We start from the raw sequence: 50,224 nt of genomic DNA, 5'->3' as shown, positions 1-50,224 counted from the left end.
GGCACGCGAGCTGGGTTCAGAACGTCGTGAGACAGTTCGGTCTCTATCTACAGTGGGCGTTAGAAATTTGAGTGGACCTGATCCTAGTACGAGAGGACCGGATTGGACGAACCTCTGGTGTATCTGTTGTTCCGCCAGGAGCACTGCAGAGTAGCTACGTTCGGAAGGGATAAGCGCTGAAAGCATATAAGCGCGAAACCCACCACAAGATGAGATTTCTTTAAAGGACCGTGGGAGACTACCACGTTGATAGGCTACAGGTGTAAAGGCAGTAATGTCATAGCCGAGTAGTACTAATAATCCGTAAAGCTTGATGCGCGATGGCTCTGAGGCCGCAAAACCTCAGAGCCGCCAAATGCTTATGTTATAATTGCATTACAGCGTTCTTCTTATTTTTTGTTTCTTAAGTATGTCAAAGATATTAGTCCCGATCAAGTCGGGACAGTTTTAAGCTCGAAGCTTATAACTTACCTTTTAAGGTGGCTATAGCAACGGGGCTCACCTCTTCCCATCCCGAACAGAGTAGTTAAGCCCGTTAGCGCAGATGGTACTGCTGTATTGTGGGAGAGTATGTCGCCGCCTTCTTTTTGAAAAGACCTTTACTTCAATAGTAAAGGTCTTTTTTTTTACCCTAAACTCAAACCCCCGTGATCACCAGATGGCGGGGGTTTTTGTATTTCCGAACATCAGATCCAGAGATCGATCTTTTTAACAGGCATCATCTAATCCCGAAGAACAATGAAAGCCAGTTAGCGTCCCGTCCCGAAGCATCGGGATTGGGAGTACTGCTGTAGCGTGGAAAACGGCGGTAGATTACTTTAGAATATCTTAGCTAATTGTCCGGATTGATTTTAGCGAATATATCGACGCTAATATAAGTGTCATTCTTTATCTCCGCATCTATCATCCTACCTTCGTGTGAAAAACCTAATTTAACCAGAGCCTTCGAAGAATTTGAATTTTCGGCTTCTACATAAGCTTCTAACCTATGTAAACCTTTCTGAAATAAGTAATTTATAATCGCCTGAGAAGATTCCCTTACATAACCCTTTTTCCAGTATTCGGGGAGTAGCCAGAAACCCAATTCGGCCTTTTTATGTTCCTTTTGATAATCATTGATGCCAATTGCCCCCATAAAGTTAAGACCAGTTTTTTCCCTGATCGCCCACCACATTCCGGAACCGGATTTTTCCAGGTTATCATACCAATCCATTTGTTCTTGCACCGCTTCCAGGCTAGTATAACTTACGCCGTAATATTTTATAACTTCAGGGTGAGATAAACCATGGTAGATATTGGTATGGTCTGTTTTTTCAATTCTATTTAGGATTAATCGTTCGGTCTTTAATTCCGGGATTACGGTACTTTTCAATTTATAAGCTTTATTCGAGCTAAATATAAATAGTTTTAGATAAAGAAGAAACTGAAATTCGTTGCGTTAGTTCTGGCGCTTTTTATATATCTATTGTTGAAACGCTTAAATGAACAGGTTGGAACTTTTATCGTTGATATTTTTCAGGAACACGAGAAAATCTTAAAATCAGTCCTTGATATAGTCCTTAAAATCCTCGAAAAACTCTTCAAGTTTGAACATATTTTCAGCAAGAAATTTTTTCACCTCAGGCCAGTCTTTTTTATTATGTATGCTTACACGATCTTTTTCTACATATAGCCTGGAAATCATTTTACCTTCAGGAAGCTGATAATCTTTTTCCAGCTGAGCAACAGGAAGATATTCTTCCTTTAAAACAGTCAGCAGGGATTGCAACTTTTCAAAATAATAGGCTCTTATCATTTCATCCTGGTCTATAATATCCAGGGAAACCTGGGCAACTTTTCGGTCGAAGGTGAACTTCAGCTGTATCTCCTTTATTTTGGTATTATAAAGAAGCCATTTATGAGGATATTCTTTTCCGAAACTGGTCCAGAATTCCTGTCGTATCTTTTTAGATTCTTCCTGACTAAACATCTTATATGAAATATGCGAGTAAGATCCCTAAAATAATTACGGCCAGTTTCGAGGCATTAAAAGAATGATTCTTTGAAGACTCAAATAAAATAGTTGTGGAGACATGTAGAAATATCCCTATCACCACTGCGTTGATATAAGGTGCGTAAGCCGAAAGCACATCCACATTATTTTTTAGCCAGCTGCCTAGCGGAGTCATCAGGGCAAAAAATCCCAGGAACATAATGACCTTTGATTTACTTAATTTACTTTGCACCAGGAACACCGACAGTATGGCTGCGACCGGAATCTTATGCACCACAACTCCATGTAACAGGTGATTATCCTTCTCTAAAGGAAAACCCTCAAGCAAAGAATGCACACTCAAACTAATTAGAAGTAGAACAGGAAAGGTGGTAGAATTACCATGAAAATGAAGATGACCATGTTCAACACCTTTGGAAAGGAATTCCAGAATGATCTGAAATAAAAGTCCTAACATGATGAAAACACCAATCCCTGAATCTGGTTCCCGGTATACATCGGGTAAAAGTTCTAATACCGTTACCGCTAATAGATAGGCGCCACTAAAGGCGAGCAACAATTTGAAACCTGAAGAACTTCCCGGTTTTAGAAAAAGTGAGATGATATAACCTATTATTACGGCAATAATAGGCAGGATATAAATATATAGATCTGTTAGCAAATTACTTGTGGTTGGTGGTTCTGAGAATGCCCATACAATTTGCCGAACATTCCTGTAATAATTATAGTTTCGGACAAAATTAACTTATTTTTGTCGTTCTATAAAGAAGGATTATGGCTAATAACTTTAGAATGATCGCAAAGACCTTATATGGTTTTGAAACGATCCTCGCAAAAGAATTACTCGACTTAGGGGCAATGGATATTAAGGAAGGTAACCGTATGGTTAGTTTCGTTGGTGACCTGGGATTTATGTACAAGGCAAACCTATGTCTTAGAACTGCAATCAAGATCCTTAAACCTTACGAGAGTTTTAAAGCCAATAATGAGCAGGAGTTATATGATAATATAAAAAGATTACCCTGGGAGAAGTTTCTTGCCGAAGATGGAAGTCTGGCTATAGATTCAGCCGTACATTCAGAAATTTTCACCCATTCCCAATATGTAGCCCTTAAGACCAAGGATGCGATCGTAGACAGGTTCAGGGAGAAATATGGAAAGAGACCAGATGTAGATCTTGATTTTCCAGATCTCAGGATAAATATTCATATAGAGAATAATTTCTGTAATGTATCTTTCGACAGTTCGGGAGACTCCCTGCATAAAAGAGGTTATCGTAGCGCAACCAATATTGCACCGATCAATGAAGTGCTGGCGGCAGGAATGCTGCTTATGTCTGGTTGGGATGGGCAATGTGATTTCCTGGATCCTATGTGTGGTAGTGGTACTATTCCAATAGAAGCGGCCATGATTGCCTGTAATATCCCACCTAATCTAAACCGAAAGGAATTTGCTTTTGAAAAATGGAGCGACTGGGATGAAGATCTTTATGAGAAGATAGAAGAATCGGCCCTGAAAAAAGTAAGGGATTTTCATTATAAGATCAAAGGTTACGATAAAGCGCCTTCAGCTGTGATGAAGGCTAAAGAGAACGTGAAGAATGCGAACCTTTCAGATTTTATCGAGATCCAGCAAAAGAGCTTTTTCGAAAGTGTAAAAGAAAACGAGGGATATTTACATATGCTGTTTAATCCGCCATATGGGGAACGTCTTGAAATTGATATTGAAGAATTTTACGGTAAAATAGGAGATACTTTAAAGCAAAGTTATCCTGGTACTCACGCCTGGTTCATTGCCACAAATTTTGATGCCATCAAAAGCGTTGGTTTACGTGCTTCGCGAAAGATCAAATTATTCAATGGTCCTTTAGAAGGAAGATTGCTGAAATATGTCCTTTATGAAGGATCTAAGAAAAGAAGTAAGCAGGAAAACGCTTAATTTCTGGCTTTTTTGTAGAAAGGAATTAAATAGGAAACAGAATATCCAAAGCCCGCTCCAAATTCCCCACTATCATAAGTTCTGCCAAAACCTGGTATGGTAAGGTTATCAAAATTAGCCGGTGCATTCTGACCTATTCGTCTTTTAAGCTGAACATTTGCCGAAAGAAAAAGGTTGTTCAAAACCTCGACTTTTATTCCAACCATAACTTCTGCCCAGCTCGCAGTTAATCCTGTAGTTTCTGTATTATTTTCCCGTAAATCTGCACCAAAATAATCTGAAGAGGTATATATTCGGTAGGTGTCTAAGGTCTGGGAAAAGGTAGCGAAACCATATCTCACCCCAACGAAAATAGCATTTTGCATTTCCAGCCAGTTTTCATAAGCATTATAATCTCCTCCAATTTTTATATAGCTACCATTACTAAAGGTTTCGATGTTGTCGCCTTCGAAAGTAATCTCCTCTGTACCAAGTTCTGCAGATATATAGTAGTTTTTATAAATCCTGTAATCACCTGCCAGTTCCAATCCGCTGTAAGTGTCATCTATTAGAGTTCGTAATGGTTTACTGAGATCTACACCTACTCTTATACCATATTTTTCCTTATAATTTGTCGTATCTGCAGTTGTGGCAGCCTGTTGAGACCATCCCGAAATTCCAAAGCAAAATATAAGTAGAAGACTAGAAAAATATCGATACATGGGCTTGATTTTGATCAACAATATTCGCTTGTTCAACCTGAATGTCCTGTATCCACCTGCTATTATCCTCAGCTTCCTGTGCATCTACCTTTAGACCTACATAATTCACTTTAAAAGCGCATGCGCGGTTGATATACTCTTCATTTATTCCGTAGGTAAAAGTAAGTATATCTGTATCCTGAGTTCCATCCTCCAGGGCGGCTTCAGTATTATTCAAAATAAATTTAAAGGAAGTAATATCGCTGTCTGTTTTTAAAGGGATGGCAAGACTATCCCCGGTAAATCTTTCATAAGTGATTACCTGATCACGGTTACGGTCATTTCTTATAAAAACAAATTCCTCTGAATTTTCTTCCCTGATACCTAAATTCTGTGGAGCCAGAGGTACAGCCGGATCATTGATATCATAAAATCGAATGATAAGAAGGGGAGTGGTATCTGTTGTTTCCGGACAAATATCATCCCGCTGGCAGCCCATACTTATTAGAAAAGATACAAAAAGGATTAGCGAATAAACTTTAAATTTCATCTTATGAGACTATCGTTTTTCAAGACAAACCACGTTTTCCACATGATGAGTTTGTGGGAACATATCTACTGCCTGTACTTTGGTGACCTTGTAATACTCATCCAGTAAGGCAAGGTCTCTGGCTTGTGTTGCCGAATTACAACTTACATACACAATGCGTTTTGGCAATATACCAATAATTTGAGCGACTACATCCTTGTGCATGCCATCCCTGGGAGGATCGGTAATAATTACATCAGGGTGACCATGTTCAATAATGAAACTCTCGGTAAAGACTTTACGCATATCACCTACATAGAATTCTACGTTATCAATACCATTTCTTTCGGCATTTTCTTTAGCATCTTTTATTGCCTCTGGTACCGCTTCTACTCCTACTACTTTCTTAGCATTCTTAGCTACGAACTGGGCGATAGTTCCTGTACCGGTATAAAGGTCATAGACAAGTTCGTCTCCCTTTAAATCGGCATAATCCCGGGTGATCTTATATAGATTGTAAGCCTGCTCTGAATTGGTTTGATAAAATGATTTGGCGTTTATTTTGAATTTAAGGCCTTCCATTTCTTCAAAAATATGATCTCTGCCTTTGAAGCAGATCACATCCTGATCATAGATCGTGTCATTTGCCTTATTATTCACCACATATTGCAGTGAGGTGATCTGAGGAAACTGATTTTCTATAGCATTTAGCAAAAGCTCCCGCTTTTCTTTATGATCTTCAAAAAACTGAACCAGGACCATGATTTCACCAATAGAAGTGGTTCGTATCATCAGGGTTCGCAATAATCCCTCCTGTTTTCTGGTATTGTAAAAGGGAAGACCATTTTCTGTGGCGAACCGCTTAACGAAATTCCTGATATCATTGCTGGGATCTGCCTGTAAATGACATTTTTTAATATCCAGGATCTTATCCCACATCCCCGGAATATGAAAACCTAAAGCATTTCTATTCTCAATATTTTCCCCACTCTGGATTTCCTTTTGTGTAAGCCACCTGCTGTCGCTAAAGGAGAACTCCATCTTATTCCTGTAATAATAAATCTCTTCGCTACCAAGAATAGGAGTAACATCTGGCAATTCTATTTTACCCAGTCTTTGTAGATTGTTTACCACCTCATTCTGCTTATATTCCAGCTGATATTTGTATTCCATATTTTGCCATTTGCAACCGCCACAGGTTCCAAAATGTTGACAAACAGGCTCTGTACGTTTAGCTGAGAGTTTATGAAATTCAACCGCCGTACCTTTATAATAAGATTTTCTTTTTTGTGTGGTCTGGACATCGGCTACATCGCCGGGAACTGCATTATCTATAAAGATCACCCTTCCATCTGGTGACTTAGCAATCGCCTTTCCCTTAGCACCCGCATCTGTAACTTCAACTTCTGTAAAAAGTTTGTTTTTATTTCTTCTCGCCATAGCGCAAAAATAGGATAATTAACAAGATTTAAAGAGGGGGAGCTTGAAATTTTCAGCAAACATTTAGTAATTTGCAGGGATTCAAAATCAAGGGATGATTTCTCTCCCGGTCATCTATTTTTAAATAGAAAAGAAGGAATAAAAGAACAATAATTCAAAAACGATAATCAACATGCCATTACCTAAAATCACTTCTTCTGAAGAAGCAATTAAACTTGAAGACCAACATGGAGCTCATAATTACCATCCGTTACCAGCGGTTTTGAGCAGAGGAGAAGGTGTTCATGTTTGGGATGTGGAAGGTAATAAATATTACGACTTTTTATCGGCCTATTCTGCCGTAAACCAGGGGCACTGCCATCCTAAAATTGTGGGAGCCTTACATGAGCAGGCTTCTAAATTAGCACTTACTTCCAGGGCTTTTCATAATGATATCCTGGGTGCTTATGAAAAATATGCTACAGAGTATTTTGGCTTTGATAAATTGTTACCTATGAATACCGGTGCAGAGGCTGTGGAAACAGCTATCAAGATCGCACGTAAATGGGCATATGAAAAAAAGGGAGTAAAAGAGGCCGAAGCTCAGATCATTGTATGTGCTAATAATTTCCACGGAAGAACTACCACGATCATTTCTTTCTCGAATGATGAGGAAGCACGCAGAAACTTTGGACCATATACTCCTGGATTTATAAAGATTAACTATGATGATCCTGAAGCTCTGGAAGCCGCTATAAAAGAGAATCCTAATGTCGCCGGATTCCTGGTTGAACCAATTCAGGGTGAAGCTGGTGTGTATACTCCAGCTGATGATTTTATGATGAAGGCCAAGGAAATCTGTAATAAGCATAATGTCTTGTTCATGGCAGATGAGATCCAGACCGGTATTGCCAGGACGGGAGGACTCCTTGCTGTGTGTGGTCATTGTTCCTGTGAGGGACATTGTGAAAGACAGTCAGACACCTATAGTAAACCTGATATCCTTATTTTAGGAAAAGCCCTTTCTGGAGGTAACTATCCTGTTTCTGCAGTATTAGCAGATAATGAGGTGATGGATGTGATCCAGCCGGGACAACATGGTTCAACTTTTGGAGGTAACCCTGTAGCAGCAGCCGTTGCTGTAGCTGCATTAGATGTAGTAAAAGATGAAAACCTAATCCAGAATGCAAGAAGATTAGGAAAGCTTTTTAGAAGACTTCTTGATGATTATATCAGAGAGTCCAATATAGTGAATCTGGTAAGGGGACGTGGTTTGTTGAATGCGATCGTTATTAATGATTCTGAAGACAGCTCAACTGCCTGGGACATCTGTATGGCACTTAAGGAAAATGGACTTTTAGCAAAGCCAACACACGGTAATATCATACGTTTTGCCCCACCTTTAGTAATGACCGAAGAACAATTGAGAGATTGTGTAGATATCATTATAAAGACTCTAAAGCAGTTCGAAAAGTAATTTTCAAATGATAATGAATAAAAAATCCCGCAATTAGCGGGATTTTTTTATTTACCTGAATGCATTACCTATCCTCCATATTCTCTAAGTATTTCCTGTTGCATTTCCTGAATTCCTTCCAGGCCACCAAACATGATAATACTAATAATTGAAGTGATTAAACTTAAGCCACTTAGAACTAATCCTATAATAGCTAGAATACGGCCGGTCTTCACATTTTGGTAACCTGTATAAAGTTCAGGGTCTGCATTATAGATCTCAATTGCTCTTTTAGACATAACCAGGGCGATAATTCCGAAGATTACACCGGCAATTCCATAACAGCAACAGCCGATTATAGACAAAATTCCGAATACTAAAATGAGGGTTGAATTGGGTAATTCTCTTTTTTCCATAGATTTAAAGGTTGGTTAGTTGAAAATTTGAATCATTTTGAAAATATAAGCACCGGCGATAAGCACACCATTAAAAATGATCAAGCCCATCTTGATATTATAGTCAGATTTAAATTTATAAAAAAGATTGAAAACAAGGAATATAAGCAAGATTACGATACTGTAGATCGCAGGATACATATAAAATGCCTGGGAAAACTCTCCTTTAAAAAGTAATATAACAGCTCTCTGGGCACCACAACCTGTGCAATCTACCCCGAAAAGAGCCTTATTCATGCAAGGCAGCATGTATTCCTCAATAGTATTCAATTCTTAATACCTATTTTTTTAGTCAGTTCTATATTGTCGGTGGTGTTTACCTTTACAATATATATAGCATTGCTTAAATTTCCTGTAGAAAAGTAGAATTCTTTTTCCGTAGACTTGAATTTCTGATGGAGAAATAATTTACCGGTAAGGTCATACAGGCGAATGGAACTAATACCTGAGTCATATAAAAGCTTTATTTCCAGTTGAGCCTGACTATTATTTTGAAAAATATCTATAGAATTGAGAAGTATATTCGGAAGTTTTTCGTCGGAAATTCTATTTGATTCAGGATCTGCTTTTTCATCCTCAGTTATTTTTTCAATAAAACTAAGATAGAACCTGTCTTTTATTTCGCCCTGAGGTAGGTCAATAGAAAGATATCCTGTTTTAATGCTAAAATAGAGATCTTCACGGGCGTCATAAAGGAACACACGGTCTGGATTAAAATTCTCTAATTCGCTGACCGAAAATTTCAATTGTGTGGCCGTACTCAATTTTATCTTCAAAGGAATCAATTCCTGATCGAGCTTTGGTCGTACGTTGACAACAAAATTTTCATTTGAAATTTCCCAGCTGATATCCTGGGGATCATTATTCATCTTTCGTGCATCCAATGCATGATCTTCTTCTGGGCTGGAATCGGGATCAAACACCAGGGCTAATTTCTGAATAAAGGATGAATCTATTTCAACAATAAGATTTAAAGATGACCTGCCTGATAATGATGTTTTGAACATCGAGTAATTTTCCTGTTCCTTCTGGAATATGCGCTGGGAATTTTTAAAACTAATTCTACCATCTTTTTTACCAATAATCATGAAGCCCTGGCCAATAGGTGAAATTTGGCGTTCATAGTGTTTTCCAATCATCCCCGTTTCACTTCCGTCAGAATATTTTTTAAATACCGGCGGTATATAAATACCTGTCCCCGGGGAATAAGTTCCATAACCACCCTCATAATCTGATAGGTAATGAGAATTTCCATTATCCCGTGAATCCCAGAAATAGGCAATTCCTGTGCTGAAAGTATTTTCCTTCAAAAATTTATTGAGGTCAATAGCAGAAGGGTAAGGATTACCAACCAGTAGAATCTGGTCTTTTTTAATTGGTAGTTCAATAGTTCCATCATTGGGGAGGCCTCTGAAATCATAAGTTTGCGAATTCCCTGCATTAACAGCAATACCTTCGATCTCCTGCAGATTTATGCCATTTACACCCTTCATGGTAAATCCTTCACCGGGAATTAGATCAAAATGATCTCCAACGTATGCCCAGTTGGAATAATTGGTGCCAGAGAAAGTATAAAGCCAGGTAGATGAAATATTTAAGGGATTACTTTTACCATCTGTAGAATTGGTCAATGATGCATTTGAACTAAATAACGGGCCTTTAGGATCATAAAGGTAATCACTGAGCTTTAAATGATCACCGGTAAGTTTAACCGGTAATGACCAGTAGTTATAATCAAAAGCATTCGAGGTTCCTTTTTGAAAGACTGAAAGTTTACCAGTCCCTTTATTTAGATTTTCATCTTTAATTCCCTGTAATAATTGGGATCCCTTTCTCAGGTAAAGGTTAGCTTCAGATTCCTTATTTCGATTTTCCTTGAGGAAAATTTCTTTTTCAACATAGAGTAGCCTGTCTTTTACATAGATATAACCGTCAGATTCTGTTGAAGGAGTTATATACAATTGCGCAGAAAGACTGGTCACGCTAAAAATTAATAAAAAAAGGAGTGGAAGCTTCATGAAAGCCATAAATTTGCATGAATATAATTATTAATTTGATGAGGATCACCAAATTAAACGTTTAACCTACTGAAAATGAACAACTCACAGGTAATCAACACGGCACTTATAGTTATTGGAGGAGCTCTATTATTATATAGTATATCGGCTGAAGATGTGAGCCCATATTTCAAGATTATAGGCTTGATTATCATTATGCTCGGTCTTTACAGGGCTACCAATTACTGGGTGGCTACGAAAGATGACCATAATAATGAAAATGAAAAAAAATAGGAGATATGGATTTGAGACCAGGTGACAGAGTTGAGTTGCTCGATGATGATCTTAGCGGGATTGTACAGAAGATTCACGGCAATGACGTGCAGATCATCACGGAGGATGGTTTTGAAATGAGCTTTCCGGCAGATCATTTAGTTAAGATCAAGAATGATATCAACGATATAGATGTTGAGGAATTTGATCTCGAACAGGTTATCAAAGAAAAAACACCTGCCAGGAAGAAACAATCTACACGCAGTAAGCCAAAAGATAAAGGAGCGCCACCTATGGAGGTAGATCTTCATATAAATCAATTAGTTAAATCTTCTAAAGGGATGGCTAATCATGAAATGCTAAACCTGCAACTGGATACGGCCCGCCATAAACTGGAATTCGCTATGAAGAAACGTATTCAGAAGGTTGTATTTATTCATGGTGTAGGAGAAGGGGTTCTGAAAATGGAATTAGAATACCTGCTTGGGCGATATTCCAATATCAAATTCTATGATGCAGATTATCAGAAATATGGATTAGGGGCGACTGAAGTCTATATTCTTCAGAATGCCTGATCCTGCTTATATTTCCTCTTCAGTAGGTTCACAATCGGGATCCTGGCTAGGGCACTGAGAAAAAGGAACTGAAGATGACCTTAAGGTTCCGAAATTATAATTTTCAAACTGGATCGATTCTCCGGAACCATCCTGTTTAACAAACTTTAGATTATCAATATCTATCCTGTAACCATAATTTCGATTTATATCGTGTCTTATATATTCATCGTGGATTATTTCCTGGGTTTGCTGGTCATTTAGATAGTTGGAAATACCTTCAGCTGTGGTAAAGGCAACAGGGTTATCCAAATCATCTTCAGAGACTTCATACCGGGTCAAAACCCCGTCATTATCATCGTCATCATCAAGATAATTGGGGATTCCATCTTCATCGGTGTCTCGTAATCCCGCCTCGTTTACTGGATCGTTAGCACTATTTAGTAGTTCCAGGTCTGTTGGTACGTTATCACCATCGTCGTCACGGTCCAGGTAGTCTGGTATTCCATCTTCGTCACTATCCTGATAGGGACCTCCAAGGATCCATCCTTCTTCTATATTAGTAAGGTCATCACTATCTGGATCTGCATTTGCAGTTTCGTCTGTAAAGCCTGTGATTATAAAAACAGTAGCTCCGGTTCCGCTTAACCATTCTTCTATAACCCGGGGTTCACTTGGAGGAACCACACTACAAAAGTAAGTATTGTTACCACTGGAAACTTCACTGTTATAAATCCTGTAAATGATCCTGTTACTACCGGTAAGTGGAAAACTGATTATTTCCTGGCTGGGAGGAATAATATTTCCATTCGCATCTGTTTGAAACTGGCTGTTACTATATTCCAGCGAAATGGATTCAAAAACATCATCATTATTAATGGCGTAAATAACATTTCTATCGGGGCCGTCACAGAATTGAAGAGTGCTGTCTTCAAAATCAAAACTTGTGACAATGATCTCACCGTCATCGCAGGCGGTTAAAAGGCCTAAAATAAAAATACCCGTAAGGAAACGTCTCATTAAGATGCTTTTTTCACAAAAATAAAGGAATCAAACTTATATAGGAGAGAAGTAGGAAATTATTTTATTTCCTTTAATTTTGGGCACTATGAAAAATGTGTATTTTGATTCAGCAGCTACTACCCAGATCAGGGAGGAAGTGGTCGAAAAAATGACCAGCGTTTTAAAAGAAAATTACGGTAACCCATCATCTACTCATAGTTTTGGAAGGTCTTCTAAATCTCTGATCGAACAGGCCCGCAAAACTGTGGCCGGTATTTTAAATGTAAAAGCATCTGAAATCGTTTTTACTTCTGGAGGTACAGAGGCAGATAACCTGGCATTGAATTCTGCAGTTCGTGACCTCGGGGTAAAGAGGATCATCACCTCTAAAATTGAACATCATGCTGTTTTGTATACTGTGAACCAACTTCAGGAATGTTTTAAAGTAGAGGTAGAGTATGTAGATGTAGATTCTATGGGGAATATTGATCTGGATGACCTGGAAAATAGGTTAAAGAATTCAGATAAAAAAACATTGGTTAGTCTCATGCATGTGAATAATGAGATTGGCAACATGCTGGATCTTAAAAAGACTGCAGAATTAATAAAGTCTCATGGAGCTTTGTTTCATTCAGACACCGTGCAGTCTATTGGACATTTCAATCTGGATCTTAATGAGATTCCGGTAGATTTTACCGCGGTTAGTGCCCATAAATTTCATGGGCCTAAAGGAGTTGGATTTGCATTTGTTAGGCGTAATTCAGGATTGAAACCCTTAATATTTGGTGGAGAGCAGGAGCGAGGACATCGTGCAGGAACCGAGGGGGTTCATAATATTGTAGGTTTGGAGGAATCATTAAAACTGGCCTATGAGAACCTGGAGGAGGAGAAAGAATATATTAGCTCGCTTAAAAAGCATTTTATTTCCAAACTAAAAGAGGAAATTCCCGGGGTAAAATTCAACGGTACCTGTGAAGATTTTGAGAACAGTACTTATACCCTCATCAATGTTTGTTTGCCTGTGAGCCAGGAAAAGGCTTTGATGCTGCTGTTTCAACTGGACCTCAAGGGAATTGCATGCTCAAAAGGTAGTGCGTGCCAGAGTGGTAGCGATCAGGGCTCTCATGTTCTGAATGCGTTTCTATCTGAAGAAGATAGGAAGAAACCATCCCTTAGATTTTCATTTTCCCGTTATAATACTAAAGAAGAGATAGATTATGTAGTAGAATGCCTCAAAGGATTTATTGAGGCTTAACCAGATATCTATTCTGAATATAAAAAAAGCTGAACCAATTGGTTCAGCTTTTTTTATATCTTATTGTTTAAAGCGTCACCCTGAACTTGTTTCAGGGTCTCAACGATTTTTTTTTAGGTTCTGAAATAAATTCAGAATGACGTTGAGGGTAATCTCATAGCCATTTACTTCCTGAAGAACTTCGCCGTATAAGTCGTGGAATTCCCAACGTTATCTGTAACAATCACCTTAAGATCATTTTCTGTATCTGTAATTATTTCATCAGAGAAATAATGCGTAAGAGTATTATTCTTGTACTCGTATTCCATTAAAATAAATTTGCCGTTGACGGTCGCGCGATATGCTTCGATCCCTGATAGATCATCAGAAATTTTCAATTTAAGAGTTTCGTTTCCAGAGATCCATTGCCCGTCGTAGAAATTCACTGGTGAAACTTTTGGAGCGATAGAATCTTTCGCTAAGAAATATTTACCAAAGGTTCGTGTGCCGGTCGTAAAGCGGTTACCTTTTTTATAGGTAGTGGAGTAAATGGGCTTTCCATAATCTGATAATCTTGCAATAAATAATTGCTCCCGCTCTTCTTCTGGGTAGTCGCTAACATCAAAGCCTACAGTAAAATTCTTATGTAGCGGGATCTCATCTTTGTGAACTACCACCATATTATCGGTAAAATCAATATCCAGGTAGCTGTCCTGATAGAGACTACCTTCTGGTATATAGACGTCCATATTATGTCCGGAAGCAGATAATCCATTATTTGCACTGGCCAGGAAATCGGTTTCTTTTAATTCTTTTTTTCTAATCTTATCGCTCCATTGACCTTTAATTGGAATCCTGACCAAACTTTCATTTCCTTTAAAATCGGTAACCCTGATGGTATATTGATAATCCAGGCTGTCCTTAATATTTAATTTCCCTTCAGCATTAAGTTTTCCATAAAGACTTAGGGGATTAGATGGTTCTCTATATAATTTCTGAATACGATCTCTTTTATTGGCGTAGTATTCATAATCTATCAATTGGTTAAGATGCCTGGTTTCGGCAAAAGAGAACTTTTGAAAGTCGATCTCAAATATCTGTTCAGCGTTCAGGCTGGCTTCAATCCTGTAGACTCCATTGTGATTATAGGCCATATCCTGCTGATCTACAGTAGAGATGCCTATGCCTATTTCACCACAAGCTTCAACTTCAGGAGTAGTGTAAGTTCCATCGCCTAGAGGGATGAGTCTTAGTTTTTGACGTTCCTGGGAATTGTTGATATGAGCATCCTCACCAAGTGGATATGCAAAAATCCCTTCGATAATTGGCTTGCGCGAATCTGGAACGTCCAGCCCAAACATTTGAGCATTCATTGGTCGCTGGCTGCCATCACGGATTTCAAAATGTAAATGCGGGCCGCCACTGCCACCGGTATTACCACTGTAAGCGATCAATTCTCCTTTTTCTACTTTAAGGGTTCCCGGTTCCGGGTATAGTTCGATTTCATAAGACTCTTTGGCATATTGCTTTTTGCGTAAATATTCTTTGAATTTAGGAGCTAATTTTTGCAAGTGCCCATATACAGTGGTATAGCCATTTGGATGCTGGATGTATAACGCTTTTCCATAGCCATAATGCTGAATATTTATCCTGCTAATGTAGCCTTCGGCTGAAGCCTTTACTTCCATGCCTTCTCTCTGCTGGGTCTTTATGTCCAGGCCGCTATGAAAGTGGTTGGATCTTAATTCACCAAAGGTACCGGCAAGGACTATGGGAATATCCAGGGGATTCTGAAAATAATCCTGAGGTATGGTGTTCTGTGCTTGTATCGTGGTAAATAGTACTAGGAATAGCAGGCTTGTAGCTCTCTTCATAAATCTGGGGTAAATTCAATTAAAACCTGGGTAAAGTTAATCAAAGTAAATACAATAATAAAGAGCTTGTCTCCAGAGAATTATCGGGATTGTTGATTATTATTTCAAAACTGCTGAAAAAGTATTGGGATATTTCAAAGGGTATGTTAACTTTGTAAGGGTTCACATCGGTTTAAGCGCTTATGAGTGAAATTACAGAAATAGTTGATAACCTTGAGAATAGAATCAGCAAGCTACTTCATAAATACGATGTTATGAAGAAAGCTAACGAATCTCTTCAGCAGGAATTAGCTACTGTAAGATCTGAATTTGGAAAACTGGAAGGCGATTTGAATGCTTCCAAAGAACAGATTCAGTCCTTAAAAGCTGCAAACGCGATGCTTGGCAGTACCGACCATAAAAGAGAAACAAAGCTCAAGATAAACAGCCTGATTAGAGAGATCGATCAGTGTATAGTTCAGTTATCTGAATAAATTGAAAAAATGGAAGATAAACTGAAGATCAAAATATCGATCGCAGACCGCGTATACCCGTTGACCATTCAACCCAGCCAGGAAGAAGGTTTACGAAAAGCGGCTAAAAAGATCGAAGCGATGATCAAGCAGTTTGAGCAAAGCTATGCTGTAAGGGATAAGCAGGATGTTCTGGCAATGTGTGCATTGCAGTTCGCCGCCCAGACCGAGCAGAAAAATATTGATAATTCGAGTGAAATGCTGGAGGCAGAGGAGAAATTAAAATCCCTTAATGAATTGCTTCAACAACATTTAACCTCTTAAGTTCTTTAAATAAAATAAGGTTACTGCCTGTATTAGTGCTTTTTTGATAAACTCAACACGATTCTTTTAAAAAGGGTGAGTCTAAGTTGTAAAAGCGTGCCGTGTCCCTTATGGGAGAGCGGATCCTTGATCAACTTGTTAACCCTAAACTTGATTTAAAGGAGTTTATAACAAAACCCAACTAATACAGGCTTTTTTTTTATATATATCTAAACAGAAACTAATGGAAATACTAATTATAATCATTGCCGCAGTTATAGGTCTTGCACTGGGCTTTGGAATTGCAAAAATGCTGGAGAAAAAGCAGGCCTCCAATACTATTGCCAGCGCCAGGAAAGAAGCTGCGAGCATTTTAAAAGAGGCTAAGGCAGAAGGCGAAAGTATTAAAAAGGATAAGATCCTTCAGGCAAAGGAAAAGTTTATTGAGCTTAAGTCTGAGCATGAAAAAGTTATCCTTTCCAGAGATAAGAAGATAAGCGATGCTGAAAAACGCATAAAAGATAAAGAATCTCATGTTTCCAATGAATTAGGGAAAAATAAGAAACTTAATAAAGATCTTGAAGAAAAGGTTACAGATTATAATCACAGGCTGGAGTTCCTTGATAAGAAACAGGAAGAAATAGACAGGCTGCATAATAGTAAGGTGCAGCAATTAGAAGTGATTTCAGGACTTTCTGCAGAAGATGCTAAGGCTCAATTGGTGGAATCTTTAAAAGATGCTGCTAAGACAGATGCGATGTCCCTGATTCAGGATACTGTAGAGGAAGCTAAACTAACCGCACAGCAGGAAGCCAGAAAGATCATTATAAATACTATTCAAAGAATTGGGACTGAAGAAGCAATAGAGAATTGTGTCTCTGTATTCAATCTTGAAAGTGATGATGTAAAGGGTAGAATTATTGGTCGTGAAGGAAGAAACATTCGTGCGCTGGAAGCAGCTACGGGGGTGGAAATCATTGTAGATGATACCCCGGAAGCGATCATTTTAAGCTGTTTTGATTCGGTAAGAAGAGAGGTGGCTAGGTTATCTCTGCATAAACTGGTAACCGATGGTCGTATTCACCCTGCCAGGATTGAGGAGGTAGTGAAAAAGACCAGGAAACAGATCGAAGAAGAGATCATTGATATAGGTAAAAGAACCGTAATAGATCTTGGTATTCATGGCTTGCAGCCCGAATTGATCAAGATGGTGGGTAGAATGAAGTATCGTTCTTCTTACGGCCAGAATTTGCTGCAACACTCGAGAGAAGTGGCAAAACTTTGTGGTGTGATGGCTGCAGAATTAGGACTGAACCCTAAATTGGCCAAGCGTGCGGGATTACTGCATGATATTGGTAAAGTGCCGGAAACGGAAACCGAAGTACCGCACGCAATCCTCGGGATGCAATGGGCTGAAAAGCACGGTGAAAAGCCGGAAGTGTGTAACGCGATTGGTGCTCACCATGATGAGATCGAAATGAACTCATTGTTATCTCCTATCGTTCAGGTTTGTGATGCCATAAGTGGTGCGAGACCCGGCGCCAGAAGACAGGTACTGGATTCTTACATCCAGAGATTGAAAGATCTTGAAGATATCGCCTTTGGATTTGGCGGGGTTAAAAAAGCTTACGCTATCCAGGCAGGTAGAGAATTGAGGGTAATCGTTGAAAGCGAAAAGGTGTCTGATGAAAAAGCAGCGAACCTTTCTTTTGAGATCTCCCAGAAGATACAAACAGATATGACCTATCCGGGTCAGGTGAAGATCACGGTTATACGTGAAACCAGAGCGGTGAATGTCGCAAAATAGAAACTATATTAATTTATAAAAAAGGCCGTTCAATTTGAACGGCCTTTTTTTATTATAATCGTCAAAATTTCCAGGTGAATAGGGAGTTTCAGCTTTTCATTTTTAGAGATCCTGAAACTAGTTCAGAATGACGTAAAAAATTAGATAGTTTAATATTTCCTCGATGCATTTCGACCAAAAGGAGAAACAATAATCTTATGAGATGATCAATTAATCATTATAAATATTGGAATAGGAATTTCCTTCCATCTCGAAGAATTTCCCGTTCACATACCTGAAATGATAATCCAGGTCTGCGATCTCGTTCATATCGTCTTCGTCTAGCTGATAACCGGCACTCCTTAAATTTTCCTTGATCCGTTTCTCGTTGGTAGATTTAGGGATCACCGCTGTGCCTCTCTGCTCGCTCCATTTAATAAGGATCTGCCCCGGCGAAGCACCGTGTTTTTTTGCGATTTTATTAATTACCGGGTTTTCCAGCAATGAAGGCTCATCTGCTGCTTTCATCGCCTCTGGCCTGTCACCGCTTCCCAATGGAGAATAGGCGGTCACATTAATACCATGTTTGCTACAGAATTCCAATAACTTATTCTGTTGTAAATAGGGGTGAAGTTCTACCTGGTTCATTTCTGGAGTATGTTCTGTATCTTCCATAAGTTCTTTCAGCTTTTCAATACTGAAATTGGAAACACCTATATGCTTTACCAGTCCCTGCTCTCTGGCTTTTACCATTTCATTCCAGGTTTCGATCAGTGGAACTTCATCCAGGGATAGAAAATCTTCAGCTTTTTCCGGAAAGCTAACATCAGGTTTAAAAGCAACCGGCCAGTGTATGAGATAGAGATCTAGATAATCTAACTGCAGATCTTTCAGAGTTTGTTTCAAAGCAGGGATCACATCCTCTTCCTTGTGTGCATTGTTCCAAAGTTTGGAGGTAATCCATACATCCTCTCTTTTTACTTCTCCGCGGCTGAAAACTTCGTTAAAAGCTTCTCCAACTTCGGCTTCATTTCCATAGGTTGCCGCGCAATCTATATGCTTGTATCCGTTATCAAGCGCTATTTTTACTGCTTTGGTTACTTCTCCTTTTTCAGATTTCCAGGTTCCGAGACCAATTGCGTCCATCTGGTCACCATTTCTAAATTTTAATTGCTTCATAATTCAATTTTTTATGAAGTTAAGAAGAATGTAACGCTGCAAAAAGAAACGAAACTGGTTTAGCAGAATTTTAATATCTATTTCCTTGGATGAAAAGATTCTATCACTTCCCGCAAATGGGAACGGTCTACATGCACATAAACTTCGGTGGTCGTGATACTTTCATGCCCAAGCATTTGCTGAATGGCCCGCAGATCTGCCCCATTCTCAAGCAGGTGAGTGGCAAAGGAGTGCCTGAAGGTATGGGGACTTATTTTTTTATGTATACCTGCGGCTTCAGTTAATCGTCTTACAATAGTAAAGATCATAGCACGGGTTAGCTTGTTTCCTCTGCGATTGAGAAAAAGAGTATCGGTAGCTTCGGGTTTTATATTCTGATTTATTCTAACCTGATCCTTATAAATTTTGATATACTTTATAGTGTACTCTGAAATTGGTACAAACCTTTGTTTGTCCCCTTTCCCCGTTACTTTGATAAAACCTTCCTCGAAAAAAAGATCAGATAGTTTCAGGTTAATTAATTCAGAAACCCGTAATCCACACCCATACAATGTTTCTATTATTGCCCGGTTGCGTTCTCCTTCATTTTTCCCTAAGTCTACGGCTGCTATGATCCTGTCTACCTCTTCAAGTGAAATCGTATCTGGCAATTTTCTTCCAATTTTAGGGGATTCCATGAGGTCAAGGGGATTATCACTACGGTAGTCCTCGAAAATCAGAAAACTAAAAAAACTGCGCAGTCCTGAGATCAAACGGGATTGCGATCTGGCATTTAAATTCTTAGAAGATTGATAGATAAAATCCTGAATTGTTTTTTCAGAAATTTTCACCGGGCTTACCTGGATCTCATTAATTTCCAGGTATTTTATCAATTTAAGAAGATCAAGAGAATAATTTTCAATGGAGTTTGCTGAAAGTCCCCGTTCCAGCTTTAGGTAGAAGCGATAGTCCTGCAATGCACTTTGCCATTTCATGTGTTAAATATACCAATTCTAAACCTTTAGATTTGGTAATACTTTAAGCTTAGGTAACTTTTTTTTAACAGGATGAAACCTACTTTTGAATCAAATTAAAATAACGAAAAAATGAAAAAGACTTTATTAGTATTTTTGTTTGCAGTATTAGGAATTAGCACTTCTGCAATCGCACAGGAGTATTGGAATTTTGGAGTCAAAGGTGGAGTGAATTTCACGAATATGACTTCAGATGGTTTTGAAGAGAATAATAGCCGTACCGGGTTTCATTTAGGGGTGCTTGCTGAGATTCCTGTAAGTGACCGATTTTCTTTTCAGCCTGAAGTATTATACTCTACCCAGGGAACAGAAGCGACCAGAATTTTTGCCGGAGACAGAATAGAAGGTGAATACCAGTTGGATTATATTCAGGTTCCGCTCATCGCTAAATTCTATGTTATAGATGGTTTGGCTTTGGAAGCAGGCCCTTCGTTCAACTTTCTGGTACAGGAAGAATACGACTTTGAAAGCAATACTTTAAATTTTGAAGAAGATTCAGATTTCGCAAGTACTTTCGAATTTGGGGGTGCCTTAGGTGCATCTTATAAATTCAACAACGGATTTTTCCTTAATGGCAGATACGTTTTAGGTTTTACTGATGCTTTTGATAGCGATAGTTTCGATGAGGATGCCATCAAAAATAATGGCTTTCAATTAGGAGTTGGATTTATATTCTAGGAACAGTTTAAAAATATATTATCAGAAGGCAGGTCTCGTACCTGCCTTTTTTTATGTCCTAATTTTAATACATTTACAATATGAAGCTACTTATACTTAACGGGCCAAACCTGAATCTTTTGGGAACCCGAGAACCGGAAAAATATGGAAACAAAAGTTTTGAAGATTATTTCTCTGAGTTACAATTCAAATTCAGAAATGTAGAATTGTCTTATGACCAGACGAACATTGAAGGAGAATTGATAGATAAAATACAGAATGCACGTAAAGACTTTGACGGAATTATACTAAATGCAGCAGCTTATACTCATACCTCAGTTGGAATTGGTGATGCCGTCGCGGCTATAGATACTCCTGTAGTTGAGGTTCATATATCCAATACTTTTTCCCGGGAAGAGTTTCGTCACAAATCTTATATCTCGCCCATCGCCAAAGGAGTTATCGTGGGCTTTGGAATGCGAAGCTACGATCTCGCCATACAAAGTTTTTTAAATGAAATTAATGAATAAGGCTTATCTCAACTGGAGCAGCGGTAAAGATTCGGCTTTGTCGCTTTATTACTCCAGGGAAAGTTCAGAATATAAAGTTGAAAAATTGCTTACCACGATCAATAAGGACGTAGGCAGGGTTACCATGCACGGAGTAAGAAAGGAATTGCTTCTAAGGCAGGCTGAATCTATAGGGCTGCCAATTCAAATAGTAGAACTCGGTGGAGATACCAGTATGGAGGCTTATAACCTTAAAATGAAAGAGGCAACCAATATTTTAATAAGGGAGAATTTTAGCCATAGTATATTTGGCGATATTTTTCTTGAAGATCTGAAGTTGTACCGCGAAGAACAACTTGAAAAAATTGGATTGATCCCCGTTTTTCCTCTGTGGAATAAAAATACCGGGAACCTGATTTCTGAATTTATAGACCTGGGCTTTAAAGCGATTGTTGTTTGCACCAATTCCAGATTTTTGGATGATTCTTTTTGTGGCAAGATCATAGATAACCAATTTGTTAAAGACCTGCCCGAATCTGTGGATCCCTGTGGCGAGAATGGAGAGTTTCACACTTTTGTTTTCGATGGGCCTGTTTTTAAATTTCCGGTAAACTTTGAAGTTGGAGAGAAGATCACTAGATCTTATAAACCTGCAAAGAATGATGATGATAATTGTTTTAAGGATGATCAGAAAACCTGGGATACAGAATTTTGTTTTTGCGATCTCATTCCAAAATAAATGATCTTAGCCCTAAGGCTAGCCTTAATTTGTTTCAGCCTTCAATAGTAGAAGTCATTCCCTTGAGATCCTGAATTAAATTCAGGATGACCAATCTTGAGTCAAATTAATTTTTCCTATCAGCAACAAGACATAATTGTAATATCAGATATATCCTGGTCGCCATAATCCTTCGAAGTGACGAATAAAAAAATCCTGCAATCGGGAGATTGCAGGATTTTTAATTTTTATATCGTTTTATTTCTTACAGGTGAATTACCTCGTCATAAGCAGCCGCTACAGCTTCCATTACTGCCTCACTCATGGTAGGATGAGGGTGAACTGCTTTTAAAACCTCGTGTCCTGTTGTTTCCAGTTTTCTGCCTAAAACCGCTTCCGCGATCATATCGGTTACGCCGGCACCAATCATATGGCAGCCTAGCCATTCACCGTATTTCGCATCAAAGATCACTTTCACGAATCCATCTTTTTTACCAGAAGCACTGGCTTTACCAGAGGCAGAAAATGGGAATTTACCAATCTTTAGCTCGTAACCCGCTTCTTTTGCCTGTTTTTCGGTCATTCCAACAGAAGCAATTTCAGGGCTGGCATAAGTACAACCCGGGATATTGCCATAATCCAATGGTTGAACATCCATACCTTTGATCTTTTCAACACACAGAATACCTTCTGCAGAAGCTACGTGAGCCAGGGCAGGACCATGAACCACGTCCCCAATAGCATAAACGCCGGAAACGTTGGTCTGGTAAAAATCGTTAACCACGATCTTATCCTTGTCTGTTTTAATGCCGAGATCTTCCACACCAATATTCTCAATATTTGTTTTTATACCTACTGCTGAAAGAACGATTTCAGCCTCAAGTTTTTCTTCACCTTTTTTAGTCTTTACGGTAGCTATAACTTTACCATCCTTCTTTTCAACACTTTCTACAGAAGAATTAGTCATCACCTTAATACCGGCTTTGTTGATGCTTCTTTCAAACTGCTTAGAGACTTCCTCATCTTCTAATGGCACTACATTGGGCAGGAATTCTACCACGGTAACCTCAGTTCCCATGGCATTGTAAAAATGAGCAAATTCAACTCCTATCGCTCCTGAACCAACTACGATCATAGATTTTGGCTGCTTTTCCAGGGTCATAGCCTCTCGGTAACCTATCACAGTTTTTCCATCCTGTTTTAGATTAGGCAATTCTCGGGATCTCGCACCTGTGGCAATGATGACATTATCTGCCTGATATTCAGTCTTTTTATCTTTGCTGTCAGTAACTTCTACCTTCTTTCCAGACTTTAATTTTCCGAAACCTTCCAGCACATCGATTTTATTCTTTTTCATCAGGAATTGAACACCTTTGCTCATTCCATTTGCCACATCCCGGCTTCTTTTCACTACAGCTCCAAAATCCTTATCGGCATTTTCCAGCTTTAAACCATAATCTTCAGCATGCTTCAGGTAATCAAAAACCTCGGCGCTTTTTAGAAGAGCTTTGGTAGGGATACATCCCCAGTTAAGACAAACACCTCCAAGACTTTCTTTTTCAACAATTGCGGTTTTGAAACCTAACTGAGAAGCACGGATCGCTGTGACATAACCACCCGGGCCGCTACCTAAAACAATAATATCATATTTACTCATATTCGGAATATTTTGAATCTGGTTATAGAGTTTGCGAATTTAAGGAATTAAACCCTAAACTAAAAGCTGTAATCCTGTGATAGTAATGCAAAAAAATGCCTGTAAATAAGGATACAGGCATTTATAAAATAAGAAATGTATTTTTAAAAGTCTTAGTCGAAAGTGAGATTAAATCTATTTTGAACCTGTTCTAGATTTGAAAAATCTACATCTGCGTTTGCTTCAAATGTCGCAGATGGGATTACAACTACCCTGAAGGTTTGGTTATCTGTAAACCGACTGCTGAGATTACTAAGATCATAATTACCATCAATAATAATTTCGATATCGCTTACAGTATAATTATAAACATATTGAATTGTTCCCTCGTCCAGAAAGAAGTTCTGGGGTATAAGGCTCCAAGAATCTATAGTTCCTCCACCATCTGCCTCAAGAATTTCAAGGCGGTAGACAAGAACAGCATCAGATTCTGGTTCTATGGTAGCTACCTCGTCTGGAATATCGATGAGCTGGGAATAATAATTCAAATCTGAAAAATAATCAAAGTCGATAGTTCTTTCATAGGTGTATCCTAATCCATCCAGACCATCTGCACCCGGAGGTCCAGGAGGTCCCGGAGGTCCCTGGTCTCCATCTGAACATGCTGTGAAAAATACGCTGGTCAATATTAAAAGTGATAAAAGTTTTTTCATGATAAATTGGTTTTAGTTATTTATTAAACTCAATGCTGGCAGAATTTACACAATAACGCTGGCCGGTTTCTGTTGGCCCATCGTCAAAAACGTGTCCCAGGTGACTACCACAACTGGAGCAAAGTATTTCAGTTCTAATCATCCCAAAGCTGCGATCCTGAACGTATTCTACCTTTCCTTCAATGGCATCATCAAAACTTGGCCATCCACAGCCACTTTCGAATTTGGCATCACTTTCAAATAGTTTTTCTCCGCAGGCTGCACATTTATATTCTCCTTTGTCAAAATGAAGGTTATACTTTCCGGTGTTGGGAGCTTCGGTACCTTTTTGTCTAAGTACTCTGTATTGCTCGGGAGAAAGTTCCTTTTTCCATTCTTCTTCGGTCTTTTCTACTTTATATTTCTTCATTTTATTCTTTCTCGGGTTTAAAATCCATGGCCACTCCATTGATGCAATGACGTTTTCCAGTGGTTTCTCTAGGGCCATCATTGAAAACATGCCCCAGGTGACCTCCGCATCTCGCGCAATGCACCTCATCCCTTTGGTAACTTAGCTTGGTATCACTACCATAGGCTACCCCGCCATCTATAGCACGATCAAAGCTTGGCCAGCCGGTTCCACTATCAAATTTATTTTTGGTTTTATATAATTCATTTCCGCAGGCTGCACATACAAAAGTTCCGGGTTCCTTGACCTTTAATAGCTCACTGGTATAAGGAGTTTCAGTAGCAGCCTTCCGTAAAACTGCAAATTCCTGGGAGGTTAGTTCTTCTTTCCACTCTGCCTCAGATTTGGTTACTTCATAATTTTTTGAAGATCCTTCATCAGATTTTTTCTGTGCGTTACCATTGCAACTTATAAGAAATGTCGCCAGAAGGGTACATAAAAGTATCTTTTTCATAGTTTTCTTTTTTCTAAAATTACAAAGATTGTGCCGCGATAAAAGTTGATATTTTGTTAATTACTTCTTTATTCCCTAAAATACGGCGATGACCTAAACCTGAAGTGATTAATAATTCACTGTTTTCCAGTTCATTATTTATTTGATATGCCGAGGAGACCGGTACATCCACATCTTCCTCATCATGAATAACCAGGGTAGGAGTTTTTACAAATTTTGCAGATTCTCCACCAGATAGTACATCCATATCCTCATTAAACCTATCGTCGAGATAAGCCTTCATTTTCCTGGCGACCTTATGATTCATCCTCATGTTTTCTGCGAAATTTCTTGTAATTTCTGAAATATTATTTGCGGTACCAACAATGACCAGTTTGTTGGTTTTAAGTCCGTTGCGAATTGCTCTAAGGGAGGACATTCCTCCTAGAGAATGGCCTATCACGGCATCAAAAGGTCCGTGAATCTTATCGAGGTGATGTATCGCTTCAATGAAAAATGGCATCATGCTTATTTTTCCAGGTGCTTTACCGTGTCCGGGTGCATCGAAACTTATACACTTATGACCATCTGCCACAAGTGCCTCTGCAATTTTTGCCAGTTGAGTTCCTCGCCCGCTCCATCCATGCACAAGCAGAACCTTACGATCTCCTTCTCCATATTCGTATGTGATGATCTCCCTCTTTATTGCAGGAACCCAGACGTTCTTTTGTACAGATTCTTCATCCATCTCCTTTTCTCTTTCCGGAAGCTTATATCTGAAGGGTGTTAGAAAAAGTTTAGCCGCAAACCTGCTGGTGAGAAAAGGGGAGATAGCGGTTAAAATTTGAGAGACAGTTAAAATATAGTTAGGAACCAAAAGTTGTTGAACCGGTGTTTTATCCTTGGTATTTTTTGTCATTTTTAAGAAAAGAAATTTTTATTATCAAAACTATAACAATAGTAATTATTAGTCTTTAAGACCTTGGTTTTGCTGCAAATATCCATAATGGTATTGTTTTTGAATCCTATTAATTGTTAAATCATACTTAAACCAACTACAGCGATATCGCTGCTTTTGTACTTTTAAATACCTAAAACCAAAAATCATGAAATTCAAAAATACTTTTTTGTGGTTAAGTGTGCTACTTTTAGTGGTCGCATGTAAAACCAATCCTTTCACCGGCGAGAAGAATCTTAATTTTGTAAGCAACGATCAATTATTCCCGGCATCTTTTGAGCAGTACAATCAGTTCCTTAATGAAGCCGAGGTTGTTAGAAATACCGAGGAAGCCAGGAAGGTCAAAAGTCTTGGTGAAGATATTGTGACCGCTGCCGAGCGTTATCTTAACGCGAACGGATACCAGGGATTTATGAATGACTTTAAATGGGAATTCAACCTGGTAAAGGATGATCAGGCGAATGCATTTGCAATGCCCGGCGGTAAAGTAGTTGTATATACAGGTATTTTAGATGAAGCAAAGAATACGAATGGCCTAGCTACTATTATGGCCCATGAGATCGCGCATGCTTTGGCAGATCACGGAGCTCAAAGGATGAGTGCAGCCCAGTTGCAACAATTAGGAGCTGTTGCCGGATCTGTTGCGGTGAGTGGAAGAAGTGAACGTACTCAGCAAATTTTTGCGCAGGCATATGGTCTTGGATCAACAGTAGGAGTGATGTTGCCTTTTAGCAGGGGTCACGAGGCTGAAGCTGACAGGATAGGACTAACTCTTATGGCAATAGCAGGGTACGATCCCAGAGAAGCGCCAGAGTTATGGAAAAGAATGCAGGCTAATGGAGGACAGGCACCACCGGAATTTTTGAGTACTCACCCGTCCACGCAAACCAGGATTAATAATTTAACCAGATGGGCGCCAGAAGCTATTGCAGAAGCTAAAAAATATGGAGTAAACAGTTTTAAATAACCTGGAGTAAATAATATTTTGAAAAGCCACCTTATTCGGTGGCTTTTTTTATTTTTAGGCCATGAAGCAACTACCAAAAGGAAGTAAAAAGCTTATTCATGCCTGGGCTTTTTACGATTGGGCAAATTCTGTTTACAGCCTGGTCATCTCTTCTGCTATATTCCCGATATTTTATGGTGCACTTACTATAGTTAAAAATAGTGAAGGTGAAATAATAGGTGATACAGTGACCTTTTTAGGGGTTGAATATAATAATGATACGCTTATTAGTTATGTAACTGCGGCAGCCTTTCTGGTGGTAAGTTTTCTTAGTCCGTTCCTCTCTGGAATTGCAGATTATATCGGTAATAAAAAGAACTTTCTAAAGTTCTTTTGTTACCTGGGTGCCATATCCTGTATAGGTTTGTTCTGGTTCGACTTAGACTATCTATGGTTTGGGTTTTTATGCTATTTCTTGGCCCTCATTGGGTTTTGGTCCAGTCTTGTTTTTTATAATTCTTACCTGCCCGATATTGCTTTTCCTGAACAGCAGGATAAAGCAAGCGCTAAAGGTTTTTCACTGGGATATATAGGAAGTGTGATCTTATTGATCTTATGCTTAGTAATGATCTTAAAATATGACTGGTTTGGTTTTGAAAACGAGGGATTACCAACCCGGCTTTCCTTTGTACTTACCGGCTTGTGGTGGATAGGATTTAGCCAATATTCATACTATTATCTGCCTAAGGGAAATAAGAAATCTAAGTTTACCCGTGATATCCTTTTTAATGGATTCAGAGAACTCAACTCTATCTGGAAATCTATAAAAAAGAATAAAACCCTGAAACGATATCTAATTGCATTTTTCGTTTATAGTATGGCTGTTCAAACCATCATGCTCATCGCAACTTATTTCGGAATAGAGGAACTGGAATGGGGAGATCAGGATGCTACCACGGGACTTATTGTAAGTATTCTGTTAATCCAGCTGGTTGCCGTTGCTGGTGCCACTCTTACCTCAAGGCTGGCTATAAAATTTGGGGATATCAAGATTCTCATTTTTATAAACCTGATCTGGATCGCCATCTGTGGATATGCCTATTTTATAACTACACCTATACAATTTTATTTTGCAGCGGCTTCAGTAGGCCTGGTGATGGGAGGGATACAATCTCTTTCCCGCTCTACCTACTCAAAAATGCTTCCGGAAAATGCCATAGATACCGCCAGCTATTTCAGTTTTTATGACGTTTCTGAAAAGATCGGTATCGTAATTGGAATGTCTTTATATGGATTTGTGGCCCAGAACACTGGAAGTGTTAGAAATGCTATCTTATTTCTGGTGATCTTTTTTATAGCCGGAGTGTTACTTTTGATGCGCGTGCCAAAAAGGGTTATCACTAAATAAAAAAACCTGCAGGAAGCAGGTTTTTTTTATTCGTTTGTCTGAAGCGTTTAATAGGAAGAAACTCCTCCAGATCCACTGCTGTTAAAATCCTGTTTTTCCGGATCTCCTTTATACACTATATCTCCTGACCCAAACACAGAGGCCTTTAAAGAGTTTTTAGCATATATCATGATGTCGCCAGATCCTGATACTTTAGCATCTACATCTTCTGCTTGAAGATCATAGGCATCAAAATCTCCACTTCCGGTTACCGTACATTCAAATTTATTGGAGTTTCCTTTAAGCTGTATGTCTCCAGAGCCGGTTATTTTCCCGTCAAGTTGATTAACATCCAGCTCAAGTTTCATATTCCCGCTGCCCGTAACCTGTACCTGCAGATCTGAACCTGTAATTTTATCTCTGGTCCAAATGTCTCCGGAACCGGTTACTGAAATTGCATTGAGGTCTTTGAAAGGGACGGTTATTAGGATTTCTTCTCTTGGTGAAAGATTATAACCTTCTGCTGTATAGATCTTCAGAGAACCACCCTTTACTTCAGTTATGATAAACTCCTGGAGATTACTTTCGGCTTCCACTTTAATTTTGCCCTCATTGCCTGCAACTAATTGCACATTCATTGATCCAACAAGTTTAATTTCGTCATAGGAATCTGTGGTTCTAATGTCTGTAGACATTTCGCCATTACCTTTAACCCGCTCTCCGTTACCCCATTGAGCATTGATACATGAAACGGATAAAAGACAAATACTGATTAAAAAAAAGAAATTTTTCATGATATTAATGATTGATTAATTGATTATTATTTTTTTTGAAATTTGACGTTACCATAGCTGGTGCTTATTCTAAACCTCGATTCTTCACCAGATCCATATGAACCGGTAACCTCATTACCTGTGCTTCGTTCATTTCTGGTTTTGATGTTCAGACCATCCAGTCCGCTTACATTTCCATAAGATGTTTTAATCAGGAAATTAAAGCTCATCTCGTTATCATAGCCAAGTTTCACCCCGGCATAATCGGTATCGATTTCTATATTTTTCGCCCCTTTGATCACTTTTTCAATAGATAAAGATCCATAATCCAGGTTAATATCTGCAGATTCAAAGATCCGGTTGATCCTGGTAGAAAGATAATCACCGTTACCAATAAGAACTTTGACCTTGTCAATGTCCATGCTTCCGTAATCGCAATTGAATTCCATGTTGCTAACTTTACCAACTTTAGATTGGGTATAATCTGCCTTTATCATTAGGTTGCCAGCTTCCCCGATCTCAAAATCTGAATAGTCGGCATTGATTTCGGCATTGGTAACATATCCAATACTACTACCTCGCGTGTAGTCAAAATTCAGGTAATTGGACGAACCTTTTAATTCCCCGATATCCATTTTACCATAGTCGCAATTTATTTTTGTATTACCGGTAGATTTGTCAATATAGATTCCGCCATAATCATTATTAATATCGAGGTGATTACTCACAGGAGCTCTTACGATATAGTTAACTTCTACATTCACATTGTCAGACCCTCCAAAGACCTCCTTCCACCATGATTTATCTTCTTTAGAAAACCGGGTTTTTGCGCTAACTCCAGATGCAGCCTGCTCGAATGCTATATTGATCTCATCCAGCTTTTTAGCAACCTTCTCCTCATCGTTACCATTGGTCTTAATAATAACCTCGATTACTACTCGATTTTGATCCCAGGTGGTAATATCGACGTTCCCGTAGCTATTATTGATTTTCAGTTCATCGCTGGGATTCACCTTGAATTCTTTTTTTACCTTTTTTTCTTTAGTGTGTTTTCCCGAATTCACTGAATTGTCTAACCCTGTTTTACCTTCGAAAGAATCGAAATACATGGTACCGGGAATTAATACAAATAAAATGAGTATACTAGATAATATTGTTTTCATGACTTTGATTCTTTAATGATTTGATTTCTTCAATTTGGGTTAATACGTTATTCAATAGGTCTATTCGTTGCTGGAAGTTCTGTATCATTGCATGAATCACCCGGTCATCCCTGCCACTATCAATAAGATCCTTTTCGAGGTGGGCATAATTCATTTCCAGTTTTTTCATTTGTTCCAAAGCGTCGTTAATAATAGTTTCTGTTTCAGGACCTATCTCTTCATTCAGAGCATTCAATTCACGGGTAATTAATCCTGTATAGAACTGCTGGGTTTGCTTCATTTCCGGAGAAATACTGGCAAGATCATTATTTGCAGCATTTAGCGGGCTCATATACTCACCCAATAGGAAAAATACGAGAGCCAGACTGGCAGCAATACTAATAACAGGAGCCCATAACCGGCGGATCTTTTGTTCTTTTTCCGGAGTTGCAGAAGCCTGCTCTAGTTTTCTGAAAAAACGTTCTTTATGACCTTGGTCTGGTTCTTCAATATCAAAGTTCAGATCTTCAAAAAGCTCGTTAAATTTATTATCCTTCATCATCCTGTAATTTTTTCCTTAAACTTGTTTTTGCTCTGGATATCATGGTCCTGCAATTAGCGTAAGAAATATTCATTATTTCGCAAATTTCCTCATAGTCGTAACCTTCTATAAGATGCAGGGTTAATCCCAGCCTGTAATTTTCCTTAAGAGATTTTATTTTCTCCAGTATCCTGCGAACTTTCGCGTTTTTCCTGTCATCTTCGTTTAATGCTGCCCCGGAGTCTTCTGCTTCATTTTTTAGCTCATCATTATAACTTACTTCCCCAAGCCTGATGATCTTGTTGTAAGCAGTAATGCTTTCGTTTACTACGATCCTTTTTAACCAGGCCCCAAAAGTAGAGTTACCCTTAAAACTGTCAATCTTAGTAAAAGCTCTTAAAAAAGCCTCCTGCATTATATCTTCTGCCTCTGCAGCACGACCGGTTATACGCAAGGCGGTGTTGTACATCGCTTTATAATACCGCTCGTAAATCTCCATTTGAGCACGCTGGTCACCTTTGCGACAACGTTCTACCAGGTCTTTAATATGTGTGATGGTTGGTGTCAATTAAAACTTGGTTTCTATAATAAAGATGAGGAAGTTTTCGGGATGTTACACTTTTGAAAAAAAAATATTGAAAGCGTGGCACAGGAATTGAATAATTGAAATAGAAAATCTGAAATAATTCTGAAAGTCTTATCTATCAGGACTTTTAAATAACTTCCCAAAATTAATGCATATTGGTTTTGGTGACAGTTTGACTTAAATATAATTATGGCTAAAACAAAGTTTGGTAATATTGACAGTTTGTCACTGCAGGGAATCAATGAGGATGCCGAGTTGATCCCTTTAATGACACCTGAAGATGAAGAGGAAATAAATAAAGAGAATCTGCCCAAAACTCTGCCTATACTACCGCTGAGAAATACTGTTTTGTTTCCGGGAGTGGTAATACCTATAACTGCAGGTCGTGACGCATCGATCAAGTTGATTAACGAAGCAAATAACGGAAGTAAGATCATTGGAGTGGTTTCTCAAAAGGATGAGGAAGTAGAGAACCCGACTTCCAAGGATATTAATAAGGTAGGAGTTGTCGCGAGAATTCTTAGAGTCCTAAAGATGCCCGATGGTAATACCACGGTAATAATTCAGGGAAAAAAGCGCTTCCAGATCACCCAGTTGGTTACAGAGGAGCCCTATATGAATGCAACGGTTGCTGAGATTCCTGATAATCGTCCCGAAAAGGGAAATGCGGAATTTTCTGCGATTATAGATTCAATCAAAGATCTTGCTTTACAAATTATCAAGGGTAGTCCTAATATCCCTTCTGAGGCTTCGTTTGCAATCAAAAATATTGAGAGCGATTCATTTCTTATAAATTTCGTTTCCTCAAATATGAATTTGAGCGTAGAGGAAAAGCAGAAGTTGCTGGAGATGAACGATCTTAAGGAACGTGCCTTGGCTACGCTGAAACACATGAATACCGAGAACCAGAAGCTTGAACTTAAGAACGATATTCAGAGCAAGGTTCAGAGTGATATGAGCCAGCAGCAACGGGAGTATTTCCTGCATCAGCAAATGAAAACCATCCAGGAAGAACTGGGTGGGGTATCCCATGAAGGTGAGCTTGTTGAGATGCGTGAAAGGGCCCAGTCAAAGCAATGGGGAGAGGAAGTTCAGAATCATTTTGAAAAGGAACTTTCAAAAATGCAGCGAATGAACCCTCAGGTTGCCGAATATTCTATCCAGAGAAATTACCTGGATCTGTTTCTGGATCTACCCTGGAACGAATTCAGCAAAGATAAATTCGACCTAAAAAGAGCCAAAAGAATCCTGGATCGTGATCATTACGGTCTGGACGATGTGAAAAGGAGGATCATAGAATATCTGGCGGTTTTGAAACTGAGAAATGATATGAAATCTCCCATACTTTGTCTCTATGGGCCTCCGGGAGTTGGTAAAACTTCTTTAGGTAGATCTGTGGCAGAAGCTTTAGGTAGAGAGTATGTTAGAATATCTCTTGGTGGTTTAAGAGATGAAGCCGAAATAAGAGGACATAGAAAAACCTATATCGGGGCCATGCCCGGCAGGATCATACAAAGCCTGAAAAAAGCTGGAACAAGTAACCCGGTTTTTGTACTGGATGAGATCGATAAACTAAGTATGGGAAATGCCGGGGATCCATCATCGGCTTTACTGGAAGTCCTGGACCCTGAGCAAAACTCAGAGTTTCATGATAACTTCCTCGAAATGGGATTTGACCTTTCCAAAGTAATGTTTATTGCTACGTGCAATTCTTTGAGTACTATCCAACCGGCACTTAGAGACCGTATGGAGATCATAAATGTTACCGGATATACCATAGAGGAGAAGGTGCAAATTGCTAAGAGGCATTTGCTTCCAAAACAGCTTGAAGAACATGGACTTAATTCAGACCATCTCAAGATTGGAAAAAAACAACTTGAAAAGATAGTAGAAGGTTATACCCGTGAATCTGGGGTTCGTGCTCTGGAAAAGCAGATCGCCAAAGTGGTAAGATATGCCGCCAAGAATATTGCGATGGAGGAGGAATACAATATCAAGGTAACCGATGAGAATATTATCGAGATCCTGGGTAGCCCTAAAATGGAAAGAGATAAATATGAGAATAATGATGTTGCCGGTGTTGTTACAGGTCTTGCCTGGACCAGCGTAGGTGGAGATATTCTTTTTATTGAATCTATACTCTCCAAGGGAAAAGGTAACTTGAGTATTACCGGAAACCTGGGAAAAGTAATGAAGGAGTCTGCTACTATAGCCATGGAGTATATTAAAGCAAACGCAGAAAGCCTGGGTATAGATCCGGCGGTCTTTAATCAATATAACGTGCATATTCACGTTCCGGAAGGAGCTACGCCTAAAGATGGACCTAGTGCCGGGATAACCATGCTTACTTCCCTGGTTTCTTTATTCTGCCAGAAAAAAGTAAAGAGAAGTATTGCTATGACCGGTGAGATCACTCTTAGAGGTAAGGTATTGCCTGTGGGAGGTATAAAGGAAAAAATTCTGGCCGCTAAAAGAGCCAGGATTAAAGAAATCATTCTTTGTGAAGATAATAAACGTGACATTGAAGAGATCAAAGAAGAATACGTAAAAGGTCTTACTTTCCATTATGTAAGGGAAATGAGTGAAGTAATTGATATTGCGATAACAGAGGAAGATGTAAAAAATGCCAAAACCCTTTAAAATATAAGCCCCGGTAAGGGGCTTTTTTTATGATCCTGTCATAAAACTTTTTTAAAAAATTATCTTTGCAAAAGATTTTAAATAGATGGATAAAAAAATTACGATTGCTATTGACGGATTTTCCTCTACGGGAAAAAGTACCGTGGCTAAAAGACTGGCGAAAGAGCTGGAGTATGTTTATGTAGATACCGGAGCCATGTACAGGGCGGTTACTTTATATATGATGCGAAAACTTTTTGTGTCTAATGATCATGTTAATGAAGAAGCAATCATTCGTCATTTACCCTTTATAAATTTACATTTTGAGTATAATGATGTTTTGGGCTATGGTGAGATGTATTTAAACGGAGAGAACGTAGAGAAGGAAATAAGATACCTGGAAGTTTCGCAGCAGGTGAGTAAAGTTTCAGCTATTCCCCAGGTTCGAAAAATGCTGGTAAAGCAGCAGCAGGAAATGGGTAAAAGTAAAGGAGTGGTTATGGATGGGCGCGATATAGGTACCGTGGTCTTTCCAGATGCTGAATTAAAAATTTTCATGACCGCTTCTACCGAGCACAGAGCACAGCGCAGATATGATGAATTAATGGATAGGGGAGACGAGATAAGTTATGAAGACGTGCTCCAGAATGTTAAAGACAGGGATTATATGGATTCCACCAGGGATGATTCACCTTTGATCAAGGCAGATGATGCCATTGAATTTGATAATTCTAATTATGGTAAAGAAGAGCAGTTTCAGAAAGTTTTAGAGGTGACCAAAAAGAAAATTACTGAAGTAAATTCTTAAGTGAAAATAAGTTTAGAATATATCCGCAATTAATTTCATTATTAGTTGCGGATTTTTGTTTAGTTATGTATTTTTGCACTCCTTTTTGGCAAATGATCGGAGATCCAAAAGGGCTTGATAATCAAATTTATAAACAACTTCTGAAGTTTTTGTTTTGCAGAAATGATTTCCGGAAAAACTCAGAATACAAATTTAATAGTCAGTAATGGCTGAAGAAAACACAAACAAAGAAACTCAGGATCTTGAAGTACAGGAAGTAGCGGGGATTGCAAACGATTCTCAACCTGAAGCTGAAACTCAGCACACAAATCCTGAAAAATTCCTCGAAGAATTTAACTGGCACAATTACGAAGAAGGAATCGATCCTATCGACGATAAGAAGCTGGAAGAATTTGAAAAGCTGGTTGAAGAAAATTTCGTTGACACTTTAGATGATGAAGTTGTAACAGGAAAAGTAATTAATATTACAGATCGTGATGCAATTATAGATATCAACGCGAAGAGTGAAGGGGTGATTTCTCTTAACGAATTCCGTTATAATCCAGATCTTAAAGAAGGAGATGACGTTGAGGTATTAATCGACGTTCGCGAAGATGCAACAGGACAGTTGATCCTTTCTCACCGTAAGGCGAGAGTGATTAAGGCCTGGGAGCGCGTGAATAAAGCTCACGATGAGAGCCTTGTAGTAAACGGGTTTATTAAATGCCGTACTAAAGGTGGTATGATCGTAGACGTATTTGGTATCGAAGCTTTCTTACCAGGTTCACAGATTGATGTGAAGCCAATTAGAGATTACGATGCTTACGTTGGTAAGAACATGGAATTCAAAGTGGTTAAGATCAACCATGAATTCAAAAACGTTGTTGTATCTCATAAAGCGCTTATCGAAGCAGATATCGAAGAGCAGAAGAAAGAGATCATTGGTCAGCTTGAAAAAGGTCAGGTACTTGAAGGTACTGTTAAGAACATTACTTCTTACGGTGTATTCGTTGACCTTGGAGGTGTTGACGGACTTGTTCACATCACAGATCTTAGCTGGTCTAGAATCAACCATCCAAATGAGATCGTTGAACTTGATCAAAAACTTAACGTAGTAATCCTTGACTTTGATGAGTCTAAGTCTAGAATTCAGTTAGGTCTTAAGCAACTTAGCCAGCACCCATGGGATGCTCTTGACGAGAACCTTAAAGTTGGTGACAATGTTAAAGGTAAGGTAGTTGTAATCGCAGATTACGGTGCATTTATCGAAGTTGCTGAAGGTGTTGAAGGTCTTATCCACGTATCTGAAATGTCATGGAGCACGCACTTGCGTTCAGCTCAGGATTTCGTAAATGTTGGTGATGAGGTTGAAGCACAGATCCTTACATTAGACAGAGAAGACAGAAAAATGTCTCTTGGGATCAAGCAATTGAGCCAGGATCCTTGGACTGATATTACTTCTAAATATCCTGTAGGATCAAGACATAAAGGTATCGTTCGTAACTTCACTAACTTCGGTGTATTTGTTGAATTAGAAGAAGGAATTGACGGTCTTATCTACATTTCAGATCTTTCCTGGACTAAAAAGATCAAGCACCCATCAGAATTTACTAATGTAGGTGATGAGCTTGAGGTTGTAGTTCTTGAATTAGATGTAGAAGGTAGAAAACTTTCTCTTGGACATAAGCAGATCGAGGATAACCCTTGGGATAAATATGAAAAAGATTACGGAGTTGGAACCAAGCACACTGCTGAGATCACTGAGATCGTAGACAAGGGTGCAACTATCGACTTTAATGAGGATATCACTGCCTTTATTCCGCAGAGACATCTTGAAAAAGAAGACGGTTCTAAACTTAAGAAAGGTGAAGAAGCAGAATTCCAGATCATTGAATTCAATAAAGAATTCAAGAGAGTGGTAGCTTCTCACATGGTAATTCACAAAGAAGAAGAGCAAAAAATTGTTAAGCAGGCTGCTAAGAAATCAGCTTCTCAAAACAAAGACAATGCCACTACTATTGGTGATGTTAATGCTGATCTTCAGGCGTTGAAAGACAAAATGGAAGGTAAGGAGTAATCTTTCCTGATATTTATAATGTAAAAACCTCCTTAGGCAACTAAGGAGGTTTTTCTTTTTTCAGGTTATAGGATTAAATCTCAGCCGAGAGGATTTGCTGAAGTTTTTCTGAACTAATAGGTTTTATTAAATAGCTGCTTACCTTATCATAATATTTAGCCCTTTCGATATCCTGAGGGTCTATAGATGAGGTTACGATATAGATGGTCACTTCTTTTTGACTGGGTATCTTAACGAATTCCTCAAGGAATTCCCATCCATCCATAATAGGCATATTCAGGTCTAGGAGAATAACATCTGGCAGGGATGCATTATTGGATTCCATGATAGGCCTGAGGTTATTAATAGCTTCCTCGCCATTATGAAATACCATAAAACTGTTGCAAAAATTGGCGAGTTTCATGATCTTTTTTGTGCCAAACACGAAGATGGGGTCATCATCTATGATGCAGGCGATATCAACTTTTTTCATACTTCTTTAAACTTATTATAAATTTTGTTCCTTTATCTACAGTGCTTTCCACATTAATTTTTCCTCCCATCGCTTCCACCTGGTTCTTAGTTATAAATAAACCAATCCCTCTGGAGTCTTTGTGATTATGAAAGGTTTTATACATTCCGAATAATTTTTGTCTATGCCTGTCCAGGTCGATACCCAGCCCGTTATCTTCAATAATTAGATGCGTGAATTTTTTCTTGTTTTCTACTGAAAATTTCAGGTAGCTGTCCCTGTCCTTAGAAAGATATTTGATCCCATTCGTAGTAAAATTGAGCAGGACACTTTCGATGTAGGCTTTTATTCCTAATACATAACAATCTTCAGGAACCTCATTGATAACCTCGAGATCGGCATCTCCAATCAATGCATTTACAGATTCCACGGCATTATTAATTTCCTCGTGTAATGCTATGGGTATCGAACTATCACCTTCATTAGTATTAATGACGGTTACTTCATTTAAATGCTCTATAGATTCTTTTAAATTTCCTGAAGCATTATATAGCATCTCGATGATCTGGTTATTTTTTTGATCAGGATGGTCTTCGATATACAAATCCAGGAGCATTCCTAAATTGCCGGAATGAGATCTCAGGTTATGTGAAACAATATGGGCGAAATTTTTAAGACGGTCGTTTTGATCATCTGTTAGTTTCAGAATATTTGTTAAATCACGTTGCACTGATTTAATTGCTGTAATATCGGTCGCTACTCCAAGATATCCCACTATCTCATTTCCTTCTTTAATTGCGGTAATTGTTAATTGCACCGGGAATAAAGTGCCATTTTTTCTTTTATAGAACCACTCCCTGGTATCATAAGGATTTTTCCTGGCCATGGCTTTGAACAATTCCACACCTTCATGGGATTCACCATATTTCTTTTCAAACTCTTTGGCCCTGGCTTTTACCTGCTTTTTGGAGTGAATGAGGGCTGGAGTGTGTATCCCAATTACCTCATCTTTAGAGTAGCCCAGAAGATTTTCAGCTCCTTTATTAAAGGCAGTAATAATTCCGTCTGGCCTTATACTTATAATACTTACCTGAGTACTTGCTTCCAGAAGCGCTTTCATTTCTGCCAGTGTCTGCTCAAACCTGGCTTCAGCAGTCTTTTGTTTTGTAATATCGGTGATCTGGGAAACAAAGAACAAAGGGTTCTTCTTTTCGTCCCTTACGAGAGATACAGCAAGATTTATGTAAACGATATGTCCCTGTTTGTGATAATATCGCTTATCCATGTGGTAATATTCCCGTTTTCCTTCAACCAGTTCATTTAATAGGGTTAGATCCAGGTTTAAATCCTCGGGATGAGTGATGTCATGGAAAGTAAGTTTTTTTAATTCATCAGCAGAATAACCGACTATTTCACAAACGCGATTATTCATTTGCAGCCATTTTCCTTCAGCATTAAGAACCGCCATTCCTATAGCCGCATGTTCAAAGCTACCACGGAATGTTTCTTCACTAATTCGTAACTTCTCTTCGGCATCAATTCTATGCGTGATATTATGCATCGCGACTACCGCCCCGGCAATATTCCCGCTCTCATCATAAAATCGCGACCCGTTCACTGAAACTTTCATACTATCACCTTTCTTAGGCTTTATCATGATTTCTTCATTACTCAGTTTTCCGGTCTTTAAAACTTTTAATAATGGTATTTCATCGGTTTCGAGTGACCTGGTGCCATCCACATTATAAAGGCCGTAGTATTCTGAAAGTTGATCCTGGGGTATTGGTTTTGCTGGTAACCCATGCCAGTCTTTAGTTGCTTTATTAAAAAGGCTCAGGTTGCCATCTTTGTCGCAGGCAACTATCCCAACATCAATATTTTCCAGAACCGTTTCCATTAGCTGCTGCTTTTGGAAATTTTCCTTTTCAGCCATTTTCATTCTGGTGATATCTGCTGTATGCATAACCAGACCACCAATTTTGGATTCCTGGGTATACCAGGGTCTCACTTCCCAACTGATCCATTGCTCGGTTCCATCTTCCCTGTAAAAGCAGTCCTCATCTTTTCTATGAACTTCGCCGCGAAGGCATTTTCGATGAATTTCCTTCCATTCTTCTGAAATATTGGGAAATAGTTGATAATGATTTTTACCAATGACATCATCTTCCAGCTGATAATCTGTACGCCAATTTTGAGATGCAGCGATATAATTCATCTCTGTGTCCAGCATGGCAATTGCTGTAGGAGCCTGATCTATAAAAAGCATTTTTATCTCAAGGCTCTTTTTTTCTTCGGTAATATCGGCATGAAAACCGGTCATCCATTCGGGCTCCCCATCTTTTGTCCAGCTTACTACTTTACCCTTATCTCTCACCCAGATCCAGTGACCAGATTTGTGTTTTACCCGGGCATCTGTCTGGTAATATTCTGTCACCCCTTCAAAATGCTCCTGAAGCCCTTTTTTACATTTCTCCTGATCATCCGGATGTCCTATCGAAGCCCAGGTTTCTTCTGATGTAGGTTCTAATTCTTTTAATTCATATCCAAGAATCTCTGCCCACTTTTCACTGAAAATAACCTCTCCGGTTTGTATGTTCCATTGCCAGGTTCCCAGCTCGGTACCTTCAATGATCTTTTTGTATCTGTTAATTTTTCGGAGTAAATTAATCTTGACCTCTGGAAGAGGTTCGATCTGGTTGAAACCAAAAATGACAAGGGAGGAATCAAAATAATCTACTTTAAGTACCTGGCTATTCAGATATAGTTTGAAGCCCTGTTTATGCTTCAGGTGAACCTGATACTTTCCGTTTTCTATTTCACTTAAAAGGCTGATAGTTTCATCTTCCAGAAATTCTGTAGTTAATTCTACCCGCTGCAGATCTGTATTCTCATAGCCGAGGACAGTACGTAACTTTGGGTTTAGCCAGATTTTGCTGGGATCACAGATATCAATGATCAGAAAACCATCCTGGGCATTGACCTGGGTAAATTCGAAGACGCAGGCATTCTCCCTTAAGACCGGGAAGAGCCTATCCTTTACATAATTCATTCTTAGATAAGTAGGTTAATAGTAAGATTTTGGGAATCTTATTAATTGCAAGAAAGATGAAATCTTTTTAAAATCCAATTATTGGGTGGCGAAAGATTAATTAAAAATGTGCGGTCTGCGAATGGAAAATCCTAAAGAGTAGTGTAAGAATAATATCGCACCGTAATAATTAAAACAAGATGAAAAGCTCGGTTTACTATTTCTTCGGTAAGGTTCTTATGAATTAATGTTAAATGTAACTTTTTCAAAAACCATGTAAGTGGTTGATTCGTAAGTATTTATATGTTGTTAAAATATAAACCTAAAAAATTTAATTATGAAAAAACCGGTTATTAAAGTTGAATTGCCAGAGACTGAAAAGTCGAATTCCGGAAAATCCAGAAGGAAATTCCTGAAACTCGGCGGGCTGGCATTTGTGGGAACAAGTTTATTCTTGACTTCCTGTGAACCTGAAAGTGAAGAGTTTGTTACTGCAGATGCCAGGGCTAAAGGTGTTAATAACAAAAGAGTATTTAACCTGGGCGAGGGAGACAGGGCGATATTAAATTATGCCTATATCCTGGAACAACTGGAAGCCGCCTTTTATGCCAGGGTAGTGACCGATACAGGTCTATCCTATTCTCCTGTAGAACCTAATGAAGAACAGATCCTTACTGATATTTATTACCATGAAGTGATCCATAGAGAGTTCTTTAAAACAGCATTGAATTCTTTCTTTGATCCCGGGGAAATAGCTCCCGATCTAGAATTTGATTTTAGTGCAGTTACTTTTTCGAATAGGTCTAATGTACTGGCCGTCTCTCAATTGCTTGAGGACACAGGAGTACAGGCATACAATGGTGCAGGTAAATTACTTGAGAACACAGAATTTTTGCTTTTAGCGGGTAAAATTGTTTCTGTAGAAGCAAGACATGCCTCAGCCATAAGAGATCTTATAAATCCCGGATCGCAGGATTTTGCTTCAGGAGATTATGTACTCGGTACGACGTTATTAACTGATATTGGTGGTTCTGATCTGGCTTATGACCGGGCTACACCTCCAAGAGATATTCTTGCAGCTGTATCAGATACCGGTTTCCTTAATACAAGGTTTATTACTAATAATATTCCTACGGCTTAAAACATTAACTTAAAAAATACAATTATGAATTTTATAGATCTATTAGATAAGATCTCCGGTAAGGAGGCTTTGGAAGAGAAATCCAGCAGGAGAGAATCTTTTCAAAAAATAAAAAGGATTGGTAAGCAGGCTGCCCTGGCCTCAATTCCTTTTGCACTGGCAGCTACCGGGAAAAAAACTTCTGCAGCAACAATGGCAATGCCGGCGGCTTCGGCAATGGCATCACCAACAGATATACTCAACTTTGCCCTAACCCTGGAGTATTTGGAACGAAATTTCTATCAAATTGGATTAGATACTACTGGGTTAATTCCAGAAAAGGATAAGGATGTTTTTGCATTGATATTGGATCATGAAAAATCTCATGTCAATTTCCTGGCAGCGGCCCTTGGCGGCCTGGCTGATCCAGAACCAACTTTTGATTTTACCGTAGGTGGAGCATTAGACACTTTTACAGATTATGGTACTTTCTTATTGTTGTCACAAGGTTTTGAAGATACTGGAGTTAGAGCCTATAAAGGACAGGCAGGTGCTCTGGCTATAGATAATACATTATTGGAGTATGCTTTGCAAATTCATTCGGTAGAAGCTCGACACGCATCCCAGGTAAGAAGAATGCGTGGGGAAAAAGGCTGGATAACTGGAAATGGTTCCGTCGGTACAGCCATTGCCGCTGTTTATGAAGGAGAGGCAAATACTGTACAAGGAGGCGTGGAATTAAAAGGCCTTTTTGATGATTTTGGAGGAACAGCTGCGATCACCGAAGCTTTTGATGAACCGCTTAGCATGGCTGAAGTTAATGCCATTGCTGGTTTATTCATCGTTTAATATATTTTTTACAATAAAAACCTGCAGTCTTACTGCGGGTTTTTTTATGCTATGTATTTTACATATTTGGTTTTTCACATTTCATTAAATAAAGTAAAACCTATTTATTCTTATCATTGCGCATGAAGAAAAGATACTGGTTGCTGATAATGTTTCTGCTAATCGTGATAGTAACCTATTTTTTAGGACCTGTACCCGAGGAGCCGGTATATAAAAACGATCTTCCCGAATTGCCTTCAGGTTTAACCCACCTGGAAGATTATATTAAAAATAAAGAAAATTCTATGCCTGTGAGAGATGATAACCAGGCGAGGATTATCTGGCAGGACGAACCAGAAAAAACAGAATATAGTATCGTTTACTTACATGGATTTGCCGGTAGTTACCGCGATGGTTATCCTGTTAATAAGAATATCGCAGATTCTTTGAATGCAAATCTGTTTTTAGCCAGATGGACCGGTCACGGTTTAAAACCACCTGCATCCTTAGATAATTTTAATGGGGAGAATGCCTGGAAATCTGCACAGGAAGCTTTGGTAATAGGAAATTTAATTGGAGAGAAAGTTATTATAATGAGTACTTCTACCGGCGGAACCTTAGCTCTTAAGCTAGCTGCTATGTATCCTGATAAGATTTATGCCCTGATCAATTTATCTCCTAATCTGGAAGACGATCAACCAGGAACATTTGTTCTTAATACTCCCTGGGGATATGAAATTGCCAATCTCATTTCTTTCGGAGAGAATAAAGAGATTAAACATGATCGGGAAATAGCAAAAAAATACTGGGATACTGTTTATCCGTCAAAAGCGCTGGTAGACCTTCAGGTTCTTGTTGAAACCACTATGGTTCCTGAAACTTTCCAAAAAATAAAAACCCCGGTGCTTACATTGTATTACCATAAAAATTTTATGGAAGAGGATGAACATGTAGAGATTGATGTGTATGAGGAAGCCTACAAATTAATTTCTACGCCAGATTCTTTAAAATCTTTGGTAGCCCTGAAAAACCCGGGTACTCATTTTATAGGAAGTGATATTAAATCAAAAGATATAAGAAGCGTGGAAAAGGAAATTCTTGACTTTTTGAAAAAGTTAAAATAGTTCAATCTTCTGTTCTGAAATAGCTTAGTTTATATTGTATTTAGGAATTCGGCATAGCCCTTGGAATCCTCAGACATTAATTGCTCTTCACCAAGAATTCTTTTTATGATGGTAGTATCAAATTTTAATTCCCTGGCGCCAAACCACTCCAGGGCAAAGGTATACCAAAGCTCATCCTTTACAAGTACCCTCGTATATTCGATCTGGCAACCGTAATCGGGAAAATTATCCAGGCTTACCCGGATGATCTTACCATCTTCATCATCTGTAAGTTTAAAACCAATGCGTTCTTTTCTAACCGCAAGCCAGTCGTATTTATCTTCAGTAGTAATTTCATGTACCAGGATATCACCTTCAGCTGATGAAAAGCTCCATTTCACATAATTCTCATAATAGCCCTGTACCGTAGAAGTTAAATCTACCACCTCAGACCTGGACTTACGGTGTTTGATCTCGATATTGTTTTCTCTTAATTTAATGCCCAGGTCTTCCTTTTCCCGGAGTGGTAAATAATAGTCTGTTCGGGCTTCGGTATTTTCAAAAAGATATCCGTTCTTCTCGAACCAGGCCTCTACAAATTTCATTTCATTATGGGAAAACCAGCGTATTTCTTTTGATCTGAACATGTTATGGGTATTAGGAATCCAATGTTTACTCTGCATCGTATTCTATTCAATTTACAAAAACTTGAAAACACCCACTAATTATCAATGGGTAGGTTCAAAAATGGTATATGATTCAATCCAAAAAAAACATTACTTTTGTGGCAATCTACAAACAGTCTTATGAGCCGGAAAGTACTTTTAGACTCCAATCAACTCAACATCATTCTTCATCGCTTGGCTTGTCAATTAGTAGAAAAACATACAGATTTTAAGAATACAGTTCTTGTGGGAATTCAACCACGAGGTATCTATGTTGCGAATAGAATTGAAAAAATCCTGAAAGAAGAATATGGTCTTGATTCAATCAAAACCGGGCAACTGGATATAACTTTTTACCGGGATGACTTCAGAAGGGGAGAGAAACCTCTGGAAGCCAATAAAACCAGGATAGATTTTATTGTAGAGGATAAGTGTGTGGTCTTTATAGACGATGTATTATATACCGGCCGAAGTATCAGAGCTGCTCTAACGGCAATTCAGTCATTTGGCAGGCCCAAGGAAATAGAACTTCTAAGTCTTATAGATAGACGTTTCAGCAGGCATTTACCTATTCAGCCAGATTATAATGGAAGACAGGTAGATGCAATAAATGAAGAAAAAGTAAAGGTAAGCTGGATGGAAAATGACGGGGAAGATGCAGTTTATCTAATCTCAAAATAGATAAAAAATGAGTAGCGAATTAAGTGTGGATCACTTACTTGGAATCAAATATCTCAAACCGGAAGATATTGATCTTATTTTTAAAACCGCCGATCATTTTAAGGAGGTGATCAACCGGCCCATCAAAAAGGTTCCTTCTTTAAGGGATATCACCATAGCTAATTTATTTTTTGAAAACAGTACCAGAACCAGGCTTTCCTTTGAGCTGGCCGAGAAGAGATTAAGTGCCGATGTGATTAATTTTTCCGCAGCCTCTTCTTCGGTAAAAAAAGGAGAAACCCTGATTGATACCGTAAATAACATACTCTCCATGAAGGTGGATATGGTGGTTATGCGTCATCCTAACCCCGGTGCAGGTATCTTTTTGTCAAAACATGTGAATGCCAGTATTATCAATGCCGGTGATGGCGCTCATGAACATCCTACCCAGGCTTTACTGGATTCTTATTCTATACGGGAAAGGCTGGGAGAGGTAGCCGGCAAAAAAGTTGTGATCGTAGGAGATATTTTGCATAGCAGGGTCGCCTTGTCTAACATATTCGCTTTAAAGCTGCAGGGAGCTCAGGTTAAAGTATGCGGACCTAAAACTTTGTTGCCTAAGCATATTGAATCGCTTGGAGTAGAGGTGGAGATGAACCTGAAAGCTGCTCTGGAATGGTGCGATGTGGCAAATATGCTGCGGGTTCAAAATGAACGCATGGATATTAGCTACTTCCCGAGTACCCGGGAATATGTAAAACAATTTGGGCTGAATAAGAAGTTACTTGATAGTCTTAATAAAGAAATAGTGATCATGCATCCCGGACCTATAAACAGGGGCGTGGAGATTACCAGCGATATCGCAGACTCAGAGCACGCCATTATTTTGGATCAGGTCCAGAACGGGGTGGCCATCAGAATGGCTGTAATTTATTTGCTGGCTTCCAAGATCAAGCAATAAATAAGAGGGAAGGATTAAAGATGTTCGTAGATTAAATGGAAATAAGATTATAAAATGAAAATTTCAAAAGAAGAAAACTTTACAATAATTTCGAATGAAGGTGAAAATCTAACCGATTTCGCTTCTGAACTTACTTCGCATCACTCAGATTTTGAAAAAGAGAACCTAGTGATCAATTTGTTAGAGTTTAAAGACCTTTCATCTTCAAACTTACTTGCTTTTCTTGAAATTTCTGATGTACATAGAAATGCAGGTAAAAGTTTTGTACTGGTAAACGACTCTATGGGAATAGATGATTTGCCTGACGAATTAGTTGTAGTTCCCACTTTGCAGGAGGCTGAAGATATGATACAGATGGACGAGATACAAAGAGACCTGGGATTTTAAGTGCATCGCAACCTATAAAAAATGTAAAGCCAGATCTCATGAAGATCAATATTCTTGGCTGTTATGCAGCTACTCCCCGAAGCTTCACTAATCCCAGTGCGCAGGTTCTTGAAATACAGAATAATTTATTCCTTATCGATTGCGCTGAGGGCACCCAGGTACAATTGCGGAGGAATAAGATCAGGTTTTCCCGGATCAGGCATATCTTTATATCTCACCTGCATGGGGATCATTTTTATGGACTTATAGGGCTTGTAAGTACCTTCAGGCTTTTAAACCGGGATACAGAATTGCACATATATGGACCTAAGGGAATTAAAGAAATTATTACTCTTCAATTGAAATTGGCAAACTCCTGGACAAACTTTCCTCTCATCTTTCACGAGCTTACCTCAAAACAACCTGAACTTATTTACGAAGACGATAGAGTAAGTGTTAGTACTATTCCTCTTAAACACCGCATTTATACCAACGGTTTTCTTTTTAAAGAAAAACTAGGAGACCGTAAATTATTGAGAGATAAGGCAGAGGAGTACAATATAGATTATACCCTTTTCAAAAGTTTAAAAAAAGGCAAGGATGTAGTTTCTGAAGACGGAAAACTTATTTCTAACCATCTGGTAACGGTAGAGCCTTCTCCACCAAAATCTTATGCATATTGCAGTGATACGGTTTTTGACCTGGATATTGTGCCCTTAATAAAGGGGGTTACCGTGCTTTACCACGAATCTACTTTTCTGGAAGTTGATACCGAACTGGCATTTCCCACCCGTCATTCCACAGCTAAGCAAGCCGCGACTATTGCGAAAGAAGCCGGAGTAGAAAAACTTATCCTTGGACATTACTCCACCCGGTATGATAATATTGAAAAATTCCGGATCGAAGCCGAAACTATCTTTTCTGATGTAATCCTTGCCGATGATGGAAAAGAAATAATCGTTGAATAACATTGTCTTTCCTACGCCTTAGTATGCACTTCACCGATTACAAAAGGTTGAATTGACTGTAAATTCCTACAGGTTTTGTTAAAATTATCAAAAAATAAAGCTATTCTTTAGTGTGATGTGTATTTAGTCGATAATTAAAGTACATTTATCTGACCCGAATCTAATACATGTACTCATGAAAAATTTGAAACTAACCGGAATTGCATTTATTGCTTGTACTCTTTTTCTTACATCTTGTTCCAAAGAAAGTATTCACGATGAAGTAACTGCTTACAATCAGGTAGTAACAGAAACTGCGGTATATAATTATAATACTATCGAGCAGGAGATTCTTGAGGAAGTTAATATTTACAGAGCTGCTAATGGATTAGAGGAATTAAAGGCAATGGCAGAAGTTTCTGTGGAATCTGAAGGGCATAACCACCATATGATCAGCGAAGGAGAAGTTAGTCATGATAATTTTGCCTTACGAGCTTCTAAATTGATGAATAGGGTAGGTGCTAAAGCGGTTGCAGAAAATGTAGGATTTGGTTATAGAAGCGCAGAAGCAGTAGTAAGTGCATGGTTAAAGAGCCAGGGACACAGAGAAAATATTGAAGGTGAATATACGCATTTTGGAATTTCAGTACGACAGGATGCAGAGGGTAAAAATTATTTCACCAATATCTTCATAAAGAAATAGAACGATAAGGTTTGTTTTCCCCCCAAATCGAAAAGAAGGGTTCAGGCTAGAGGCTGGCCCTTTTTTTATGTCTTATTACCAGATCTAAATATCATATATTAGAATATTCCTACTATGAAATTTATAAAACCGAATAAAAAAGCTTCAGTAATCAACTGAAGCTTTTTTTTAGTTAATAATCCGGGTTATTAGATTCCGGGGAGTTCATCTATATACATTCTCTGGTAATAGGGCTGATTCATATCTGTTTCGCCCAGTATTTCAAAATCCAGTCTTTTTTCCGTGGATTTGTTAAGTGGTGCACGGCCAAGGATTTTATTCAGGGCAGTTGCCAGTAAAGGCTCATCTTCTTCTCCGAGTGTTCCAAAATCATTCAGGTCTTCTATATATTCCACATCTGGTGAAAGTCCATTTACATAATCTGTATTTCCATCTGCATTCAGAGATTTAAAAACTAGTGGCTGCATCGCATATTGATGTTCTTCACTTGCTCCGGCTCTTCCAAAGTTTTCACTGTCATAAAGCGTGACCGATGCCTGAAATTTTCCTACCGTCTGGCCACCAACCTGGATCACATTAATATAGGGATCCAGACCATTAATCATGAGTTCACTGGCAGATGCACTGGAAGAGGACGTTAATATATAAGCCTCAGATAGATTCAGGCTGTTAATACCAGCACCCGTTCTAATCCTGTCATCAAATTTATTTAACAATGCTTCCGGGTTCTGGGATTCGTAGAAACTCTGATATTTCGCATTCCACTGTTCCTTGATGAAAACTTCACCCTTAAATTGACCGGTAATCATACTCGCAAGATCTGTAGCGGTTTCTACAGATCCTCCTCCATTATAGCGAAGGTCCAGAATAAGGTCTGTTACACCAGCTGATTTAAAATCTCCAAAAGCATCATTTAATTCATTATCAAAATTTCCAATGAAACTATTGTACATCAGGTAACCAATCTTTCTATTCCCCACCTCCAGGACCTTAGAGATATAAATAGGGTTTTCGGTATAATTTTCATCAGACAACTGCACATTTTTATCTGTGAGGACGATCTGGTTATTTTCAACATATCCTACATTAATTGTGAAATTTGAGTTTTCAATTAGGGAAGCGAAATTATTAGAGGTTAGCTTTTGTCCGTTGATCTCGGTGAAAATATCTCCTCGTTTTAGTCCCGCTGCCTCTGCAGATGTTCCGGGAAGAATGTATCTAATGATCCCAAATACATTATTGGTACCCGAGATACGGCCTATGCCGAATTTGATACCGGTAGCTCCGCTAACTCCGTTAAAACGATCCTCGAGTCTTCTGTAATCATCTGTGATAAAACTAAACCTGTCCTGTGAAGAGGTAAGATCATCAAAAAGCTCTTCCGGAGATCCCGCCTCCGCTAAAAACTCTAGCCGGTCGTTATTAGATTCGAAGTAGCCTTCCTGCAGTTCAGGGATATCAGCTTTATAGAGATAAATTTCATTTAAACCATTAAAAATAAAACTCTCAATCTCGAGTTCAGAGTTTTCTATGGAATTATTAGGGTTCTGGATATTTGTAACTGTAGTGTCGGTTTCCTTTGCAAGTTCATTTTCATCTTTCGTACATGCGGTAAGAATTGAGAAAACGAAACATGAAAGCATAAGTGTTTTTTTCAGTTTCATTAGCTTATTTTTTAGGGTTTTCCGCTATTTTCAATTTTTTCTTTAATTATTTCAGGAACTATGCCAAAAATTGTTAAAGTGTATTTGAATTAGAAAAGCAACGGTATCTGCTAATACTTACGTAAAAAAAACAAAAAAGGTTCAGGCTAGAGGCTGAACCTTTTTCTTTACAGTTTGATTTGTGGGGAATCAAACCTACTTAAAATCTGGAAGGGGCTACTACCAGTGTGCATATATTAGCTATAATATATCCGGGGGATAAAATAGCAGCACCTTCCTTGTTGGGTGATTATTGCATTTTCACGACACTAAACTTGGATCTTCGGTTTAACTGGTGGTCTTTTTCTGAACAACGGTCACATGGGATAGCCGGCTGTGTTTCTCCATAGCCCTGATATGCGGCGATCCTCTCTGGAGCAATACCATTGGCTACCAGGTAATTATAGGTAGCTTTGGCCCTGCGTTCAGCGAGTTTTTCGTTATAGGCATTGCTACCCCTGCGGTCTGTATGGGAGCCTATCTCGATGACCAGTTCCGGATAGTCCTCGGTCATGAGTTTGATGAGCTTATCAAGTTCTTTGGCCGCATCGGGACGTATGTTGGATTTGTCAAAATCGAAGTAGATGTTCTCTATTTCAGCTAAATAATCGGGATCTTCTAC

General features: G+C 38.7%; 51 protein-coding genes, 2 rRNA genes and 1 other RNA gene. 27 read left to right on the top strand and 27 right to left on the bottom strand.

What is annotated here, in order from left to right:
- Positions 1 to 318: ribosomal RNA gene (locus tag FGM01_RS14340) — 23S ribosomal RNA — on the top strand; the annotation flags it as partial.
- A 157-nt stretch (positions 319 to 475) separates the two neighbouring features.
- Positions 476 to 585, top strand: a 5S ribosomal RNA gene (gene rrf, locus FGM01_RS14335).
- A 247-nt stretch (positions 586 to 832) separates the two neighbouring features.
- On the opposite strand, the gene FGM01_RS14330 is transcribed toward rrf, so the two are convergent.
- From FGM01_RS14330 to FGM01_RS14320, 3 genes are all read right to left on the bottom strand, one after another.
- A complete protein-coding gene (locus FGM01_RS14330) occupies positions 833 to 1,372 on the bottom strand; it encodes a GNAT family N-acetyltransferase (protein WP_143411880.1) in 540 nt (179 codons plus the stop codon).
- 168 nt (positions 1,373 to 1,540) lie between these two features.
- Positions 1,541 to 1,969 carry a DUF4268 domain-containing protein gene (locus tag FGM01_RS14325; protein ID WP_143411879.1) on the bottom strand — a complete coding sequence of 143 codons (429 nt, stop codon included), beginning with the start codon at positions 1,967 to 1,969 and terminating at the stop codon, positions 1,541 to 1,543.
- 1 nt (position 1,970) lies between these two features.
- Complete coding sequence (locus tag FGM01_RS14320; RefSeq protein ID WP_143411878.1) at positions 1,971 to 2,654, bottom strand: ZIP family metal transporter; 684 nt, start codon at positions 2,652 to 2,654, stop codon at positions 1,971 to 1,973.
- Positions 2,655 to 2,767: 113 nt separating this feature from the next.
- On the opposite strand from FGM01_RS14320, the gene FGM01_RS14315 reads away from it, so the two are divergent.
- Entirely contained in the window at positions 2,768 to 3,931 is a 1,164-nt protein-coding gene (locus FGM01_RS14315) for a THUMP domain-containing class I SAM-dependent RNA methyltransferase (protein ID WP_143411877.1), read from the top strand.
- On the opposite strand, the gene FGM01_RS14310 is transcribed toward FGM01_RS14315, so the two are convergent.
- Genes FGM01_RS14310 through rlmD form a run of 3 tightly spaced genes read right to left on the bottom strand, consistent with a single transcriptional unit; the run spans position 3,928 to position 6,580 of the window.
- Positions 3,928 to 4,632: a DUF6048 family protein gene (locus FGM01_RS14310; RefSeq protein ID WP_143411876.1), complete on the bottom strand. Its 705-nt coding sequence runs from the start codon at positions 4,630 to 4,632 to the stop codon at positions 3,928 to 3,930. The two genes, FGM01_RS14315 and FGM01_RS14310, sit on opposite strands and share 4 nt — an antisense overlap.
- Complete coding sequence (locus FGM01_RS14305) at positions 4,613 to 5,161, bottom strand: DUF6452 family protein (RefSeq protein ID WP_143411875.1); 549 nt, start codon at positions 5,159 to 5,161, stop codon at positions 4,613 to 4,615. The genes FGM01_RS14310 and FGM01_RS14305 overlap by 20 nt, the downstream gene beginning before the upstream one ends.
- A 9-nt stretch (positions 5,162 to 5,170) precedes the next feature.
- Positions 5,171 to 6,580 (bottom strand): 23S rRNA (uracil(1939)-C(5))-methyltransferase RlmD, encoded by a 1,410-nt coding sequence (gene rlmD, locus FGM01_RS14300; protein ID WP_143411874.1) that lies wholly within the window; start codon positions 6,578 to 6,580, stop codon positions 5,171 to 5,173.
- A gap of 172 nt (positions 6,581 to 6,752) precedes the next feature.
- On the opposite strand from rlmD, the gene rocD reads away from it, so the two are divergent.
- A complete protein-coding gene (gene rocD, locus FGM01_RS14295) occupies positions 6,753 to 8,036 on the top strand; it encodes an ornithine--oxo-acid transaminase (protein ID WP_143411873.1) in 1,284 nt (427 codons plus the stop codon).
- Positions 8,037 to 8,104: 68 nt separating this feature from the next.
- Here rocD and FGM01_RS14290 read toward each other — a convergent pair whose 3' ends face one another.
- From FGM01_RS14290 to FGM01_RS14280, 3 genes are read right to left on the bottom strand one after another with little or no spacing between them, the layout of a single operon-like run.
- Positions 8,105 to 8,431 carry a CCC motif membrane protein gene (locus tag FGM01_RS14290; RefSeq protein WP_143411872.1) on the bottom strand — a complete coding sequence of 109 codons (327 nt, stop codon included), beginning with the start codon at positions 8,429 to 8,431 and terminating at the stop codon, positions 8,105 to 8,107.
- A gap of 15 nt (positions 8,432 to 8,446) precedes the next feature.
- Entirely contained in the window at positions 8,447 to 8,740 is a 294-nt protein-coding gene (locus tag FGM01_RS14285) for a DUF2752 domain-containing protein (RefSeq protein ID WP_341478038.1), read from the bottom strand.
- On the bottom strand, positions 8,737 to 10,488 hold the full coding sequence (locus tag FGM01_RS14280) for a T9SS type A sorting domain-containing protein (protein ID WP_166435237.1): 1,752 nt from the start codon (positions 10,486 to 10,488) through the stop codon (positions 8,737 to 8,739). Before FGM01_RS14280 ends, FGM01_RS14285 begins: the two co-directional genes overlap by 4 nt.
- Before the next feature lie 75 nt (positions 10,489 to 10,563).
- Between FGM01_RS14280 and FGM01_RS14275 the strand changes: the two genes are divergently transcribed.
- On the top strand, positions 10,564 to 10,761 hold the full coding sequence (locus FGM01_RS14275) for a hypothetical protein (RefSeq protein ID WP_143411870.1): 198 nt from the start codon (positions 10,564 to 10,566) through the stop codon (positions 10,759 to 10,761).
- Between the two features lie 5 nt (positions 10,762 to 10,766).
- A complete protein-coding gene (locus tag FGM01_RS14270) occupies positions 10,767 to 11,315 on the top strand; it encodes a Smr/MutS family protein (protein ID WP_143411869.1) in 549 nt (182 codons plus the stop codon).
- A gap of 6 nt (positions 11,316 to 11,321) precedes the next feature.
- Here the strand turns inward: FGM01_RS14270 and FGM01_RS14265 are convergent, their stop codons facing one another.
- Complete coding sequence (locus FGM01_RS14265; RefSeq protein ID WP_143411868.1) at positions 11,322 to 12,314, bottom strand: hypothetical protein; 993 nt, start codon at positions 12,312 to 12,314, stop codon at positions 11,322 to 11,324.
- 88 nt (positions 12,315 to 12,402) lie between these two features.
- On the opposite strand from FGM01_RS14265, the gene FGM01_RS14260 reads away from it, so the two are divergent.
- Positions 12,403 to 13,551 (top strand): cysteine desulfurase family protein, encoded by a 1,149-nt coding sequence (locus tag FGM01_RS14260; protein WP_143411867.1) that lies wholly within the window; start codon positions 12,403 to 12,405, stop codon positions 13,549 to 13,551.
- Between the two features lie 164 nt (positions 13,552 to 13,715).
- On the opposite strand, the gene FGM01_RS14255 is transcribed toward FGM01_RS14260, so the two are convergent.
- The gene (locus tag FGM01_RS14255) at positions 13,716 to 15,404 is read right to left on the bottom strand and encodes a M23 family metallopeptidase (protein ID WP_143411866.1); all 1,689 of its coding nucleotides are present in this window, start codon (positions 15,402 to 15,404) and stop codon (positions 13,716 to 13,718) included.
- Positions 15,405 to 15,586: 182 nt separating this feature from the next.
- Here FGM01_RS14255 and FGM01_RS14250 point away from each other — a divergent pair, with 182 nt between their 5' ends.
- The 4 genes from FGM01_RS14250 (at position 15,587) to rny (ending at position 17,966) form a co-directional block, all read left to right on the top strand.
- Positions 15,587 to 15,877 (top strand): hypothetical protein, encoded by a 291-nt coding sequence (locus FGM01_RS14250; RefSeq protein ID WP_143411865.1) that lies wholly within the window; start codon positions 15,587 to 15,589, stop codon positions 15,875 to 15,877.
- Between the two features lie 9 nt (positions 15,878 to 15,886).
- Positions 15,887 to 16,180, top strand: a complete 294-nt coding sequence (locus FGM01_RS14245; protein ID WP_143411864.1) for a cell division protein ZapA — start codon at positions 15,887 to 15,889, stop codon at positions 16,178 to 16,180.
- Between the two features lie 50 nt (positions 16,181 to 16,230).
- Positions 16,231 to 16,347, top strand: a non-coding RNA gene (ssrS, locus tag FGM01_RS14240) — 6S RNA.
- A gap of 56 nt (positions 16,348 to 16,403) precedes the next feature.
- Complete coding sequence (rny, locus tag FGM01_RS14235) at positions 16,404 to 17,966, top strand: ribonuclease Y (protein WP_143411863.1); 1,563 nt, start codon at positions 16,404 to 16,406, stop codon at positions 17,964 to 17,966.
- Positions 17,967 to 18,176: 210 nt separating this feature from the next.
- Here the strand turns inward: rny and FGM01_RS14230 are convergent, their stop codons facing one another.
- The gene (locus tag FGM01_RS14230) at positions 18,177 to 19,124 is read right to left on the bottom strand and encodes an aldo/keto reductase (RefSeq protein WP_143411862.1); all 948 of its coding nucleotides are present in this window, start codon (positions 19,122 to 19,124) and stop codon (positions 18,177 to 18,179) included.
- A 77-nt stretch (positions 19,125 to 19,201) separates the two neighbouring features.
- On the bottom strand, positions 19,202 to 20,098 hold the full coding sequence (gene xerD / locus FGM01_RS14225) for a site-specific tyrosine recombinase XerD (protein WP_143411861.1): 897 nt from the start codon (positions 20,096 to 20,098) through the stop codon (positions 19,202 to 19,204).
- A gap of 111 nt (positions 20,099 to 20,209) precedes the next feature.
- Between xerD and FGM01_RS14220 the strand changes: the two genes are divergently transcribed.
- From FGM01_RS14220 to FGM01_RS14210, 3 genes are all read left to right on the top strand, one after another.
- Complete coding sequence (locus FGM01_RS14220; RefSeq protein ID WP_143411860.1) at positions 20,210 to 20,815, top strand: porin family protein; 606 nt, start codon at positions 20,210 to 20,212, stop codon at positions 20,813 to 20,815.
- An 80-nt stretch (positions 20,816 to 20,895) separates the two neighbouring features.
- Positions 20,896 to 21,324: a type II 3-dehydroquinate dehydratase gene (aroQ, locus tag FGM01_RS14215; protein WP_143411859.1), complete on the top strand. Its 429-nt coding sequence runs from the start codon at positions 20,896 to 20,898 to the stop codon at positions 21,322 to 21,324.
- Positions 21,317 to 22,042 (top strand): Dph6-related ATP pyrophosphatase, encoded by a 726-nt coding sequence (locus FGM01_RS14210; protein ID WP_166435236.1) that lies wholly within the window; start codon positions 21,317 to 21,319, stop codon positions 22,040 to 22,042. The genes aroQ and FGM01_RS14210 overlap by 8 nt, the downstream gene beginning before the upstream one ends.
- A gap of 244 nt (positions 22,043 to 22,286) precedes the next feature.
- Here the strand turns inward: FGM01_RS14210 and lpdA are convergent, their stop codons facing one another.
- From lpdA to FGM01_RS14185, 5 genes are all read right to left on the bottom strand, one after another.
- A complete protein-coding gene (lpdA, locus tag FGM01_RS14205) occupies positions 22,287 to 23,678 on the bottom strand; it encodes a dihydrolipoyl dehydrogenase (RefSeq protein ID WP_143411857.1) in 1,392 nt (463 codons plus the stop codon).
- A 152-nt stretch (positions 23,679 to 23,830) separates the two neighbouring features.
- Complete coding sequence (locus FGM01_RS14200; protein ID WP_143411856.1) at positions 23,831 to 24,370, bottom strand: hypothetical protein; 540 nt, start codon at positions 24,368 to 24,370, stop codon at positions 23,831 to 23,833.
- Positions 24,371 to 24,386: 16 nt separating this feature from the next.
- Complete coding sequence (gene msrB, locus FGM01_RS14195; RefSeq protein ID WP_143411855.1) at positions 24,387 to 24,779, bottom strand: peptide-methionine (R)-S-oxide reductase MsrB; 393 nt, start codon at positions 24,777 to 24,779, stop codon at positions 24,387 to 24,389.
- Position 24,780: 1 nt separating this feature from the next.
- A complete protein-coding gene (msrB, locus tag FGM01_RS14190) occupies positions 24,781 to 25,272 on the bottom strand; it encodes a peptide-methionine (R)-S-oxide reductase MsrB (RefSeq protein WP_143411854.1) in 492 nt (163 codons plus the stop codon).
- 19 nt (positions 25,273 to 25,291) lie between these two features.
- Positions 25,292 to 26,170 (bottom strand): alpha/beta fold hydrolase, encoded by an 879-nt coding sequence (locus FGM01_RS14185; RefSeq protein WP_143411853.1) that lies wholly within the window; start codon positions 26,168 to 26,170, stop codon positions 25,292 to 25,294.
- A 187-nt stretch (positions 26,171 to 26,357) separates the two neighbouring features.
- Between FGM01_RS14185 and FGM01_RS14180 the strand changes: the two genes are divergently transcribed.
- Entirely contained in the window at positions 26,358 to 27,176 is an 819-nt protein-coding gene (locus tag FGM01_RS14180) for a M48 family metallopeptidase (RefSeq protein ID WP_143411852.1), read from the top strand.
- 61 nt (positions 27,177 to 27,237) lie between these two features.
- Positions 27,238 to 28,563: an MFS transporter gene (locus FGM01_RS14175; protein WP_143411851.1), complete on the top strand. Its 1,326-nt coding sequence runs from the start codon at positions 27,238 to 27,240 to the stop codon at positions 28,561 to 28,563.
- 47 nt (positions 28,564 to 28,610) lie between these two features.
- Here the strand turns inward: FGM01_RS14175 and FGM01_RS14170 are convergent, their stop codons facing one another.
- Genes FGM01_RS14170 through FGM01_RS14155 form a run of 4 tightly spaced genes read right to left on the bottom strand, consistent with a single transcriptional unit; the run spans position 28,611 to position 31,566 of the window.
- Complete coding sequence (locus FGM01_RS14170; protein WP_143411850.1) at positions 28,611 to 29,336, bottom strand: head GIN domain-containing protein; 726 nt, start codon at positions 29,334 to 29,336, stop codon at positions 28,611 to 28,613.
- Positions 29,337 to 29,362: 26 nt separating this feature from the next.
- Positions 29,363 to 30,478 carry a DUF4097 domain-containing protein gene (locus FGM01_RS14165; protein WP_143411849.1) on the bottom strand — a complete coding sequence of 372 codons (1,116 nt, stop codon included), beginning with the start codon at positions 30,476 to 30,478 and terminating at the stop codon, positions 29,363 to 29,365.
- Complete coding sequence (locus tag FGM01_RS14160) at positions 30,459 to 31,019, bottom strand: DUF4179 domain-containing protein (protein ID WP_243735820.1); 561 nt, start codon at positions 31,017 to 31,019, stop codon at positions 30,459 to 30,461. Before FGM01_RS14160 ends, FGM01_RS14165 begins: the two co-directional genes overlap by 20 nt.
- Complete coding sequence (locus tag FGM01_RS14155) at positions 31,006 to 31,566, bottom strand: RNA polymerase sigma factor (protein WP_143411848.1); 561 nt, start codon at positions 31,564 to 31,566, stop codon at positions 31,006 to 31,008. The genes FGM01_RS14160 and FGM01_RS14155 overlap by 14 nt, the downstream gene beginning before the upstream one ends.
- A 207-nt stretch (positions 31,567 to 31,773) precedes the next feature.
- Here FGM01_RS14155 and lon point away from each other — a divergent pair, with 207 nt between their 5' ends.
- The 3 genes from lon to rpsA all read left to right on the top strand — a co-directional run bounded on the left by lon (position 31,774) and on the right by rpsA (position 37,067).
- Positions 31,774 to 34,224: an endopeptidase La gene (gene lon, locus FGM01_RS14150; RefSeq protein WP_143411847.1), complete on the top strand. Its 2,451-nt coding sequence runs from the start codon at positions 31,774 to 31,776 to the stop codon at positions 34,222 to 34,224.
- 85 nt (positions 34,225 to 34,309) lie between these two features.
- Positions 34,310 to 35,011: a (d)CMP kinase gene (cmk, locus tag FGM01_RS14145; protein ID WP_143411846.1), complete on the top strand. Its 702-nt coding sequence runs from the start codon at positions 34,310 to 34,312 to the stop codon at positions 35,009 to 35,011.
- 205 nt (positions 35,012 to 35,216) lie between these two features.
- Positions 35,217 to 37,067, top strand: a complete 1,851-nt coding sequence (gene rpsA / locus FGM01_RS14140; protein ID WP_143411845.1) for a 30S ribosomal protein S1 — start codon at positions 35,217 to 35,219, stop codon at positions 37,065 to 37,067.
- Between the two features lie 73 nt (positions 37,068 to 37,140).
- On the opposite strand, the gene FGM01_RS14135 is transcribed toward rpsA, so the two are convergent.
- Positions 37,141 to 37,539, bottom strand: coding sequence for a response regulator (locus tag FGM01_RS14135; RefSeq protein ID WP_143411844.1), 399 nt, complete (start codon positions 37,537 to 37,539; stop codon positions 37,141 to 37,143).
- Positions 37,526 to 40,567 carry a PAS domain S-box protein gene (locus FGM01_RS14130; protein WP_143411843.1) on the bottom strand — a complete coding sequence of 1,014 codons (3,042 nt, stop codon included), beginning with the start codon at positions 40,565 to 40,567 and terminating at the stop codon, positions 37,526 to 37,528. The genes FGM01_RS14135 and FGM01_RS14130 overlap by 14 nt, the downstream gene beginning before the upstream one ends.
- A gap of 316 nt (positions 40,568 to 40,883) precedes the next feature.
- On the opposite strand from FGM01_RS14130, the gene FGM01_RS14125 reads away from it, so the two are divergent.
- From FGM01_RS14125 to FGM01_RS14115, 3 genes are all read left to right on the top strand, one after another.
- Positions 40,884 to 41,687 (top strand): ferritin-like domain-containing protein, encoded by an 804-nt coding sequence (locus FGM01_RS14125; RefSeq protein ID WP_143411842.1) that lies wholly within the window; start codon positions 40,884 to 40,886, stop codon positions 41,685 to 41,687.
- A 24-nt stretch (positions 41,688 to 41,711) separates the two neighbouring features.
- On the top strand, positions 41,712 to 42,515 hold the full coding sequence (locus tag FGM01_RS14120; protein WP_143411841.1) for a ferritin-like domain-containing protein: 804 nt from the start codon (positions 41,712 to 41,714) through the stop codon (positions 42,513 to 42,515).
- 122 nt (positions 42,516 to 42,637) lie between these two features.
- Positions 42,638 to 43,618 (top strand): alpha/beta hydrolase, encoded by a 981-nt coding sequence (locus tag FGM01_RS14115; RefSeq protein ID WP_143411840.1) that lies wholly within the window; start codon positions 42,638 to 42,640, stop codon positions 43,616 to 43,618.
- Positions 43,619 to 43,647: 29 nt separating this feature from the next.
- Here FGM01_RS14115 and FGM01_RS14110 read toward each other — a convergent pair whose 3' ends face one another.
- The gene (locus FGM01_RS14110; RefSeq protein WP_166435235.1) at positions 43,648 to 44,280 is read right to left on the bottom strand and encodes a hypothetical protein; all 633 of its coding nucleotides are present in this window, start codon (positions 44,278 to 44,280) and stop codon (positions 43,648 to 43,650) included.
- Positions 44,281 to 44,403: 123 nt separating this feature from the next.
- On the opposite strand from FGM01_RS14110, the gene pyrR reads away from it, so the two are divergent.
- The 5 genes from pyrR to FGM01_RS14085 all read left to right on the top strand — a co-directional run bounded on the left by pyrR (position 44,404) and on the right by FGM01_RS14085 (position 47,899).
- A complete protein-coding gene (pyrR, locus tag FGM01_RS14105; protein WP_143411838.1) occupies positions 44,404 to 44,943 on the top strand; it encodes a bifunctional pyr operon transcriptional regulator/uracil phosphoribosyltransferase PyrR in 540 nt (179 codons plus the stop codon).
- Between the two features lie 7 nt (positions 44,944 to 44,950).
- On the top strand, positions 44,951 to 45,883 hold the full coding sequence (locus tag FGM01_RS14100; protein ID WP_143411837.1) for an aspartate carbamoyltransferase catalytic subunit: 933 nt from the start codon (positions 44,951 to 44,953) through the stop codon (positions 45,881 to 45,883).
- Positions 45,884 to 45,937: 54 nt separating this feature from the next.
- Complete coding sequence (locus tag FGM01_RS14095) at positions 45,938 to 46,270, top strand: ribonuclease Z (protein WP_143411836.1); 333 nt, start codon at positions 45,938 to 45,940, stop codon at positions 46,268 to 46,270.
- A gap of 38 nt (positions 46,271 to 46,308) precedes the next feature.
- Positions 46,309 to 47,217 (top strand): ribonuclease Z, encoded by a 909-nt coding sequence (locus FGM01_RS14090; RefSeq protein ID WP_143411835.1) that lies wholly within the window; start codon positions 46,309 to 46,311, stop codon positions 47,215 to 47,217.
- Between the two features lie 175 nt (positions 47,218 to 47,392).
- Positions 47,393 to 47,899, top strand: coding sequence for a CAP domain-containing protein (locus FGM01_RS14085; protein ID WP_143411834.1), 507 nt, complete (start codon positions 47,393 to 47,395; stop codon positions 47,897 to 47,899).
- 188 nt (positions 47,900 to 48,087) lie between these two features.
- Here the strand turns inward: FGM01_RS14085 and FGM01_RS14080 are convergent, their stop codons facing one another.
- Together FGM01_RS14080 and FGM01_RS14075 are read right to left on the bottom strand one after the other, a co-directional pair.
- Positions 48,088 to 49,563 carry a S41 family peptidase gene (locus FGM01_RS14080; protein ID WP_143411833.1) on the bottom strand — a complete coding sequence of 492 codons (1,476 nt, stop codon included), beginning with the start codon at positions 49,561 to 49,563 and terminating at the stop codon, positions 48,088 to 48,090.
- 289 nt (positions 49,564 to 49,852) lie between these two features.
- The coding region (locus FGM01_RS14075; protein WP_143411832.1) for an OmpA family protein at positions 49,853 to 50,224 on the bottom strand (372 nt) is incomplete at its 5' end.

The organism is Christiangramia sabulilitoris (genome assembly GCF_007050985.1).
In the GTDB taxonomy this organism is placed as follows: Bacteria; Bacteroidota; Bacteroidia; order Flavobacteriales; family Flavobacteriaceae; genus Christiangramia; species Christiangramia sabulilitoris.
Note: the sequence above shows the minus strand (reverse complement) of the source record. Positions and strands in the feature narration are given on the sequence as shown.

Bases quoted from the DNA above. Each gene is read 5' to 3' on its own strand.
- FGM01_RS14100 (WP_143411837.1), top strand. From the start codon at position 44,951: ATGAGTAGCGAATTAAGTGTGGATCACTTACTTGGAATCAAATATCTC.
- msrB (WP_143411855.1), bottom strand. From the start codon at position 24,779: ATGAAGAAATATAAAGTAGAAAAGACCGAAGAAGAATGGAAAAAGGAA.
- FGM01_RS14290 (WP_143411872.1), bottom strand. From the start codon at position 8,431: ATGGAAAAAAGAGAATTACCCAATTCAACCCTCATTTTAGTATTCGGA.
- pyrR (WP_143411838.1), top strand. From the start codon at position 44,404: ATGAGCCGGAAAGTACTTTTAGACTCCAATCAACTCAACATCATTCTT.
- FGM01_RS14255 (WP_143411866.1), bottom strand. From the start codon at position 15,404: ATGAAGAGAGCTACAAGCCTGCTATTCCTAGTACTATTTACCACGATA.
- FGM01_RS14080 (WP_143411833.1), bottom strand. From the start codon at position 49,563: ATGAAACTGAAAAAAACACTTATGCTTTCATGTTTCGTTTTCTCAATT.
- FGM01_RS14130 (WP_143411843.1), bottom strand. From the start codon at position 40,567: ATGAATTATGTAAAGGATAGGCTCTTCCCGGTCTTAAGGGAGAATGCC.
- FGM01_RS14305 (WP_143411875.1), bottom strand. From the start codon at position 5,161: ATGAAATTTAAAGTTTATTCGCTAATCCTTTTTGTATCTTTTCTAATA.
- FGM01_RS14125 (WP_143411842.1), top strand. From the start codon at position 40,884: ATGAAAAAACCGGTTATTAAAGTTGAATTGCCAGAGACTGAAAAGTCG.
- FGM01_RS14250 (WP_143411865.1), top strand. From the start codon at position 15,587: ATGAGTGAAATTACAGAAATAGTTGATAACCTTGAGAATAGAATCAGC.
- FGM01_RS14110 (WP_166435235.1), bottom strand. From the start codon at position 44,280: ATGCAGAGTAAACATTGGATTCCTAATACCCATAACATGTTCAGATCA.
- FGM01_RS14135 (WP_143411844.1), bottom strand. From the start codon at position 37,539: ATGAAAAAAGTTGATATCGCCTGCATCATAGATGATGACCCCATCTTC.
- FGM01_RS14325 (WP_143411879.1), bottom strand. From the start codon at position 1,969: ATGTTTAGTCAGGAAGAATCTAAAAAGATACGACAGGAATTCTGGACC.
- FGM01_RS14315 (WP_143411877.1), top strand. From the start codon at position 2,768: ATGGCTAATAACTTTAGAATGATCGCAAAGACCTTATATGGTTTTGAA.
- FGM01_RS14095 (WP_143411836.1), top strand. From the start codon at position 45,938: ATGAAAATTTCAAAAGAAGAAAACTTTACAATAATTTCGAATGAAGGT.
- FGM01_RS14165 (WP_143411849.1), bottom strand. From the start codon at position 30,478: ATGAAAACAATATTATCTAGTATACTCATTTTATTTGTATTAATTCCC.
- FGM01_RS14115 (WP_143411840.1), top strand. From the start codon at position 42,638: ATGAAGAAAAGATACTGGTTGCTGATAATGTTTCTGCTAATCGTGATA.
- FGM01_RS14200 (WP_143411856.1), bottom strand. From the start codon at position 24,370: ATGAAAAAACTTTTATCACTTTTAATATTGACCAGCGTATTTTTCACA.
- FGM01_RS14210 (WP_166435236.1), top strand. From the start codon at position 21,317: ATGAATAAGGCTTATCTCAACTGGAGCAGCGGTAAAGATTCGGCTTTG.
- xerD (WP_143411861.1), bottom strand. From the start codon at position 20,098: ATGAAATGGCAAAGTGCATTGCAGGACTATCGCTTCTACCTAAAGCTG.
- FGM01_RS14245 (WP_143411864.1), top strand. From the start codon at position 15,887: ATGGAAGATAAACTGAAGATCAAAATATCGATCGCAGACCGCGTATAC.
- FGM01_RS14085 (WP_143411834.1), top strand. From the start codon at position 47,393: ATGAAAAATTTGAAACTAACCGGAATTGCATTTATTGCTTGTACTCTT.
- msrB (WP_143411854.1), bottom strand. From the start codon at position 25,272: ATGAAAAAGATACTTTTATGTACCCTTCTGGCGACATTTCTTATAAGT.
- FGM01_RS14175 (WP_143411851.1), top strand. From the start codon at position 27,238: ATGAAGCAACTACCAAAAGGAAGTAAAAAGCTTATTCATGCCTGGGCT.
- FGM01_RS14170 (WP_143411850.1), bottom strand. From the start codon at position 29,336: ATGAAAAATTTCTTTTTTTTAATCAGTATTTGTCTTTTATCCGTTTCA.
- FGM01_RS14220 (WP_143411860.1), top strand. From the start codon at position 20,210: ATGAAAAAGACTTTATTAGTATTTTTGTTTGCAGTATTAGGAATTAGC.
- rlmD (WP_143411874.1), bottom strand. From the start codon at position 6,580: ATGGCGAGAAGAAATAAAAACAAACTTTTTACAGAAGTTGAAGTTACA.
- cmk (WP_143411846.1), top strand. From the start codon at position 34,310: ATGGATAAAAAAATTACGATTGCTATTGACGGATTTTCCTCTACGGGA.
- FGM01_RS14265 (WP_143411868.1), bottom strand. From the start codon at position 12,314: ATGAGACGTTTCCTTACGGGTATTTTTATTTTAGGCCTTTTAACCGCC.
- lon (WP_143411847.1), top strand. From the start codon at position 31,774: ATGGCTAAAACAAAGTTTGGTAATATTGACAGTTTGTCACTGCAGGGA.
- FGM01_RS14310 (WP_143411876.1), bottom strand. From the start codon at position 4,632: ATGTATCGATATTTTTCTAGTCTTCTACTTATATTTTGCTTTGGAATT.
- rocD (WP_143411873.1), top strand. From the start codon at position 6,753: ATGCCATTACCTAAAATCACTTCTTCTGAAGAAGCAATTAAACTTGAA.
- FGM01_RS14275 (WP_143411870.1), top strand. From the start codon at position 10,564: ATGAACAACTCACAGGTAATCAACACGGCACTTATAGTTATTGGAGGA.
- rny (WP_143411863.1), top strand. From the start codon at position 16,404: ATGGAAATACTAATTATAATCATTGCCGCAGTTATAGGTCTTGCACTG.
- lpdA (WP_143411857.1), bottom strand. From the start codon at position 23,678: ATGAGTAAATATGATATTATTGTTTTAGGTAGCGGCCCGGGTGGTTAT.
- FGM01_RS14230 (WP_143411862.1), bottom strand. From the start codon at position 19,124: ATGAAGCAATTAAAATTTAGAAATGGTGACCAGATGGACGCAATTGGT.
- FGM01_RS14160 (WP_243735820.1), bottom strand. From the start codon at position 31,019: ATGATGAAGGATAATAAATTTAACGAGCTTTTTGAAGATCTGAACTTT.
- aroQ (WP_143411859.1), top strand. From the start codon at position 20,896: ATGAAGCTACTTATACTTAACGGGCCAAACCTGAATCTTTTGGGAACC.
- FGM01_RS14260 (WP_143411867.1), top strand. From the start codon at position 12,403: ATGAAAAATGTGTATTTTGATTCAGCAGCTACTACCCAGATCAGGGAG.
- FGM01_RS14090 (WP_143411835.1), top strand. From the start codon at position 46,309: ATGAAGATCAATATTCTTGGCTGTTATGCAGCTACTCCCCGAAGCTTC.
- FGM01_RS14180 (WP_143411852.1), top strand. From the start codon at position 26,358: ATGAAATTCAAAAATACTTTTTTGTGGTTAAGTGTGCTACTTTTAGTG.
- FGM01_RS14270 (WP_143411869.1), top strand. From the start codon at position 10,767: ATGGATTTGAGACCAGGTGACAGAGTTGAGTTGCTCGATGATGATCTT.
- rpsA (WP_143411845.1), top strand. From the start codon at position 35,217: ATGGCTGAAGAAAACACAAACAAAGAAACTCAGGATCTTGAAGTACAG.
- FGM01_RS14120 (WP_143411841.1), top strand. From the start codon at position 41,712: ATGAATTTTATAGATCTATTAGATAAGATCTCCGGTAAGGAGGCTTTG.
- FGM01_RS14280 (WP_166435237.1), bottom strand. From the start codon at position 10,488: ATGAAGCTTCCACTCCTTTTTTTATTAATTTTTAGCGTGACCAGTCTT.
- FGM01_RS14185 (WP_143411853.1), bottom strand. From the start codon at position 26,170: ATGACAAAAAATACCAAGGATAAAACACCGGTTCAACAACTTTTGGTT.